Origin of the sequence: Methylobacterium sp. E-025, assembly GCF_022829705.1 — a bacterium.
Lineage (GTDB): Bacteria > Pseudomonadota > Alphaproteobacteria > Rhizobiales > Beijerinckiaceae > Methylobacterium.
This window is the reverse complement of sequence record NZ_JAKSYR010000116.1, coordinates 1-57516: the sequence shown is the minus strand read 5'-3', so window position 1 is coordinate 57516 and position 57516 is coordinate 1. Positions and strand designations below refer to the sequence as shown.

49 protein-coding genes and 2 tRNA genes (1 of these 51 only partly in view) are annotated in these 57516 nt (G+C 66.8%); 24 read left to right on the top strand and 27 right to left on the bottom strand.

Annotated features, from left to right (window positions below):
* The 3 genes from MKK64_RS17190 to MKK64_RS17180 all read right to left on the bottom strand — a co-directional run.
* Positions 1-2289 carry the 5' portion of a multidrug efflux RND transporter permease subunit gene (locus MKK64_RS17190; protein WP_147728075.1) on the bottom strand. The gene continues 882 nt to the left of window position 1, outside the view, so only the first 2289 of its 3171 coding nucleotides appear in the window; it begins with the start codon at positions 2287-2289; its stop codon lies beyond the left edge, outside the window.
* Positions 2290-2352: 63 nt separating this feature from the next.
* Entirely contained in the window at positions 2353-3687 is a 1335-nt protein-coding gene (locus MKK64_RS17185; protein ID WP_243936179.1) for an efflux RND transporter periplasmic adaptor subunit, read from the bottom strand.
* 240 nt (positions 3688-3927) lie between these two features.
* Complete coding sequence (locus tag MKK64_RS17180; RefSeq protein ID WP_243936099.1) at positions 3928-4242, bottom strand: hypothetical protein; 315 nt, start codon at positions 4240-4242, stop codon at positions 3928-3930.
* 330 nt (positions 4243-4572) lie between these two features.
* Between MKK64_RS17180 and MKK64_RS17175 the strand changes: the two genes are divergently transcribed.
* Both MKK64_RS17175 and MKK64_RS17170 read left to right on the top strand, forming a co-directional pair.
* A complete protein-coding gene (locus MKK64_RS17175; RefSeq protein WP_147728073.1) occupies positions 4573-5136 on the top strand; it encodes a L,D-transpeptidase in 564 nt (187 codons plus the stop codon).
* Positions 5137-5316: 180 nt separating this feature from the next.
* Positions 5317-7467, top strand: a complete 2151-nt coding sequence (locus MKK64_RS17170) for a putative bifunctional diguanylate cyclase/phosphodiesterase (RefSeq protein ID WP_243936097.1) — start codon at positions 5317-5319, stop codon at positions 7465-7467.
* A 31-nt stretch (positions 7468-7498) separates the two neighbouring features.
* Here MKK64_RS17170 and MKK64_RS17165 read toward each other — a convergent pair whose 3' ends face one another.
* Both MKK64_RS17165 and MKK64_RS17160 read right to left on the bottom strand, forming a co-directional pair.
* Entirely contained in the window at positions 7499-8542 is a 1044-nt protein-coding gene (locus MKK64_RS17165; RefSeq protein WP_243936094.1) for a MaoC family dehydratase, read from the bottom strand.
* A 108-nt stretch (positions 8543-8650) separates the two neighbouring features.
* A complete protein-coding gene (locus MKK64_RS17160; RefSeq protein WP_147751992.1) occupies positions 8651-8953 on the bottom strand; it encodes a YggT family protein in 303 nt (100 codons plus the stop codon).
* Positions 8954-9071: 118 nt separating this feature from the next.
* On the opposite strand from MKK64_RS17160, the gene MKK64_RS17155 reads away from it, so the two are divergent.
* From MKK64_RS17155 to MKK64_RS17140, 4 genes are all read left to right on the top strand, one after another.
* Positions 9072-9147 (top strand) — tRNA-Ala (locus tag MKK64_RS17155).
* Between the two features lie 138 nt (positions 9148-9285).
* Complete coding sequence (locus MKK64_RS17150; RefSeq protein ID WP_243936092.1) at positions 9286-10311, top strand: site-specific integrase; 1026 nt, start codon at positions 9286-9288, stop codon at positions 10309-10311.
* A 672-nt stretch (positions 10312-10983) separates the two neighbouring features.
* Positions 10984-13383: a hypothetical protein gene (locus tag MKK64_RS17145; RefSeq protein ID WP_243936090.1), complete on the top strand. Its 2400-nt coding sequence runs from the start codon at positions 10984-10986 to the stop codon at positions 13381-13383.
* A 168-nt stretch (positions 13384-13551) separates the two neighbouring features.
* Positions 13552-13995, top strand: a complete 444-nt coding sequence (locus tag MKK64_RS17140) for a hypothetical protein (protein ID WP_243936088.1) — start codon at positions 13552-13554, stop codon at positions 13993-13995.
* Between the two features lie 140 nt (positions 13996-14135).
* Here MKK64_RS17140 and MKK64_RS17135 read toward each other — a convergent pair whose 3' ends face one another.
* Together MKK64_RS17135 and MKK64_RS17130 are read right to left on the bottom strand one after the other, a co-directional pair.
* Positions 14136-14540, bottom strand: coding sequence for a hypothetical protein (locus MKK64_RS17135; RefSeq protein WP_243936086.1), 405 nt, complete (start codon positions 14538-14540; stop codon positions 14136-14138).
* A 726-nt stretch (positions 14541-15266) separates the two neighbouring features.
* Positions 15267-15812 (bottom strand): L,D-transpeptidase, encoded by a 546-nt coding sequence (locus tag MKK64_RS17130; RefSeq protein WP_243936083.1) that lies wholly within the window; start codon positions 15810-15812, stop codon positions 15267-15269.
* Between the two features lie 410 nt (positions 15813-16222).
* Between MKK64_RS17130 and MKK64_RS17125 the strand changes: the two genes are divergently transcribed.
* Positions 16223-17050 carry a cytochrome b N-terminal domain-containing protein gene (locus MKK64_RS17125; protein WP_243936081.1) on the top strand — a complete coding sequence of 276 codons (828 nt, stop codon included), beginning with the start codon at positions 16223-16225 and terminating at the stop codon, positions 17048-17050.
* A 106-nt stretch (positions 17051-17156) separates the two neighbouring features.
* On the opposite strand, the gene MKK64_RS17120 is transcribed toward MKK64_RS17125, so the two are convergent.
* Together MKK64_RS17120 and MKK64_RS17115 are read right to left on the bottom strand one after the other, a co-directional pair.
* Positions 17157-17705 (bottom strand): recombinase family protein, encoded by a 549-nt coding sequence (locus MKK64_RS17120; RefSeq protein ID WP_243936079.1) that lies wholly within the window; start codon positions 17703-17705, stop codon positions 17157-17159.
* Positions 17706-17921: 216 nt separating this feature from the next.
* Positions 17922-20381, bottom strand: a complete 2460-nt coding sequence (locus tag MKK64_RS17115; RefSeq protein ID WP_243936077.1) for an SIR2 family protein — start codon at positions 20379-20381, stop codon at positions 17922-17924.
* Between the two features lie 545 nt (positions 20382-20926).
* Between MKK64_RS17115 and MKK64_RS17110 the strand changes: the two genes are divergently transcribed.
* Positions 20927-21002: transfer RNA gene (locus MKK64_RS17110), tRNA-Ala, on the top strand.
* 257 nt (positions 21003-21259) lie between these two features.
* Here the strand turns inward: MKK64_RS17110 and MKK64_RS17105 are convergent.
* Complete coding sequence (locus MKK64_RS17105; RefSeq protein ID WP_243936076.1) at positions 21260-21889, bottom strand: class I SAM-dependent methyltransferase; 630 nt, start codon at positions 21887-21889, stop codon at positions 21260-21262.
* Positions 21890-22008: 119 nt separating this feature from the next.
* Positions 22009-22254, bottom strand: coding sequence for a DUF6894 family protein (locus MKK64_RS17100; RefSeq protein ID WP_147842077.1), 246 nt, complete (start codon positions 22252-22254; stop codon positions 22009-22011).
* 111 nt (positions 22255-22365) lie between these two features.
* On the opposite strand from MKK64_RS17100, the gene MKK64_RS17095 reads away from it, so the two are divergent.
* Together MKK64_RS17095 and MKK64_RS17090 are read left to right on the top strand one after the other, a co-directional pair.
* Entirely contained in the window at positions 22366-23841 is a 1476-nt protein-coding gene (locus tag MKK64_RS17095) for an SNF2-related protein (protein WP_243936075.1), read from the top strand.
* A gap of 172 nt (positions 23842-24013) precedes the next feature.
* The gene (locus MKK64_RS17090; RefSeq protein WP_243936073.1) at positions 24014-25147 is read left to right on the top strand and encodes a GGDEF domain-containing protein; all 1134 of its coding nucleotides are present in this window, start codon (positions 24014-24016) and stop codon (positions 25145-25147) included.
* 48 nt (positions 25148-25195) lie between these two features.
* Here the strand turns inward: MKK64_RS17090 and MKK64_RS17085 are convergent, their stop codons facing one another.
* The gene (locus MKK64_RS17085) at positions 25196-26287 is read right to left on the bottom strand and encodes a catalase family protein (protein WP_243936072.1); all 1092 of its coding nucleotides are present in this window, start codon (positions 26285-26287) and stop codon (positions 25196-25198) included.
* A 483-nt stretch (positions 26288-26770) separates the two neighbouring features.
* Between MKK64_RS17085 and MKK64_RS17080 the strand changes: the two genes are divergently transcribed.
* From MKK64_RS17080 to MKK64_RS17070, 3 genes are all read left to right on the top strand, one after another.
* Entirely contained in the window at positions 26771-29782 is a 3012-nt protein-coding gene (locus tag MKK64_RS17080) for a PAS domain-containing protein (protein WP_243936071.1), read from the top strand.
* A 123-nt stretch (positions 29783-29905) separates the two neighbouring features.
* Entirely contained in the window at positions 29906-31639 is a 1734-nt protein-coding gene (locus tag MKK64_RS17075; RefSeq protein WP_243936070.1) for a sensor histidine kinase, read from the top strand.
* Between the two features lie 182 nt (positions 31640-31821).
* Positions 31822-32388, top strand: coding sequence for a DNA-3-methyladenine glycosylase (locus MKK64_RS17070; RefSeq protein WP_243936069.1), 567 nt, complete (start codon positions 31822-31824; stop codon positions 32386-32388).
* Positions 32389-32493: 105 nt separating this feature from the next.
* Here MKK64_RS17070 and MKK64_RS17065 read toward each other — a convergent pair whose 3' ends face one another.
* The 4 genes from MKK64_RS17065 to MKK64_RS17050 all read right to left on the bottom strand — a co-directional run bounded on the left by MKK64_RS17065 (position 32494) and on the right by MKK64_RS17050 (position 35996).
* Positions 32494-32973: an Lrp/AsnC family transcriptional regulator gene (locus MKK64_RS17065; RefSeq protein ID WP_147842072.1), complete on the bottom strand. Its 480-nt coding sequence runs from the start codon at positions 32971-32973 to the stop codon at positions 32494-32496.
* Between the two features lie 148 nt (positions 32974-33121).
* Complete coding sequence (locus MKK64_RS17060) at positions 33122-33604, bottom strand: glutathione peroxidase (RefSeq protein ID WP_243936068.1); 483 nt, start codon at positions 33602-33604, stop codon at positions 33122-33124.
* Entirely contained in the window at positions 33601-34764 is a 1164-nt protein-coding gene (locus MKK64_RS17055) for a M20 aminoacylase family protein (protein WP_147727000.1), read from the bottom strand. Before MKK64_RS17055 ends, MKK64_RS17060 begins: the two co-directional genes overlap by 4 nt.
* Positions 34765-34769: 5 nt before the next feature.
* Positions 34770-35996, bottom strand: a complete 1227-nt coding sequence (locus MKK64_RS17050; RefSeq protein WP_243936067.1) for a GNAT family N-acetyltransferase — start codon at positions 35994-35996, stop codon at positions 34770-34772.
* 230 nt (positions 35997-36226) lie between these two features.
* On the opposite strand from MKK64_RS17050, the gene MKK64_RS17045 reads away from it, so the two are divergent.
* On the top strand, positions 36227-36547 hold the full coding sequence (locus tag MKK64_RS17045; RefSeq protein WP_243936066.1) for a hypothetical protein: 321 nt from the start codon (positions 36227-36229) through the stop codon (positions 36545-36547).
* Positions 36548-36604: 57 nt separating this feature from the next.
* On the opposite strand, the gene MKK64_RS17040 is transcribed toward MKK64_RS17045, so the two are convergent.
* Both MKK64_RS17040 and MKK64_RS17035 read right to left on the bottom strand, forming a co-directional pair.
* Positions 36605-37363, bottom strand: a complete 759-nt coding sequence (locus MKK64_RS17040; RefSeq protein WP_147727003.1) for a glycerophosphodiester phosphodiesterase family protein — start codon at positions 37361-37363, stop codon at positions 36605-36607.
* A complete protein-coding gene (locus MKK64_RS17035; RefSeq protein WP_147842067.1) occupies positions 37363-37836 on the bottom strand; it encodes a RidA family protein in 474 nt (157 codons plus the stop codon). Before MKK64_RS17035 ends, MKK64_RS17040 begins: the two co-directional genes overlap by 1 nt.
* Positions 37837-38138: 302 nt before the next feature.
* Here MKK64_RS17035 and MKK64_RS17030 point away from each other — a divergent pair, with 302 nt between their 5' ends.
* The 6 genes from MKK64_RS17030 to MKK64_RS17005 all read left to right on the top strand — a co-directional run bounded on the left by MKK64_RS17030 (position 38139) and on the right by MKK64_RS17005 (position 43654).
* Positions 38139-39332: an aspartate aminotransferase family protein gene (locus MKK64_RS17030; protein WP_243936064.1), complete on the top strand. Its 1194-nt coding sequence runs from the start codon at positions 38139-38141 to the stop codon at positions 39330-39332.
* A gap of 58 nt (positions 39333-39390) precedes the next feature.
* Positions 39391-40365, top strand: coding sequence for an ornithine carbamoyltransferase (gene argF / locus MKK64_RS17025; RefSeq protein WP_243936062.1), 975 nt, complete (start codon positions 39391-39393; stop codon positions 40363-40365).
* A gap of 128 nt (positions 40366-40493) precedes the next feature.
* Positions 40494-40790, top strand: coding sequence for a DUF1778 domain-containing protein (locus MKK64_RS17020; RefSeq protein ID WP_243935052.1), 297 nt, complete (start codon positions 40494-40496; stop codon positions 40788-40790).
* A complete protein-coding gene (locus MKK64_RS17015) occupies positions 40787-41275 on the top strand; it encodes a GNAT family N-acetyltransferase (RefSeq protein WP_243936060.1) in 489 nt (162 codons plus the stop codon). Before MKK64_RS17020 ends, MKK64_RS17015 begins: the two co-directional genes overlap by 4 nt.
* Before the next feature lie 64 nt (positions 41276-41339).
* Positions 41340-42362, top strand: a complete 1023-nt coding sequence (locus MKK64_RS17010) for an Hsp33 family molecular chaperone (RefSeq protein WP_147727009.1) — start codon at positions 41340-41342, stop codon at positions 42360-42362.
* Positions 42363-42502: 140 nt separating this feature from the next.
* On the top strand, positions 42503-43654 hold the full coding sequence (locus MKK64_RS17005; protein ID WP_243935046.1) for a hypothetical protein: 1152 nt from the start codon (positions 42503-42505) through the stop codon (positions 43652-43654).
* Between the two features lie 62 nt (positions 43655-43716).
* Here the strand turns inward: MKK64_RS17005 and speG are convergent, their stop codons facing one another.
* From speG to apaG, 3 genes are read right to left on the bottom strand one after another with little or no spacing between them, the layout of a single operon-like run.
* Positions 43717-44283 (bottom strand): spermidine N1-acetyltransferase, encoded by a 567-nt coding sequence (gene speG, locus MKK64_RS17000; protein WP_147844564.1) that lies wholly within the window; start codon positions 44281-44283, stop codon positions 43717-43719.
* Complete coding sequence (gene argE / locus MKK64_RS16995; protein WP_243936058.1) at positions 44280-45449, bottom strand: acetylornithine deacetylase; 1170 nt, start codon at positions 45447-45449, stop codon at positions 44280-44282. The genes speG and argE overlap by 4 nt, the downstream gene beginning before the upstream one ends.
* Before the next feature lie 42 nt (positions 45450-45491).
* Positions 45492-45884 (bottom strand): Co2+/Mg2+ efflux protein ApaG, encoded by a 393-nt coding sequence (apaG, locus tag MKK64_RS16990; protein WP_147729503.1) that lies wholly within the window; start codon positions 45882-45884, stop codon positions 45492-45494.
* A 162-nt stretch (positions 45885-46046) separates the two neighbouring features.
* On the opposite strand from apaG, the gene MKK64_RS16985 reads away from it, so the two are divergent.
* The gene (locus tag MKK64_RS16985; protein WP_243935045.1) at positions 46047-46544 is read left to right on the top strand and encodes a hypothetical protein; all 498 of its coding nucleotides are present in this window, start codon (positions 46047-46049) and stop codon (positions 46542-46544) included.
* Positions 46545-46598: 54 nt separating this feature from the next.
* Positions 46599-47750 carry a 2'-deoxycytidine 5'-triphosphate deaminase gene (locus MKK64_RS16980; protein ID WP_243935043.1) on the top strand — a complete coding sequence of 384 codons (1152 nt, stop codon included), beginning with the start codon at positions 46599-46601 and terminating at the stop codon, positions 47748-47750.
* 11 nt (positions 47751-47761) lie between these two features.
* Here the strand turns inward: MKK64_RS16980 and MKK64_RS16975 are convergent, their stop codons facing one another.
* The 6 genes from MKK64_RS16975 to MKK64_RS16950 all read right to left on the bottom strand — a co-directional run bounded on the left by MKK64_RS16975 (position 47762) and on the right by MKK64_RS16950 (position 54687).
* Complete coding sequence (locus MKK64_RS16975; protein WP_243936056.1) at positions 47762-49357, bottom strand: gamma-glutamyltransferase family protein; 1596 nt, start codon at positions 49355-49357, stop codon at positions 47762-47764.
* Between the two features lie 9 nt (positions 49358-49366).
* Positions 49367-50281, bottom strand: a complete 915-nt coding sequence (locus MKK64_RS16970; protein ID WP_243935039.1) for an ABC transporter ATP-binding protein — start codon at positions 50279-50281, stop codon at positions 49367-49369.
* On the bottom strand, positions 50281-51312 hold the full coding sequence (locus MKK64_RS16965) for an ABC transporter ATP-binding protein (RefSeq protein WP_147858752.1): 1032 nt from the start codon (positions 51310-51312) through the stop codon (positions 50281-50283). Before MKK64_RS16965 ends, MKK64_RS16970 begins: the two co-directional genes overlap by 1 nt.
* Positions 51313-51317: 5 nt before the next feature.
* Entirely contained in the window at positions 51318-52151 is an 834-nt protein-coding gene (locus MKK64_RS16960) for an ABC transporter permease (RefSeq protein ID WP_243936178.1), read from the bottom strand.
* An 86-nt stretch (positions 52152-52237) separates the two neighbouring features.
* The gene (locus MKK64_RS16955; protein ID WP_147728789.1) at positions 52238-53182 is read right to left on the bottom strand and encodes an ABC transporter permease; all 945 of its coding nucleotides are present in this window, start codon (positions 53180-53182) and stop codon (positions 52238-52240) included.
* A complete protein-coding gene (locus MKK64_RS16950) occupies positions 53182-54687 on the bottom strand; it encodes an ABC transporter substrate-binding protein (protein ID WP_243936055.1) in 1506 nt (501 codons plus the stop codon). The genes MKK64_RS16955 and MKK64_RS16950 overlap by 1 nt, the downstream gene beginning before the upstream one ends.
* A 639-nt stretch (positions 54688-55326) precedes the next feature.
* Between MKK64_RS16950 and MKK64_RS16945 the strand changes: the two genes are divergently transcribed.
* Positions 55327-56292 (top strand): glycosyltransferase family 2 protein, encoded by a 966-nt coding sequence (locus MKK64_RS16945; protein WP_243936054.1) that lies wholly within the window; start codon positions 55327-55329, stop codon positions 56290-56292.
* A gap of 172 nt (positions 56293-56464) precedes the next feature.
* Positions 56465-57516 (top strand): dTDP-glucose 4,6-dehydratase (gene rfbB, locus MKK64_RS16940; protein WP_147841880.1); only part of this gene is annotated, 1052 nt, incomplete at its 3' end.

Sequence of the window (57516 nt, the reverse complement as noted above, 5' to 3'; positions counted from 1 at the left end):
CATCTTGCCCCGGTTCGGGAAGTCGTTGGTGTAGACCGAGCCGAGGTTGACCTGGATCGTCGCGTTGATGTCCTCGAACTTCACCCCGAGCGCGGCGGCCTTCTCGCGGTCGATGACGAGCTCGGCCTCGGGCGCCGGCGGCAGGCCCTCGATCTTCATCTTCTGCAGCACCGGGCTCTGCATGGCGAGCTTCAGGAGCTGTTCCTGCGCGGCGAGCAGCGCCGAGTAGCCCTTCTGAGCGCGGTCCTGGAGGCGGAACGAGAAGCCGGCGGCGTTGCCGAGGTTGTCCACCGGCGGCGGCTCCTGCGCGTCGACGATCGCGTCGCGATAGCCGGAGAGCGCCTTGTTGGTTCCGGCCACGAGCGCCGAGGCCGCGTTCGCCGCGTCGCGCTCGCCCCAGGGCTTCAGCGTCACGAAGGCCTGGCTGGTGTTCGAGCCCTGGCCGGAGAACGAGAAGCCGTTCAGCATCGTCACCGTGGCGACGCCGGGCTGGGCCAGCAGATGCTCCTCGACCTTGCGCACGGCGGCCTGCGTCCGGTTGAACGAGGCGCCGGGCGGGGTCTGGATGTCGACGGTGAAGAAGCCCTGGTCCTCCAGCGGCAGGAAGCCCTCGGGCAGCCGCGCGAAGGCGAAGGCGACGCCGGCGACGAGCGCGAGGTAGACGATCATCACCCGGCCGGACTTCTTGATGAACCACGCGGTGCCGCGGCCGTAGCGCTTGGTCTCGCGGTCGACGATGCGGTTGAACCAGCCGAACACGCCGCCCTTGGAATGGCCATGGCCCTTCGCGACCGGCTTCAGCAGTGTCGCGCACAGGGCGGGGGTGAGCGAGAGCGCGAGCACCGCCGAGAAGGCGATCGAGGTCACCATCGCGATCGAGAACTGGCGGTAGATGATGCCGACCGAGCCGGGAAAGAACGCCATCGGGATGAACACCGCGATCAGCACCAGGGTGATGCCGATGATCGCCCCGGTGATCTGGTCCATCGCCTTCTTGGTCGCGTCCTTCGGCGACAGGCCCTCCTCGGTCATGATGCGCTCGACGTTCTCGACCACGACGATGGCGTCGTCGACGAGGATGCCGATGGCCAGCACCATGCCGAACATCGTCAGCACGTTGATGGAGAAGCCCGCGAGCAGCATCGTGCAGCAGGTGCCCATCAGGGCGATCGGCACGACGATGGTCGGGATCAGGGTGTAGCGGATGTTCTGCAGGAACAGGAACATCACCACGAAGACGAGCACCACCGCCTCGACGAGGGTGTGCAGCACCTTCTCGATCGAGGCCTTCACCGCGGGGGTGATGTCGTAGGGGATGTCCCACTTCAGGCCCGGCGGGAAGAACTGCGACAGCTCCTCCATCTTCTTGCGGATGGCGCCCGCCGTCTCCAGGGCGTTGCCGTCGGGCGCCAGCGTCACCGAGATGCCCGCGGCCTGGCCGCCGTTGAGGCGGGTCGAGAACTGGTAGGCATCGCCGCCGAGCTCGATCCGCGCGACGTCGCGCAGGCGCACGTTCGAGCCGTCCGAGTTGGCGCGCAGCACGATCGCGCCGAAGTCGTCGACCGAGGCGAGCTGGCCCTTGACGATGATCGGCGCGGTGATCGCCTGGCTGTACGGGCTAGGCTGCGCGCCGACGGCGCCGGACGCCACCTGGATGTTCTGGTTGCGGATCGCGTCCGTCACGTTCTCGGCGGTGAGCGAGAGCCCGCGCAGCTTGTCCGGGTCGACCCAGATGCGAAGGCTGCGCTCGGTCGAGTACAGCGTCGCGCGCCCGACCCCGGGAATGCGGCGGATCTCGTTGATGACGTTGCGGATGAGGAAGTCGCCGAGCCCGATCTCGTCCATCTTCCCGTCGGTCGAGACCAGGGTGATGATGTTGAGCGTGGCGGCCGACGCCTCCTCGACCAGGATGCCCTGCTGGCGGACTTCGGCCGGGAGGCGCGCCTCGACGCGCTTGAGGCGGTTCTGCACCTCGACCGAGGCCAGCGCCGGGTCGGTGCCGGGCTGGAAGGTCGCGGTGATGTTGACCGCGCCGAACGAGTCGCTCGTCGACTCGAAGCTCATGATGTTGGCCGCGCCGTTCAGCTCGTCCTCGATCAGCCGGGTCGTGCCTGTGTAGAGGCTCTCCACCGAGGCGCCGGGATAGGCGGTCGACAGGGCGATCGCCGGCGGCGCGATCACCGGATACTGCGCCACCGGCAGCAGCGGCAGCGCGAGCGCGCCGCCGAGGATGATGAACAGCGCGACGACCCAGGCGAAGACCGGCCGGTCGATGAAGAAGCGTGCCATGGATGTTCCGGATCAGCCTGTCGGGTGGTCGGTCGTCGGCGCGTCGTGATCAGCGCAACTTGCTCAGCGCGTCTTGGCGGCGGCCTCGGCCTTGCCGTCCGAAGTCTTGCCGTCCGAAGCCTTGATCGCGCCGGCCTTCGCCGCGCTCGCCTTGGCTTCGGCGGCCCGGGCCTCGGCGGCCTTGGCCTCGGCCATCTTGGCTTCGGCGACCTTCGCCTCGGCTTCGGCGACCTCGTCGACGTCGTGCGGCATGGCCTCGGCGGTCTCGTGCGGCGGCGTCTTGTCCACCGGCTTCACCTGCTGGCCGGCGACGATCTTCTGGAAGCCCTCGATCACCACCCGCTCGCCGGCCTTGAGGCCGTCGCGGATGAGCCAGTTGGTGCCGACCACCGGGCCGACCTCGACCGGCTGGAGCATGACCTTGTCGTCCGCCTTGACGACCCAGACCTCGGCCTTGCCGTCGTTGGTGCGCTGGATCGCCTGCTGCGGCACCGCGATCGCATCGGAATCGATGCCCTGCTTGATCCGGGCGCGCACGTACATGCCGGGGAACAGCTCGTCGTGCGGGTTGGGGATCTGCACGCGCAGCGTCACCTGGCCGGTGCTCGGGTCGGCAGTGACGTCCGAGAACAGGAGCCGGCCCGCCATCGGGTAGAGGGCGCCGTCGTCCATGATCAGGTGGACGTTGGCGGAATCGCGCTCCAGCCGCGAGAGCTCGCCGCTGGCCAGATCGCGCCGGAGCTTGTTCAGCTCGCCGACCGACTGGGTGATGTCGACGTAGATCGGGTCGAGCTGCTGGATCGTGGCGAGCACGCCGGTGGTGCCGGATTCGATCAGGGTGCCCTCGGTGAGCAGCGCCCGGCCGATGCGGCCCGAGATCGGCGCGCGCACATCCGTCCAATCGAGGTTGAGCTTGGCCCGGTCGCGGGTCGCCCGGGCGCCGGCGACCTCGGCCTCCGCCTGCTTCTTGCCGGCGAAGGCGGTGTCGTACTGGGCCTGGCTCGCCGACTGGCGGGTGAGCAGCGTCTCGAGGCGCTCGGCCTGCTGGTTGGCGAGGACCAGGGCCGCCTCCTGACGCGCCAGCGCGGCCTCGGCGCTCATCAGATCGACCTGATACGGTGCCGGGTCGATCTTGTAGAGGACGTCGCCCTCCTTAACCTGGCTGCCCTGCTCGAACAGCCGCTTCACCACGAGGCCGGAGACGCGGGACCGCACCTCGGCGATCCGCATCGGCGCGACGCGGCCGGGCAGGTCGCGGACGTAGGGGATCGCCTGGGGCGCCACCGTGACGATGCTGACCTCCGGCGGCGGAGGCGGGACCGGGGCCGAGGCCTGCTTCTGGTTGCAGGCGGAGAGCGCGACGAGAAACACCCCGAAACCGAGCGAGGCAGGGCGCATCCGGCGGGCGGACAGGGAGAAGGTCAAGGTCGGGTCGCTCCTGCGAAACGCATCTCGGGGAAGGCCGAGGCGAGGCTCGGCCGTCCGGTGTGTGTCGGTGGCGCGTGGTGCCGGATCGTTCGGCAACGGTCGCCCGCTCGAGGGGTCGGGGCAACCGCGAGGACAGCGCGAGACCCCCGCTTTCGCAGGACATCTTGGCGATCCCGCGACGACGGGCGGAAAGTCCGCGCCGTCGGCCCTTCAGGCGAGCCGGGGCGGGCGGTCGGGCGGTGCGGAAGCCCGTGCGCGCACGACGGCGCGGCCGCGCGGAACGAAGGCGGATCCGGACAGGCATCGGAGGAGGTGCGGCAGCGGATCGGCGGAGGCCGGGCGTCCGGCCCAATCGTCGGCCTCGACCGCGTGCGGCACGACCATGTCGACCGAAGCGTCGGCGGCGTCGGCCAGGACCGACCGGGGAGCCGTCAGCGTCGAGCCGCTCCCCGAGACGGCGGCACCGGCCTCCCGAGGGAGACCGACGACGAGCAGCAGCACGCCGACCACGAGAGCGACGAGCACCCGCAGCATCGTGGCACGAGCGGCCACGCGGGCCGGCGCAGCGATTTCGGAGGGGCATGTCACAGCTCCCATAAAGGCTCTGGCCCATCGCGGCACAACCGGCTGCGACATCTTGTCGAGAGGGTTTGCGAGAAATCCGGGAACCAATCGCCCTCCGCCTCCGACCGGGTGAAGGGCTTTCCGGGTCGGCAGGCCGCGATCCGCCCGCAGGAAGTGTTGCGGCGATCCCACAGGCGGCGCGTTCCGGGCCCCCAACGCATCCGACGTCCGCCGCTTGCCGCAATGCCCGCCTATCCGGCAGCGGATCGAACGAACCACCGGAGGATCAGCATGACACGCCGCATCGCCACACTCTGCCTCGCTGCCGGGCTCGCGCTCGGCGCCGGCGCGGCGCACGCGAACCCGTTCGATGCCGGGCCGATCGCCGACTTCATGAACATCTTCCGCACCCAGGCGATCCCGCGCGAGACCATCGCCTGGAAGGGCAAGGAGAAGCCCGGCACCATCGTCGTCTCGACGAGCCAGCGCCGGCTCTACTACGTGCTCGGCGGCGGCGAAGCGGTACGCTACGGCGTGGGCGTCGGGCGCGAGGGCTTCTCGTGGTCGGGCGAGAAGAGCGTCACGATGAAGAAGGAATGGCCGTCGTGGCGGCCGCCGTCGCAGATGCTCGCCCGCCGCCCGGACCTGCCCCGCTTCATGGCCGGCGGCCAGGACAACCCGCTCGGGGCCCGGGCGATGTATCTCGGCTCGTCGCTCTATCGCATCCACGGCTCCAACGAGCCCGAGACCATGGGCGCCGCCGTCTCTTCCGGCTGCATCCGGATGACCAACAAGGACGTGGTCGACCTCTACGATCGCGTCCGCGTCGGCACCAAGGTGATCGTTCGCAACTGATGGTTGATGGCGGCGGGATCGGGCGCCGGCCTTCGTCCCGCCGTGGCGGAGGGCTTCGCCTGGGCAGCCGTCGCCTCGACCGACAAAATTACAATTCAAGATTGTAATTTTAAGTCTTTGACAGCGTTTGCCGTGAAATCCTGCCGTCCGCGCCCGATCGGGCGTCCGGGACGGTTTCGCATGGCGGATGATCGAGCAGGCTCAGCGGCGATGCGCGACGCGCGGACGGCGTCGGTCGAGGCGTCGCTGCAGGGCCTGATCGACCTGGCCGCGGACCTTCTCGAGGCGCCGATCGCCGCCCTCCTCGGCGCCGGGGCGCCGATCGGGCCGCGAGCGGAGGAAGCGAACGCGCTCGCGCCCTTCCGCGACCGTGCGATCGCCCGGGGCGACGTCCTCGTCGTCCCCGACGCGGCGATCGATCCGCAGTTCCGTGCCGGCTCCGCCGGCCGCGGCGCGATCCGCTTCTTCGCCGGCGCGCCGCTGATCGACCGCGACGGCACCTGCCTCGGCGTGCTGTGCGTCGCCGACCCGGCGCCGCGGCCGCCCCTGGCCGACCGCACGCGCCGGCGGCTGGCGCGGCTGTCCGACCTCGCCGTCGCGGTGCTGGCGCAGGGGCGGCGGACGATGGCGCAGCGGGACGCGGAAGGGTTCGTCGCCGCCACGAGCTCGGCGCTGATCACCACCGACGCGACCGGCCGGATCACCTTCGCCAACCCCGCCTGCGAGACGCTGCTCGGCTACCCCGCCGGTGCCCTGGCCGGGCGCGACGTGGCCTCGATCGTGCCGCTGCGCCTGCGCGGGCACCACGTCGCCGGCATGGGCGCGCTCACCGCCGGCGGCCCGCCCAAGCTCGCCGGCCGTTCCGTCGAGGTGACGGCTCTGCGCGCCGACGGCGGCGAGGTGCCGATCGAGCTGTCGCTCTGCGCCTGGGGGGAGGGCGCCGCGATGGGCGTCGGCGCGGTGATGCGCGACATCTCGGAGCGCCGCCGCCGCAACGCGCGCCTGCTCCGGCTCGCCCACGAGGACCCCGGCACCGGCCTGCCGAACCGGGTCCGCCTATCCGGAGAGATCGATGCGCGCCTCGCCGCACGCCGACCGGTCGGGCTGCTGACCCTCGGGGTCGACGGCCTGCGGGCCGTGACCGACGGGTTCGGCTCGGGCATCGGGGCGGCCTTGCTGGAGGCGCTGGTGGTGCGGCTGGCCGGACGCCTGCCGCCGGGGGCGCTCCTGGCCCGCCTCGGCGAGGACGAGCTCGCCGTGCTGCTGGCCGCGACCGAGGCGCCCGGCGAGGCGGATCTCGAGGCCGGCACCGAAGCCTGCGCCGAAGCCCTGTTCGCCGCGCTCGCCGAGCCCGTCACAGTCGGCCACCACGTCCTGCATGTCGGCGCGCGGATCGGCGCCGCGCAGGCGCCGCGCGACGGGGCCGACGCGGCCGAACTGATGGCGGCGGCCGACCTCGCCCTCGAGCGCGCCCGCCACATGGGCCCGCGCGGCTACCGCGCCTTCACCCCCGCGATGCGGGATGCGGCCAAGACCCGGCGCGACCTGCAGGATGCGCTCCTCGACGGCCTCGCCGCCGGCGAGGTCGCCCTGCACTACCAGCCGCAGATCGAGCTCGCGACCGGGCGCCTGCGCGGCGTCGAGGCCCTGATCCGCTGGAACCACCCGACCCGCGGGCTGCTCGCGCCGGCCGAATTCCTGCCGGCGATCGAGGCGAGCACCCTGGCGACCCGCTTCGGCCAGTGGTGCCTCGACGAGGCCTGCCGCCAGGCGGCCGCGTGGCGCAAGGCCGGCCTGCCGCGGATCGGCGTGGCGGTGAATCTGTTCGACGCGCAGATCCGCGCCGGCACCCTGGCCGAGGTGGTGATCCAGGCCCTGGCGCGGCACCGGCTGCCGCCGGAGATCCTGGAGCTGGAGGTGACGGAGATGATCGCGCTGGCCGACGCACCCGCCACGCTGGAGCCGCTGCGGCGCCTGCGGGCCCTCGGCGTCGGCATCGCGCTCGACGATTTCGGCACCGGCTACGCCTCGCTCTCCACCCTCAAGAGCTTCCCGCTCACCAAGCTGAAGATCGACCGCGGCTTCGTCCGCGACGTGCTCCACGACGCCCACGACGCGACCATCGTGAAGGCGGTGCTCGACATCGGCCGCAGCCTCGACCTGATCGTCATCGCCGAGGGGATCGAGACGCCGGAGCAGGAGGCGGCGCTGATGGGCATGGGCTGCCGCTACGCGCAAGGGTACCGCTACGGCCGGCCGGTGCCGGGCGATCTCCTGGGACGTCGCCTCGCCGAGCCCGTTCCCGCCAAAGCCTTCTCCCGCAGCGCCTGAAGCCGGTGCGGGACGCGCCCGGGGCGGGCCGTCACTTCGGCATGAAGACCCAGTAGTCGAGGTCGAGGATGACGCTCGGGTGGTAGCCGTCGCCCTCGCGGCCGGGATGCGCGGCGCAGGGCTGGTTCTTGGTGGCGACCGTGCGCAGCCGCAGCAGGCCGACGTCGCCGCGACCGGTCTCGGCCGTGTCGAGCACCTCGCTCCAGGCGTAGACCGTGTCCCCGGCAAACAGCGGCGCCACGTGCCGGCCGGCGTTGATGCCCGCGATGGCGAAGGCGTTGGCGAGCCCGTTGAAGCTCAGGGCGCGGGCCAGCGAGATCACGTGGCCGCCGTAGATCAGGCGCCGGCCGAAGCGGGTCTCCTTGCCGCTCAGCGCGTCGAAATGCACCTTGGCCGTGTTCTGGTAGAGGCGCGTCGCGATCTGGTGCTCGGCCTCCTCGACGGTCATGCCGTCGACGTGGTCGATCTTCTCGCCGACCGCGTAATCGGAGAACCGATGCGGGCTGCCGGCGAGGTCGAGATCGTAGGCCGAGACGTCGAGCGGGGGCAGGGCGCCTGCGAGGTCGGCCGGGTCGACCACCTTGGCGAAGCTCGGCACGTGCTCCTCGGCGATCGCGGCTTGCGGGTCGCGCTTGCGCACCAGCACCCAGCGGCAATAGCTCAGCACGGTCTCGCCCTTGGCGTCCGAGCCGGTCGAGCGCACGTAGACGACGCCGGTCTGACGGTTCGAGCTCTCCTTGAGGCCGATCACCTCGGAGACGGTGGACAGGGTCTCGCCCGGATAGACCGGACGGCGGAACCCGCCCTCGGCGTAGCCGAGGTTGGCCAGCGCGTTGAGCGAGATGTCCGGCACGGTCTTGCCGAACACCACGTGGAAGGTGAGCAGGTCGTCGAGCGGGCTGCGCGGGTAGCCGATGCCTTGCGCGAACGCGTCCGACGACTGCACCGCGAAGCGCGGGCCGTAGAGGGCGGTGTAGAGCGCGACGTCGCCGGTGGTCACCGTGCGGGGCGTGGCGTGGCGGATGGTCTCGCCGAGGCGGTAATCCTCGAAGAAGCGGCCGGGATTGGTCTTCATGGGGCTCGGGGATCTCCGCGTCCGGGCGCGACGGTTTCGAGGACGGTGTGCGGCGGGTCGGCCGCCGGCGCGCGGGTCCCACGATCCAGAGGATCGCGGGACCGGCCGTCAGCGGGCGTAGACGTAGGGGTCGGCCGGCACGAACTCGTGCAGCAGGCGGCTCACGAACAGCAGCAGCAGGATCAGGATGATCGGAGAGATGTCGACGCCGCCGAGGTTCGGCAACAGGTTGCGGATCGGGCGCAGCACCGGCTCGGTGATCCGGTAGAGCACCTCGCCGATCTGCGAGACGATCGGGTTGCGCACGTTCACCACGTTGAAGGCGACGAGCCAGCTGAGGATCGCGCTGGCGATGAGGACGTAGATGAAGAGCTGGACGACGGTGTCGAAGAGCCAGATCAAGGAATTCATGCGCGAAACACGTGTCCTCGTGCGCCCGCGCGGGACGCCGGAACGGCGACGCGACGGCAGCGGGAATCGGGAATTGACAGTTCGATCGGCGCAAGCCTAAAAGGCCGGCGCCTTGGACGGGGCTGTAGCTCAGATGGGAGAGCGCCGCAATCGCACTGCGGAGGTCAGCGGTTCGATCCCGCTCAGCTCCACCAGGCTTTCTTACCCAAAGTTTGTAAGGGTGATAAGGGCTTGGTGGCTTCGGCTAAGGGTTTGTCCCTAGTGCCGGTCCAAGCGTATCTAGCTTAGTAAGTCGGCCTGTCACACTGGTGTCACAGTGGGCAGACGTTCGCATGGCTACGATCCGAAAGAGAGGCTCGTCCTGGCAGGCACAAGTCAGGCGAGATGGTTCTCGTCCCACTTCAAAATCGTTCAATCTCAAAGCCGATGCCGTTCGATGGGCACGTGATATCGAGCGGGCCATTGAACAGGGCGAACAGCCTTCTAAGACGAAAATACTGAAAACACTCAAACTATCGGATCTTTTAACTCGCTACGAAGAGAGCATAACCCCTAGCAAGAAGGGTGCGAACCAAGAGCGCTACAAGCTCAAAATGATTCAAGCTCACCCGATTGCCAACCTTAATTTGAGTCATATCACTACGAAGAGCGTTGTAGATTACCGCGATAGTAGAATGCAGCTTGTTCAGCCATCAACGGCCAGAAGAGAACTGGCAATTCTACAGCACTGTTTTGAAATTGCAAAAAAAGAATGGGGATTCCCGCTATCCTGCAATCCAGTGCACAACATAAAACTACCAGAGGGATCCAAAGCGCGCCAAAATCGACTAACCCCCGGCGACGAAGAACGACTAAACGAAGCACTAAAGCAGAGTAGACTTTGGTATTTACAACCGCTTGTTAGACTTGCAATAGAAACCGGTATGAGACGAGGCGAACTGCTGTCTCTTAGATGGTCCAGTGTCGACTTTTTACAAAGAACAGCTAGACTTGAAGATACAAAGAACGGGCATCCGAGAACTATACCCTTGACATCAACTGCAATAAAATTGTTACAAGTACTTCCAAGAAAGTCAGACCTTATAATTCCCGTAAGTGGTAATGCTGTTCGTCTTGCGTGGGAGCGATTAAGAGTAAAGGCGCATCTACCCGATCTAAGATTTCATGACCTTCGGCACGAAGCTATAAGCCGTTTGACGGAAATGGGCCTAACGGTTCCCGAAGTAGCCCTGATCAGTGGCCACCGAGACTACAAAATGTTGGCACGCTATACTCACATTAGACCCGAGAACGTGGCGAAAAAACTTGAAGACATCTACGCGGGCCGGGCTGATGAAGGGCCGGATGAGGGAGTTTAATCGGGTGTCGCATGGATTGTTACCATAAAAATCGGCGACTGCTTGGATGGGCATGAGCGTCTGCCAATGCCAATGACGCACTGTCTCTTGCTACCCTAAAATTGGAGGCCATCACCGGTGATCAAGCATCGGTGATGGTCATCAGAGCTTCGGTTTTCCCGTAAATTTACAACCAACGCTGATTTAAACAGCCGTAGACGCGTGGGAGTTTCGGAACTGCACTGTTTGCGTCTACCCTAAATTTTTTACCCTTCGCAGGTTGCCCGGAGCGGTAGGTGTAACGCTCAACAGTTCTTTCGCTAACTCATTGTAAAGCTTATTTTTTATCCGCGTCAATGACTGGCGAAGGGCGGATCCGGGGTAGTTTTGAGTAGGTCGTCGTTTCGAAGATAGTCGAGCTTGCATCGAAGGGTGGTCGTCTGAGAGTCATGCGCAGGGCCATTTGTTCGCTGCAAGACCATTAGCCCAAAGACAGACAGCCTTCGCGAAAGCAAAGGCAAGACAAGAAATTTACACACAAAAATAAGATAAGTATGTCATGTATAAAAATATTGCGTTTCTTAACGTCATATGATAATGTAAGTAGATTGGCGCACGGATACGCCGGGCCTAGACGATCAACACACGGTCACTCCCACAACGGAAGACGATCTGTTTTTATAACAAGAGGTAATGTTGCGTTCTATCAAATACGTTCCCGCATGTCCGAGTGCGGGCAAGACCTACCAAATTCAATGCTATGCTTCGAACATAGTGAAGCATGGTGGGAAGGTCATCATTGTTCAGCCAACTACTGAACTTATCGATAAGACCTATGAAGAGATGGCCGCTCGGTTCCCGGATGTCAAGAATACTCGAATTCACGGAAAGCTTGGGATAGGTAAAGTCAGACCGCACATCATAAAGTTTTTCAACAAGGCGAATGATGGCGGTGAAGTAGTATTCTTAACATGGGCATCCTTCGTTTCTCTGGGATATATCCACCGCAGAGAAGATTGGCATCTTGTCATCGATGAAATCCCAAACGTCCTGGCCTTCCGAGAGCTAAAAGTATCTCAAAGTCATGCTACTCTTACCGATGCCATCTCCATAAAGCCCATCGGCCCAAAATATGCATTGGTAGAAGTCACCGATGCCGGGACTATTCGATCACTTGCTGAAAACCAAACCGGGGATGAAGGTTGGACTCCATTCGTGGAGGTTGCAAGTCGTCTAAGGTCTGATCATTATAAAAATTATGTGATACAGACCAGCTACGACCGATTGGTTAAGAACAAAGGAAAAGCTGGTGAGCGCAACTTGGCAGTGTTCTCTGTCCTACAGCCGACCATTTGCGAAGGTTATGCATCAGTACTGATAGCTGGTGCCCGTGCCGAAGAAACTTTGCTTTTCAAAGCATGGTCACAGATGGGCGTGAGATTTGAACTAGATACATCGATTGTCAAGAAACTGCGATACACAGAACACGCCAATGGTCATCTTGTTCGCTTCTACTATGCGTCTTCAAGAAGGTGGTCCAAGAGCTTGTCTCAGTCAGATGAAAACACTCTGTTGAAGGATATGATCAGCAAGGCGGATGTGGTGTTTCCAGGTAAGACGTTTGCCTACCTGTCTAACAATGGTTGTAAAGCGACAGAAGGCCTAGAGGATGAGGAAGGTGATATTGTTGCATTACCTGCTTGGTCACACGGCCTTAACGACTTTGCTAGGTTTCACGACATCTTGATCACCGGTGCTTATAACTTTACACCAAGTGCTATTGCATTCATGGCTGACATGTTTGGTATCACTGACGAGGAACTACGTGTCGCACTGATGTGTCATATCTGTTATCAGACGCTTTGTCGTTCTTCGATCCGAAACCCAGATAGTCATGACATCAAGACTTTCATATTACCCGATCAGTTAACCGCTGAATGGTGTCAGAATATCTTTCCGGGATCCACATGTGAGTCTCTTAACATCGATTCGGCCCCTGTAAAGCAGAGGGGACGCAGAAAGACCCATGGAAGTCGTGTTGAAGGAAAGAAAATCAGTAGGGATAGAATCAAAAGCGAACTGAAAGAGTTTGGGTGTTTAGAGAGTCTTGTTAGTAAGGTAGGTATCGATACGGTCTATGTCGATGATGTGGACACAAATACCTTGCTAGTTAAAGGGGAATATGTCCCACTCTTTAGAGGAACATGTTTGCGTCAAGCAAATGACAGGGGCCAGTTCGTTACAGGCCACTTCTCCATGTCACAAGATCGATTCGCCAAGTTCTTGGAAACAAGATCGCGGATACCCATTGATAGCAAGAATGACAATCTACAAGTAAGTCCAGCCATGTTTGAAGCTGATCGTTCTATCAACACGAACATCGGAAACGAGAACGTCGTTTTTGCCAACGATCTATGGTTGGACTTCGACCATACGGACCTTATCCCAAGACATCTTGCTGATCTGTTTCCAGGGTTGATGATCCATACCTATGAAACTTACTCTAGTACCATAGGCGACTTGCGGTATCGGGCTTGGGTTCCACTTTCGGGGCCGGTGACCAACGAAGAGTATCGACGAATTTTCAAGATGGTGAAAGCCCATATTGAAGAGAACGGTTACATGGACAGGGCCAGGGCTTCCCAAGTTCTCGACGCTAAGTTCCATGGTCTCGATAACAAGCGTAACGCCTCTGACAAGTTCTATCTCCCTTGCAGACCGGCAGATGGACGAAAGAAAACGTTCAGATCGTTTATCGGCAAGGGTAGAGAGACGTTGAACGTAGGCGCATGGCTAGAGCTACCAGCCATTGAACACGTGTCTATGGTAGTGATCGATGAAACGCTACCTTGCTTACTATCAGTCGACCTTAGTCCAAAACAAGAGGCCCTAAGAGATTGGGCGCTTGATCGATATGTTAACACTAAGGTTGGCGGACAGTATGATGCGTTTGGAACCCTAAGCTTCACACTGATCGCCAATGGCATCCGTGGTTGGGAGTGGAACAACACCATGAGTATAGCCGTCCAACGGTCTCACTCAAAACTTGATCGTAGTCGAGATATGGCAAGGCTCAGAAGGTTCGCCTACTGATCACAACCCGCGGCTTAATATTTACAACAAGGAATGGCATGAGGAATCACTTTGTTCCATCCCTCCCGAGGTAAATGAACTTAAAAAAAGAAATCATTACTTGACTTTTGTAAGTAAGGCTGATATTATGAATGTCATAGGCTGATGTTAATCCATGTAGGAGACTGTATGACGGAAGAAACTATTCAACACCGAGTGCATATTGCACTAAAGCAGTGTGATGGGATGCTAGAACACTTTCATAGAGATCACCAGATGTTCCACGATGGTTGTGTCTGTGGAGTCGATAGTGACGAAGACGACTGTATGTCCGATTTTGATGACGTACTTGGCTTGAAGTTCCAAGAAGTCCAACTCGCGCGCAGCATGATGCACACTTGGTTCACGGGAGATGGTCGGTTCAAAGACGGGACGTTACAATATGAAGCAAGTGAATTGTTTTCATACTGCCTGAACTATGCCAACCTACAAAGTCCGATTTTAGCACGGACGTTAGAGTTGTTGATTAAAGACATTGATCGTATGATACCTATGAATCCCGGTGCAGTAAAAATCGAACCGCTGTGTTTCTTGGGTATCGATCAAAAACTGTCGCATCAGCAAAGAATATAATGTGACCCCCGCCCTTAGGTGCTGATGATTTTTGGGGTTAGCAGTTGCCCTTTCGGGGACAGCATCAACCAACCGGAGCGTTCTACGGTCGCGAGGCCACAACTCCGCGATGATTGCAGTGGCGCCCCCTATGGCACCTTTCAGAACGCCCTCCCTGTGGTCTTACACATTCCTTGAAAGGCATCGTCCGTTTCGGCAAGGGCTTTACCCCACTTCACGCTATGGGTGATCGTGAGGGTGAAGCCCCCTGTGGTCCTGTCGATCTGAATGGCGTTCTCCACCCCCGATCCGACTGCCTGCTTGGCGCTAATCTCGGCATCGGTGAAGGTGGTGGTCGTTGCCCCATTACCCGATACCATGGCCAGCACCTTCCCGGCTGCTACATCAAGGGTGACCGGGAATGCCAACGTCTGGCCTTGATCCTTCTGTGATGTCCCCTCGCACAGAAGGAAGCTTCGATCACCTTCGTCGGCGTTGGCCGGGCTTGCAGCACCAAACAGAGCCACGATGACCAGGGAGACAAGGAACATGGGGAAGGGCGTCATCCACCCGATCTGATCCCTGCCGAACCAAACGACAAGACCGGGCCGTTAAGGGAACGGCCCGGCCTTATGCCTACGTAGTAACCTTGCGGTTTGCCACATAATCTTCCATCAACGTGCGAAGAATGGTTGCAACACTCACATTGTCATCTACGGCATAGTGTTTCATTTCTCGCATAGTGTCGTCATGGACCCAAAGCGTGTAGAGCCTAAAGTTCAGATTGTCGCTTGGATCAGACATTATAGGCGATCCTGGATAGTTCGTCTCGAATGTCGGTCAAAACTACCCCATACTCTTTGTCAGATCGTTTACTGTAGACGGCAGAGAACAGGTTCAGAAGGGATTGTACAACAGAGCCTTGTTCGCCAGAAGTCTCTTCGTAACGCACGATTCCCTTCTGCAAATAATTCTGTCGAGTCTTACCGTATGCGGCCCCTTCGTCGTCCGGACAAATGAAAGTGAAGTGATGGTCTAACACGGCCATAGCTGAGTTCATTACATGGATGTCGTTCGATAGTTCTTCTTTGTTTTTCATTGATGTGCCTATACTGATGTGTTGACGTATGTACTTAGTGTCATACACATCTATTTAGGCATCTAAGTACAGCGGTATCACTATAGATCCTTTCAAAATCAATATTCAACATCACAAAGCTGTTACTGTGCTGTTGTGATGAGTTTCTTCAACTATTTGATGATGCTAGGTTTGAGAAACCGGTCGGCGAAAGCTACATGCCGCGGCCCATCTGATCACCTGCTGACATGATCGAATCTGCCTCGTAACCGCGTCGTGTTCGGGCAGTCTGTCGATAGCCACTGTTCCCACCGGCCACGCTGAGATCGTCACCGTCAATTTGGACGTGGGTGTTTCCTGTGCCTTCGGCTTTGACCAGCGCGAACAGGGCAGCGGCATTCCGAACCGAAAGGCGGACGCAACCATGCGAGACCGCGCTACCTAACTGACGAAGATGGTTCGTGCCGTGAATAGCGTGCCCTTGCCCTGTGAAGAAGATCGCGAACGGCATCGGGGCATCGTCAAACTCACGGGAGAAGTGCGTTCGTTCCATGCGCTGCGGCCGGTATGATCCCCCGGGCGTGTCATATCCGTCCGCGCCCGTTGAAACCGGCCAATCATAACGCTGCTGGCCATTCACCGTGACGGCCATCCTCTGACCGGTCTTGTCCACGGTGATTGAAACCTCTGCCTTGGCTGAACCGGCGGAGGCGGTGGTGAGGACCGCCCCTAGAAGGGCTGCTAGATAGCTGTGACGCATTGCCGAAAGCCTTAGTGTAACGGTGCTGTGAGCCGAAGCTACACCGTTTCAGGCATACCTATCCATTGGCCTCACGCACCAACAGCCGGACCTAGTGATCGGAACCTAACGCTTGGTACCGTACGCTCACGACCCACATCAGCCGTAGGGACCGCCGTCGGCGCATCCCGAAAGCGGTCAACGTCGGCGGAGTTAGTCACGTTCTGCCGGGTCCGGGGCGATCGGATCGTCAAGAGGGCGGGTGAAGTAGCGGTTGCTTGGGCCAAGCCAGGGGGCAATACGTACCGAGATGATGCACTTGAGACTGAACTGCGCCCGGAACGGTCTGCATGGGTAAGCTACGAGCTGCCGCGTCGGACACCGCCTTTGTCGTAGTACTCGCTGCAACGGCGTTTTGGCTTGCCGAGACGATGACCGGCCTGCTGCCATTGGGAACACTGCCTGTAGCGGCTCTCTATCTCCACATCTGGCTTACGATCCTCGATGGCGGCTGGACAGGTCTGCGACGCATCACTTGGTTGCTTCTAGGGTTGAGCTGGTTCGGTGCCGTTGCCGCGGGCTTCCTCGGATACGTGTTGCCTTGGGGGCAGCTCAGCTTCTGGCTGGCCGCCCAAATGTCTGCGCTGCCCATAATCGGCAGTTCCATAATAGAATGGGCCTTCCGTCATTCAGGCAATGCCGTCCTGGCCGGAGCAGCGGGGCTTCTAACGATCCTGCCGTTTGCTGCGGACGTGGTGGTGGCGACGGTGCTTCGGTTGCGCGGGCGCCCGATTTGGAGTGCCGTCATCATCCTGGCCACAGGCGCCGGGCTGGCGGTGCTACTCTGGCTGGGAAGGACGCCAGGACCTGCGGCACCGGTCAGTTCGGACAACTCATTGACGCCGGTCGGCATAGTGCCGCGTTGGTACATGCTGCCGTGGTACGCGATACTACGCGGCCCGGCTGACAAGCTGCTGGGCGTGGCGCTGATGGCGTTGGCCGCCCTTCTCCCGCTGGGAGCGCCATGGATGCGGACCGAACGCTTCTGTTCGGGCGCTGCCGGGATCGTCTGGCCCCTGCTCTGCATCGCCTTGCTTGCGGACTTCTGCGGATTGGGCTGGCTCGGGGCGCAGCCGCCGGAAGGCAGCGTCATCGTGGCTTCACGGGTGCTCACCGCCGGGTGGTTCGCTTTCTTTCTACTCGCGGTGCCGCTCATGAGACGCATCGTCCGCCACGACGGGTATGCGTCGCGCATTTGAATTACGCGAGCGGGGGCCGCGGCGGAGTCCGCTTACTTGCATAACCAGCCGAAAGCGGACGGTGGCAAATCCACCCAACGCGGACGTTCGGCGCGGGCACCAAACGTCAGCCTTTCACTCCTAGCAGGCGGTAGACGGATGCCCGCGACACGTTCAGTTCACGCGCGATGGCCGTTCCACCCAAGCCCGATGCAGCCAAGGCTTTCACCTGGTCCCCATCGATAGACGGCTTACGCCCTTTGTAGACGCCTTTCTGACGTGCTGCCGTGACACCCGCCATCTGCCTCTCGTATCTGATAGCGGTCTCGAATTCGGCAAACACCCCAAGCATCTGTAGGAAGCACCGTCCAGCCGCTGTGGACGTGTCGATAGGCTGTTCCAACGCCACAAGGGCCACACCAGCCGCTTCCAGCCGTTTGACGATCCCACACAGGTCAGCAACCGAACGTGCCAGCCTGTCGATTCTTGTCACAAAAATTTTGTCACCGGGTCTCGCGAATTGGAGCAGCGTCTCTAGCTCTGAGCGGCCTTCCACTCTCGTCCCTGTGTGGGTCTCGGCGCGGACAACCTCACACCCCGCAGCCATCAACGCCTCTTGCTGGATCGTAAGAGATTGGGAGGCCGAACTTACGCGCGCATACCCATAGGAAGCCATAGCGATCTGTCTCGTTTGGTTCTAGACCCGACCACTATGGTGTCTCGGAGTTCGAAAGTCGATTCAAAAAAGACACCCGTTTCATATGGAGCGGGTGTCACCGGGTGTCTCGTATGGCTGACTCGAAAGCGTCTACCCAAAAAAATTACACAGTTGATAACGACAACGTTAAATGGCTTTGATGACTTGAATATCAACAATGTATGAGCGTGTTACTTATGTTGCCGCATCCAAGTTCGTATCGGTTGCGTCAGAGTCTATCTCCGATGTTTCTACTGAAACTGTAGAGATACGTCGTTCGAGTCTTGCCACTGATCGACTGATCTCTGCATCTCCCGTTCTATCTTCGAGCTGCTTTAACATGTGAATGGCGGCCTCAAAAACTGCACCTCTGCCCGTGAGCTTCGCAATCTCGATTCCAACTTCACAATATGCGCTGATTACCCCCGTTGAGTTCTTGTGACGATCAGCAAGAGAAGCAGCTATCTCTCTTGCTTTATCCAAGAGAGCAACACGATCTTCTGTCATCAACCCCTTCGTTCGGACAGCTCTCGCCGTAGACAAGTTTATTTTATAGCGTGCGGTTGGCGCATCCATGCGGAAGTCAGATCGAAAAACCTTGATCTCTGTATCCGCAGCATCAAAATCGTTCTGCTCAATCAGGTTACGTATCAATCTATGCCGGGGAACACGCTCGCCAGGAGCCGTTGAGATAAGTTTTCTTAGAAGGACGTTCTGATCTTTTAAGTTTGTGATAGTGGCCAACCCCGTCTCAACATTGCAAAGTTCTCTTATGGTTCTTACTTCTATATCGTATGATGGTCGGATGTTGTCTATCACCTTTTCAAATAGATCGTACCTTTTATTCTTATCATAATATTTGTGATCAGCAACGATCCCCATAATGACTCGATGCCTCCCACGCCAAGCATATACGCCCTGCTTTTCGTCAACTGTAACTTCGTGAACTATGTCCTCCAATCTCGAAAGTATACTAGAGAGCTGCATCGGCTGCAGGCCTAGAAGTCTGATAACTAACTGCCTATGAACATGAACACCCGCATTTTCCATTGCCGCAACAATTTTGTATACGTCCTGTAAATCTCCATCAAGCGTCGCATATTCACGCAAGATAATATCATCAAACTTTTCAGACGAAAAAATATTCTTCAAGCACACAAACATGTCGGCTTCGCATCGATGTGTAAGCCTTCTACGGCGTTCGATGCGTGAATAACCAGCAAATCGTTCTTCGACCAACTCTCTTAATACCGAATTTGTGTCAACGAGGTTGAGAAGCCTATCAACCTCTTCATTTACAATTTTATTGATCGCGTATACTTCTCCATTCTTTGTTATAATTGGACTTTTGATTCTCGGACCCCAATTGTAGCTCGTCGAAGCAAGTAGAAATCGAAGTGACTTGCACTGGTCGCGGTGTAACGACTCGACAAGTTCGTTGATACTCGCAAGTTCGCGATGGGATTCATCAACAAATAGAACGCCATCCAGATCCGACTCTTTCAAATAGAGGGCAACATCTCGCCATCTACTTGGAACAAAGTTTTGGTCTTCCTTGTGCTCCCAAGCATGGAACCCTTTTTCGGCCAAGGCTGCTAGGACCTGCCTAGCCGCCGTTGTTTTGCCGACACCGCTCGGACCTATCAGCACCGCGATAGCTGATTCATTGCGTACAAACTGTTCGACTATCTTGTAGGCGGCGGTCCTCTGAAAAGAATGACCCGACTTTATATTGCCGTAGGAAGCTGGCCAGCCATTATACATAGCGCTAAAGCTGGCATTTTGATTTTCGATGGCATGGGATACCTCCACTGTAACTGGCCGAAGAGCTGGCACGCGGTCTAATGGATCCTTGCTGTTAACGAGCGCTGGTTTCGGTTCAATTCGTGCCACAAGACCCGCGAAGAAATCATCGAGCCCACCAAATACAACTTCGACCCCCCTGCCTTCGAATAAGGTGGCCCTGCCGTCATCACGTGTGTATAATAGCAATGTGATACGACTTTGAAGTCCTGATCGATTTATCAAAGACAATGCTCTATTGACCACAAACTTAATATCAGGGTCTGCAAGCGAATGGCCAATTATAATTAAATGGGAAGCACCTACATCTGCTTTAAGCCTATCAAATAACTGATCCCTGTACTCATCAGTAAGGTCATAGTCGGCCTCTGTAAGTATTATTCGCGATCGATCTCCAAAGCTCACATCCTTGCTAATCGTCCCGTGAAGTTTGAAGTATTGCGTTGAGTTAGAATCTTCTCTTAAACCAAAATCAAAATTTGTAGAGTATGTGTTGAGCGCACGGTTGCGTCGCTTATAAGAAACCTCGATAAGTTCATCATAGTTCGTAGAGTATAAGCTTTTCCAATCGTAGAGGGGAAGATTTAAAATGGCACCGGTCGGATTAAGATGCTTGAATTTTGATTGCAATTCTTCGATAAGACGACGGCGATCTCGCGTGTTTTGTTCGATTATGCTCGTTTGTTCCGCCAGAGAATATCCCTGGCTACTCACCCCAAATATCTTTTCAAAGTGGGCTTGGAGAACCTGTACGCTTGGCGCGCCAGACGGTATCGAAGATCCTGCGCCAAAAAGTAATACTGTGCGAGACGGTTGAATATCTTTCACAAAACTTGTAAGATCTATAGGCATTACTTAATCCCGCTCTTTGCACGGCAGATCGCGCACTATCTTGCCGATCTGTAAACTGCGGAGTTGATATTTCAAAGGGGGCGCGTTGTCTTGTTTAATTTTGATGCGCTTACTAGGCAGGGTGCAATTGGCACGATCTAAACGGTTCACATCTTTGAACTGCAATCGTCTGCGTTGAACCGACTGTGGTAATCATCGGCTTCCTTGAGATACTTCCTGTGTCAGTCGCATGGGAAACGGCTCAAAAGGCACGTTGTCGACCGTTGTGCTAGCGGTCTTTCCACAGCGGCGCGGCATTGTAAGACTTCGACGAAACAAGGGTTCTTTTGAAATTTGGTTGCAGCACTTTGGCGGCTGACGCACTAAGTGAACTAAACTTACTGTCACTTTTGCCCCTCGAAAATCATCGGGAAAAGGTGGCTACGCTTGTCACACTGGTGTCACAACGGACAGGAATTTTGTGGTCCAGGGTGGCTTGCTTTCGCCTTGGGTAACCGGTAGTTTGATGGCGTAACAGGTTGATTCACATAGCCTTTTATGCTTATGGGGCTGTAGCTCAGATGGGAGAGCGCCGCAATCGCACTGCGGAGGTCAGCGGTTCGATCCCGCTCAGCTCCACCAGGCTTTCCTGGTGGTCGATCGTCAGGTGAGGTCCGGCCGCGATAACGTTGCCGCGACAACGGGTTGAGGCCCGCCATCAGCATTTCTGCGATCCTGCGGATCGGCGTCGCGCACGCGCTCCGAGCCTGTCGGCCGGCGGCGTTCCCGCCGTCCTGCGAGCCTTCGGTCGACGCAGGGTCTGAAGGCGTCGCGACCGCTCCCGTCACGGGCCGCCGAAGCGTGCGGGCGGGACCGAAGCCCGATTCTCGCGCCGCGCTCTACGGAGCGGTCCGGCCGATCACGGCGCGCAGCGGATCGCCCGGGGCCCCCTCCGGCAGGACGACACGGGTCTCGACGGTCGGGAAGCCGGCCTGGCGGAGATAGAGATCGATCAGCCGCGCCTGATCGTCGCCGCCGAGGGCCTGCCAGATCGCCACGGCCTTGGTCGGGAAGCAGCGATTCGAGAAGGTGATGATCACGGGCGCGTCCGGGCGCAGCAGCCGCGCGGCCTCGCGCAGCACGGCGACCGGATCCTGCAGGTACTGCACGCCGACGCAGACGAGGACGGCGTCGATGCTGCCCGCCTCCAGCGGCAGGGCCGGGTCGCCGTTGAGGTCCTGCACGAACGAGGCCGTCAGGCGGGGATTGGCCGCGAGCTCGCGCCCGTTGAGGCCGTGCCCGATCACGGCGGCGTAGGCGATCTCCGGAGGCAGGTGGCTGACCCAGCTCGACATCAGGTCGAGGAGGCGGCCGCCGGCCGGGAGCAGGGCGCGGTAGAGGTCCGTCACGGCCGCGATCGCCGCGTCGTCGATGTGGGTGACGAACCGGGGCTGGGCGTAGAACAGGGCGTCCGGCGCCTGGTCCCGCTTGCGGAACGCCTCCGGCGGCAGCTGGGGAAGGCTCGTCATGGCGTCACTCCGTTCGGGATCTCGTCGCGCCTCGCGCCGCCATGCGACGGCGCCGTGCGCGGTATCATCCATCGCCCGGCCCGACGAAGGCCGCTTGCGCGCGAGGCGACGCCGTAAGCTCAGATGTCCTGCCGGAGGTGGTCGCCGGGCGGCCGGAAGGGAAGCGCCAGCACCTTGCGTCCCTTCAGATCGTGCACGCTCACCTGCCACTCCGCCCAATCCGTCTGCCCGTCGAGCGTGACCATCAGGGCTTCGGCGACACCGCGCGCCTTGGCGGGCAGCCTGTGCGGCAAGCGGATGTCCTTGCCGACCGTGTCGACGACGCATTCGAGGCCGTTCGTGCAATGGAAACGGTAGCGTGCCATGGCCGTGCAACTCCCTAAGCGACCGAGGTAAAGCGTCGTTCATGATATGTTCTGAAAACCGCGGAAGGCAAACGGGTTCCGGTGCAGAAAGCGTCTCGCGGTAACAACGAGGTGGACAAGCGGGCGGAGGGCGCAGCCGACGGCGTCGCCCGTGGCGGCGCGCCGGCGCCCCGTTTCCAGGCGACGCTGGTCCCGCGCCCGCATCAGGCCGCGGCCGCCGACGCGATCCTGGCCGCGCGGGCCGCCGGCCGTCCGGGCTTCCTGCTCGGCGACGCGACGGGCTTGGGCAAGACGCTCTCGATCTGGAGCGCGCTCGCGCGAATGCCCGAGGGCGAGGTGCTGATCGTCTGCCCGAAGGGCGCGATGCCGCAATGGCGTCGCACGATCGTCGGTTCGGGATTGCCGGAGAAGGCGGTGACCCTCGTGAACTACGAGCGCACCAAGTCCCTGATGGCGCCGCCGCCCGCGAGCACCCGCCGGTCGGCGCGCGCCAGGAACAACGCGCTGGCCAAGAACGGAAGCCTGCGCCGGACCTGGCCCCTCGTCGTGTTCGACGAGAGCCACCGGCTGCGCAATCCCTACAGCCAGCAGAGCCTGGTGTGCCGCCACCTGGCCGACGCGGCGGTGTTCACCGGCTACGTGAGCGCGACGGCCGGGCAGGCGCCCCACGAGCTCTCCTATCTCGGACGCCTCCTCGGCGAGGCGGCCGACGCGCCGACCGCGACCCTCGCCGAGTTCCGGACGCTGATGCAGCGCCTCGGGATCGGCCGGGCCAAGGGCCGTTGGGTGAACTGGTCGTGGACCAGCAATGCGCGCGACTGCGCCGTCATGGCCGACCTGCTCTACACCGGCCCGCGCGCGATCGGGCTGCGGCGGCGCCCGGGCGACATCGCCGGCTGGCCGGAGGTTCAGCGCGCCCTGGCGCCGACGGCCCTGACGGCGGAGGCCCGCCGCCTGTACCAGGCGACGTGGCGCGCGTTCCGCCAGGAATTCGGGTTGCTCGGCGGCAGCCACCGGCGCCCGGCCGGGTGGGCGGCGGATCTGCGCTTCCGGCAGAAGGCGAGCCTGCTGCGCGTGGCGGGAACGTGCGACTTCGCCGAGCTTCTCCTCGGCGCGGGCGAGCAGGTCGCGATCTCCGTGGCGTTCCTCGAGACTGGTGCGGCGCTGCAGGCGGCCCTGGAGCAGCGCGGCTGGCAGGTCGGCACCATCGACGGGCGGCAGGATGCCGAGGCGAACGAGGCGGTGCGCCGGGCCTTCCAGACCGGTCGGCTCGACGTCGTCGTGTTCACGGTGACGGAGTCGATCTCGCTCCATCAGGACGAGCTGCCGGGCGGCGAGCGCACGCGGGCCCTGGTGATCCACGACATGCGCCACAGCGCGATCCAACTCGCCCAGATCGAGGGACGCTGCCACCGGGACGGGCAGGCGGCGACGATCCACTACGCCTATGCCGAGGGCACGGTCGAGGAGGAGATCACCGCGACCGTGGTCCAGCGCATGGCCGCGATGGGCGCCATGGTGGGCGAGGATACCGGGATGTTCGAGGCGATCGCGCGCCGCCTGGCAGCCGACGGCCCCGGCGCCTGAGGGACCGCCGGGACGCCGCCGACGACGACGCGCCCCACGGGCCGGCGCCGGCTTGATGGTCGCCTGATCTATCGCACACCCGACAAATCAGGCCTCTGTAGGCTCGCTTGACGCCTCGCGACTGTCAAATCGCGGCTACCATTTCGAAAGACCTTGCCCGCGATAGTAAGGCATGACACGCAGACTCACGAGCCGCCAGGACCTGCCCGACGACGTGCAGACCGAGCTCGTCTTCCTGCTGTACTCGTCCCTGCCGCAGGTGGCGATCCTCGCGATCACCGTGTCGGCGGCCAGCCTCGCCTTCGCGCTCGCGACCGGCGGCCTCGTCGAGGCGGCGCTGGGCGCGCTCGCATCCGCCGCCACCCTCTGCCGCGTCGCCTCGATCCGGCGGTTCAAGCGCACGCGGACGCAGGACATGACGTTTCGCGTCGCGCGGGCCTGCGGCCGGACCTTCGGCGCGATGATGGTCGGCACCGGGATCTGCCTCGCCCTGCTCGCGCTGCGCGCCGCAGCGATCGACCGCCTGGACTTCTTCATCCTGTTCTTCGGCATCATCCTCAGCTTCTGCGTCGGCGCGGCGACCCGCTCCTCCGTGATCCCGTGGATCCCGGTGACGACCGCCTACATCATGCTGATCGCCTGCATCGTCGCCCTGACCCGGCGGCCGGAATTCGGCTGCTGGTTCGGAGGCTGGTTCCTGATCCTGATGCTGGTGGCCTACGCCGAAGCCTGCCTGCACCTGGAGGGCACCGTCATCGACAAGATCCTGGCACGGCGCGCCGTCGCCTGGACCGCGGCGCATGACGGCCTGACCGGCCTGCCGAACCGCGCCAGCTTCGGCACGCAGCTCGATCGCGCCTGCCGCCGGCCGGGCGGCACGGGCGAGCCCTGCGCGGTGCTCTACCTCGACCTCGATCGCTTCAAGTCCGTGAACGACACGATGGGCCACGCCGCCGGCGATACGCTCTTGGCTCGGGTCGCCGACCGCCTTCGCCAGGCCATCGAAGGGCAGGCGAGCGCCTATCGTCTCGGCGGCGGCGAATTCGCCGTGCTGCTGGAGGTCGACGCGACGCCCGAACGGGCGCGCGCCCTGGCGTCTCGGATCGTCGCGGAGGTCGGCCGCCCCTACCGGCTGTCCGGCGGCAGCGCGGAGATCGGGATCTCCGTCGGCATCGCGCATGCGCCGGAGGTCGGGGCCGATCCGCAGGAGGTCCTGAACCGGGCCGACCGCGCGCTGTATGCCGCCAAGGGCGGCGGGCGCAGGCGGTGGATCGCGGCGGATCATCCCGGGGCGCTCGCCGCCTGAGCCGGCGTTCCGTGCCGCCGGCGTGACCGGCCGGCGGAGGACGAGGCCTCAGGCGACGGGAAAGGCCGTCGGCTCGGCGATCTCGACCCGGTTGTTGCGGGACCGGTATTCGCGGGCGGCAGCGTAGGCCGGGCGCCGGGCTCGCATGATCGAGCCGAGCGGCCGGTGCGCGGCCAGGCCGGTCCACGGATTGAAGGCCAGACGGTCCTCGACGGCGGCGCGCATCGCGTCCGACCACGTGTCCTGCGGCGCGGCGGTGATGCGGGCGACGGGGCGATAGGGGCTCTCGTCCTCGGACCACATCGCCGCGGCGTCCTCGACCGGCATCGCCTCGATGTCCGTCGCCAGCTGCACCCGCAGCTCCCAGACGGCCGGGCAGGTGCGGAAGAAGTCCCGGACGGCCTCGCGGATCCCGTCGGGACGGCCGGCGAGGTTGAGGGGCCGCTCCGACAGGGCGACGAGGTCGGAGGAGACCGGCGAAAGCGCCACCTTGCCGAAATACGCGCCGTGCAGGAGCGCGGCCTGGGAGAAGAAGCTGTCGCCCAGAAGATGGGTCTTCGCCTGGCCGGCCAGGGTGGTCAGAGTGGCGGACTTGCCCCCGACCATCTCGAGCGCGGCCTCCGCGGTGCGCGTCACGGCCGACACCGCCCGCTTGAGGGGCTCGGCACGCCCGGTGGTCGCGGCCAGCGGCCTGAGCTGCCGCAGGAAGCCCTCGGCGGTGCCGATCTGGAACGCGGGCGAGTTGCCGAGCACGTAGTTCTGGGTGGTCTCGCCCTCGCTGCCCCGCAGGCGCGGGCCGGGAACGCCCAGGACCTTGAGGGCGGCCCCCCGCGGGGTGGACACCCGGTCGTCGAGGATGTCGCCCGGCGTGGTGCTGAACCGCAGGATCGCCTCGTAGTTGGCCGGCGCCGCGAACAGGCCCTGGGCGAGGGCCGGCGGAAGGCCGGGCAGGACCTCGAATCGTGCCTTCAGGTAGCCGTGCGCCTTGGCGTGGACGGCCCGGTGGGCGTAGCCGGTGTCGGCATGCGTCTTCCGCTGGATCGAGAGCATGGCCACGGTCAGACCCCGCTGGATCTCGTCCTCGTCCGCCGGGACGGTCTCGAAGGAGGGGTCGAACCGAAGCGGAGGTTGCTGGGTCATGCCCTCAAACGTGGGGCGACTCGCGGAAGTTGCCCGACCGGGCGAGATGCCGCGTCCTCGACCGGGCCGCCTCGGCCTTGGAACGCCGGCCGCCCTCGGTTCGGCCCCGCCCCGATCCGCTCACGGGGCGGGGGAACCCCGGATCTCACCAGCCTGGGCCGAAACGCGACGCGGCCCGGATGCGGGATACCGCGATCGGATTTAAGCGCGCGTAGGATCGGACCATGCCCGGCTGTCCCGTATCGAGATGCCGGGCCGTCTCGGGTCGGGTGGGCGGCCCCCCCGACCGGCGCGTCGGCTTTCGGGGCGGATTGTACCGAAAAGACCGTGCGACGCGGCCGAGCGGGCGTGCGAGTTCGGAGCGTCGAGCGGCGGCGCTCGGCGATCGCCCGCCGGTCGGAACGACAGGCGAGCGGTCATATTTCCGCCGTCGCGCACCGACTCTGAGAGACCGACCAGACCGTTCCAGATAAAATCGGTGACATGAATCGTCCCCCCGCCCGCGAGACGGAGGCCGCGCGTCTCGGCGCCCTCGATCGCTATCGCATGCTCGATACGCCGCGCGAGCAGGATTTCGACGAGATCGCGGAAGCGGCCGCCGAGCTGTGCGAGGTGCCGATCGGGGTCGTCAACCTGATCGGCGACGGGCGCCAGTTCTTCAAGGCCGAAGTCGGGCTCGGCGTCCGCGAGACGCCGCTGGAGAGCTCGTTCTGCCGGCAGGCAATCCTGCAGGAGGACTTCCTCTACGTCCCCGACGCGCGCCACGACCCGCGCTTCGAGGCCAACCCGCTCGTCGTCGGGGACCCGGGCCTGCGCTTCTACGCCGGCGCCCTGCTCAAGACCGCCGACGGCCATCCCATCGGCACGGTCTGCGTCCTCCATACCAAGCCGCACCAGCTGACCGAGCGCCAGCGCAAGGGCCTCGCCCGCCTCGCGCGCCAGACCATGGCGCAGATGGAGCTGCGCCGGTCGCTGCGGGCGCAGGAGGAGCAGCGCCTCCTGCACGAGCGCATCGTCGACGGCGCCACGGACTACGCCATCGTCGCGACCGACGCGGCGGGCCGCGTGACCCGCTGGAACACGGGCGCCGAGCGCACCCTCGGCTGGACCCAAGCCGAGATGCTGGGCCGGGCGGTGGACGCGTTCTTCACGCCGGACGATCGCGCGAGCGGGCGGCCGGAGATCGAGATGCGGCTCGCGGAAAAGAACGGCAGCGCGCCCGACGAGCGCTGGCACGTGCGCAAGGACGGCAGCCGGTTCTGGGCCTCGGGCAAGATGATGCCCCTCCGGTCGGACGACGGGCGAACCGTCGGCTTCCTCAAGATCCTGCGCGACCGGACCCGGGAACGCGACGCCGGTGCGGCGCTGGAGGCGAGCGAGCTGCGCTACCGCTCCCTCGTCGAGGTCAGCCCTCAGGTGGTCTGGTTCGGCGACATCGACGGCGACGTCACCTACTGCAACGCCTACTGGTACGCCTATACCGGACTGCCCGCGAACGAGACCGGGGAGACGAGCTGGATGGGCGTGATCCACCCCGACCACCGCGACGCGACCCGTCGCGCCTGGCTCGCCGCCTCCCGCGACGGCCGGGACTACGAGGTGGAGTTCCTGCTGCGGCGGGCCGACGGGATGTACCGCTGGTTCCTGTCCCGCGCACGCCCGATCCGCGATGCGGACGGGACCGTGCGCAGCTGGATCGGCACCTCGCTCGACATCCACGAGCGCAAGGTCGCCGAGGCGCGCTTCCAGACCCTGACCCAGCTCGCGCCGACCGTGATCTGGTTCGGCAATCCCGACGGCAGCCTCAGCTACCTGAACGACCGCTGGTACGCCTATACCGGGCAGACGCCGGAGCACGCGCTGCCGCTCGGGTGGGCCGAAGCGATCCATCCCGACGACCGGCCGGGGCTGTTGGAGACGTGGGAGGCGGCGCGCACCCGCGAGACCGTCTACGACACGGAGGCGCGGCTGCGTCGGGCCGACGGCGCCTATCGCTGGTTCCTGATCCGGGCCGAGCCGATGCGGGACGGCGCCGGATCGGTCGTGGGCTGGCTCGGCAGCACCAGCGACATCCACGACCGCCGCCAGGTGGAGGAGGACCTGCGCCGCGCGCGCGAGCAGCTGCGCCTCGCCGTCGAGGCGACGGGAACCGGGATCTTCGACTACGACCTCGTCGCCGACGTCCTGAAGTGGGATGCCCGCACGCGCTCCTTCTTCGGCCTCGGCCCCGATGCCGCGGTGAACCTCGACGTCTACCTCGCCCGCCTGCACCCGGACGACCGCGCCGCGGCGGACGCGGCGGTCGGCGCCGCGATCGATCCGGCGGGCGACGGGACCTACGACATCACCTACCGCACCGTGGCGCCGGAGGACGGCATCGAGCGCTGGGTGTCCGCCAAGGGGCAGACCCTGTTCGAGGATGGGCGGCCGCTGCGGCTCATCGGGACGGCGCGCGACATCACCGTCGCGCGGCGGGCCGAGCAAGTCCTGCGCGAGACCGAGGAGCGCTATCGGCTGGCATCGCGCGCCACCAACGACGCGATCTGGGATTGGGACCTCGCCAGCAATCACGTGCTGTGGAACGAGGCGCTCCAGGCCGCCTACGGCCACGCCCCGGACGCCGTCGACCCGACGGGGGATTGGTGGATCGGGCAGATCCATCCCGAGGACCGCGGGCGCGTCGACGCCGCCATCCACGCGATCATCGACGGCACCGGCACGGCCTGGACCGACGAGTATCGCTTCCTGCGCGCGGACGGCTCCTACGCCTACGTCCTCGACCGGGGTTACGTCATCCGCGACGCGACCGGCCGGGCGGTTCGGATGATCGGCGCCATGCTCGACATCTCCGAGCGCCGGAAGGCCGAGGAGCACCAGCGCCTGCTGACCGGCGAGCTGCAGCACCGGGTCAAGAACACCCTCGCCCTGGTGCAGGCCATCGCCAGCCAGACCCTGCGCGGCTCGACCGACGTCAACGAGATGCGGGAGGCGTTCGCCGCCCGGCTGATCTCGCTCGGCCGCGCGCACGACATCCTGACCGCCGCGAGCTGGACGGCCGCCCCGATCGGGGACGTCGTGGACGGGGCTCTGAGCGTGCATCTCGGGGCGATGGCCGCGCGCCTGCGCACCAGCGGGCCCAACGTGCTCCTGGCGGCCAAGCCCGCCCTGTCGCTCGCCCTGTCCCTGCACGAGCTCGCCACCAACGCCGCCAAGTACGGCGCGCTCTCGAACGACGCGGGCGTCGTCGACCTGCGCTGGCACGTGGCCCATGCCGGCGACGCCCCGCGGTTCTCCCTGGTCTGGTCCGAGCAGGGCGGCCCGCCGATCCTGGTCCAGCCGGCGCGCCGCGGCTTCGGATCGCGCCTGATCGAGCGCAGCTTCGCCGCCGAGGTCGGCGGCGAGGTCACGCTCACCTACGCGCGGACGGGCCTCGTCTGCCGGCTGGAGGCCCCCCTCGCGTCGATGCAGGAGATCCCCGATGCCGCCGCGGCCTGAGGTGCGGGCGGGCGCGGCCCGCGCGTGCATCGCGCCTTGGCGCGGCGGCCGACCGGCCTATCTGTGCGGTCACCGCGCCGCGATGCCCATCGCGCGCAGCCCGAGCGCTCGGCCGATCCCGTCATGTCGCTGACCAAACGCATCGTCGGCCTCGTCACGCTCGCGCTCGTGCCCGCCCTCGCGATCCAGGGCTACAACGAGTTCGCGTTGCGCGCCGCGCGGGGCGAGGCCGTGCGCGACGAGGCGATGCGCGCCGCCCGCAGCGTCGCCGCCGACCTCGGCCAGTTCGGGCGCGGCACCCGGCAGGTTCTCGGCATCCTGGCCGAGGTCCCGGAGATCCAGGGCAAGGACCCCGACACCTGCACGGCCTATCTCAAGACCCTGCTCGGGAAGGTCCCGGGCGCGTTCTTCTTCGGGGTGGCGGATGCCGACGGCACCATCGTCTGCAACACCCTCGGCTTCCCGCGCGGCGCCTACACCCTGGCCGACCGCGGCTACTTCCGGGACGCGATGCGCACGGGCGGCTTCGCGGTCGGCGGGTTCGTGACGGGGCGGATCACCCGCAAGCCGACCTGGCAGTTCGCCCAGGCCATCCCGGGAGCCGGCGGCCGGCCGACCGGCGTCGTGGTGGCCAGCATCGACCTGGACCACCTCGCCGGACACCAGGCCCGGGCCGGGCTGCCTCCCGACGCCGCGCTGATCGTCGCGGATCGGGACGGCGTCATCCTGCTCCGCCTGCCCGACCACGCCGCATGGGTCGGCAAGCCGCTGCCGCAGCCGTTCTGGTCGGCGCTCTCGGAGAACCGCGGCAAGGTGATCGACCTGGCGGGCCTGCGCGGGACGATGCGGATCACCGGAATCGCGGCCGTCACGCCGGACGACCTCGAAGGCGTGACCGTCGCGGTCGGCCTTTCGCCCGCGGCCGCCTTCGCCGACATCGACGCGGCGACGCAGCGCGGCGTCATCCTCATCGTCCTCGGCGCCCTCGGCGCCCTCGTCGCGGCGCTGCTGGCGGGGCGCGCCTTCATCCGCCGTCCGGTGCGCCGCCTGCTGCAGGCCGCGTCCGCCTGGCGGCTCGGGGACCTCGGCGCGCGGTCGAGCCTGTCCGGCCCGTCCGAGTTCGGGCAGCTCGGCGAGGCGTTCGACGCCATGGCGATCTCGCTGCAGAAGCACGAGGGCGAGCTGCGCTCGGAGATCGCGCGCAGCCATCTCCTGCAGGAACGGCAGACGATGATGCTGCACGAGCTCAACCACCGGGTCCGCAACACCCTGACCACGGTGCAGTCGCTCGCCCGCCAGTCGCGCCGCACCGACGAGACCGGCGAGCGGCTGGAGGGGCGCATCATCGCCCTGTCGAAGACCCACGACCTGCTCTCGCGCGACGACTGGGCGGGCGCCCCGCTCCGGACGGTGCTGGAGAACGAGCTGGCGCCGTTCAGCGAGGGCCAGGCCGACCGCTTCCGGCTCGACGGCCCCGAGGTCGACCTTCCGCCGCGCTACGTGCTGGCGCTCGGCATGGCGCTGCACGAGCTGACCACGAACGCCGCCAAGTACGGCGCCCTGTCCGGCGGGACCGGGCGCGTCGACATCGCGTGGCGGACCGCGACCGCGGAGGGCGGCACGCGCCGGCTCGTGCTGGACTGGCGCGAGAGCGGCGGCCCGCCGGTCGTCGCGCCGCAGCGGCGCGGCTACGGCACGCGGCTGATCAACGGCGGCATCGGCCATGAGCTCGGCGGGACGGTGCAGCTCGAGTTCGACCGTTCGGGGCTTCGCTGCACCCTGGACGTGCCGCTCGACGCGCAGGATCGCTTCACCTCGTTCCACCCGGAATCCGGGATGCCGATGTCGGCGGCCTGACCGCGCGCCCCCGGCCGGGACCGGCCGGAGGCGGCAGACCATGAACGGCCGCGTGCGGGTCCTCCGCGGATCCCCTCGATCGGCGGGGTCGGGTCCGGATCGCGGCTCGGCGACGACGAGCGAGACGCCGGGGTATCCCGCGACAACGGGCGCGTCGCGGCTCCCCAGAGGATTGCGCATCGATGCTCGAGACTTTCTTCGACCGCCCCGCGGCCGCCGTCGCGCAGGATCTGATCGGCGCGCGACTCTTCGTCGAGGCGGTCGGCGGCCTCGTCGTCGAGACCGAGGCCTACGACCGCGCCGATCCGGCGTCCCACAGCTTCCGGGGGCCGACGAAGCGCAACGCCAGCATGTTCGGGCCGCCCGGCCACGCCTACGTCTATCGCTCCTACGGCCTGCACTGGTGCCTCAACCTCGTGTGCGAGCCCGGCAGCGCGGTGCTGCTGCGCGCCATCGAGCCCACGCAGGGCATCGCGGCGATGCAGGCGCGCCGTGCCACGGCGGAACCGCGACTGTTGTGCGCGGGGCCCGGCCGCCTGTGCCAGGCGCTGGGCGTCACCGATGCGCTCGATGGTCGTTCCCTCGCGGGCCCGCCGTTCCGCTTCGCGCCTCGGGGCCGGCCGGTGCCCGTCGTCGTAGACCGACGCATCGGCATCACGCGCGGCGCCGAGACGCCCTGGCGTTTCCTGCTCGCCGGATCCCGGTACGTCAGCCGCCCCGCACGGCGCATCGCCGCAACGGACGCCTGACCTCGGGCGCCCCGCACCCCGCCGGCGAGCGGAGGTCCGGCCCGGTCGCGGGCAGGGGAGGCCCACGCTCATAGGCCCCGGCCCGACCGCATGCGGCGCTCCGCGTCACAGGGCCAGCGGCGCGTTGTCGACGACCTCCTTCATCACGAAGAACGTCCGCGTCTGGCGCACGCCGGGCAGCGCGATCAGCGTGCTGCTGTGCAGGCGGTTGAAATCCGCCATGTCGCGCACCCGGATCTTGAGGAAGTAGTCGAAATCGCCCGCCACCAGGTGGCAGTCGAGCACGGTCGGCATGGCGCGGGCCGCCGCCTCGAAGGCCGCGAAGCTCTCCGGCGTCGAGCGGTCGAGCACCACGCCGACGATCACCAGCGCGCCGAGGCCGACCTTGTCCGGCGCCACCTGGGCGCGGACCGCCTTGACGTAGCCCTCCGCGAACAGCCGCTGCGTCCGGCGATGGCAGGTCGCCGCGCTGGTGCTCACGCGCTTGGCGATCTCGGCGTTGCCCATCCGCCCGTCCGCCTGCAGCAGGCGCAGGATCTTCAGGTCGATCCGGTCGAGCCCAGCGTCGGTGGACGAATCTCTCATGACCCCGCCGCCTCACGATCCATCGAGCGCCATATGCCGGCGATCAAGGGAACACGGCGGCAAAGCGCGCGCCACCCTTCGAGAGAACCTTCCGGGACGGCTGACGCCCGCCGCAAACGGCCGAGACCGTTCGCGGCGCGCCGACGTCTCAGGCGGCGAGGGCGGCCGCGATATCGCGCTCGAGCGACGCGGGCTTGGCGGTCGGCGGATAGCGGCCGATCACCCGGCCGTCGCGGCCGACGAGGAATTTCGTGAAGTTCCACTTGATGCCGGCCGTGCCGAGGAGGCCGGGCTTCTCGCTCTTGAGATGCCGGTAGACCGGGTCGGCGCCCGCCCCGTTGACCTCGACCTTCGCCAGCAGCGGGAAGCTCACGTCGTAGGTCAGGCTGCAGAACTGGGCGATCTCGGTGGCGTTTCCCGGCTCCTGCGCGCCGAACTGGTTGCAGGGGAACCCGAGCACCACGAGCCCGGCCGCGCGGTGCTTCTTCCACAAGGCCTCCAGCCCCTCGTATTGCGGGGTAAACCCGCATTTCGAGGCGGTGTTGACGACGAGCGCGACCTTGCCGCGGTACTGCGCGAGCGGATGCGGAGCGCCGTCGGCGCCCTTCGGCGCGAAGTCGAACAGCGTCATCGGGCCGCCGTCCGCCGCTCGACGAGGCGGGCCAGGTACGCGGACCCGATCGGGATGATCGTGTCGTCGAAATTGTAGCCCGGGTTGTGCAGCCCGGCTCCGGTCGAGGCGCCGATCCAGGCATAGGCGCCGGGCACCGCCATCGCCATGTCGGCGAAGTCCTCGCTGCCCATCTTCGGGCTGGAATTGAGGTCGACCCGCTCGGGCCCGAACAGCTCGGTCGCGGTGTCGATCGCGGCCTGGGTCTGGTCGGGGGCGTTCTCCAGCACCGAGAACTTGTCCTGGATGTCGACCGTGATCTCGGCGCCGTAGGCCGCGGCGTAGCCCTTGGCGAGCTCCCGCATCCGGTCGTGGCTGAGCTTGCGCAGGTCGCGGTCGAAGGTGCGGATCGTGCCGGCCATGTGCGCGGTGTCGGGGATGACGTTGTAGGCCGAGCCGGCGTTGAACTGGGTGATCGACAGCACGATCGACTTGAGCGGGTCGGCGTTGCGCGAGACGATCGACTGCAGCGCCTGCGCCAGCGCCGTGCCGACGACGATCGGGTCGATGCCGCTGTGCGGCTGCGCCGCGTGGATGCCGCGACCCTTCACGTGGATGTCGAAGAAGTCGGCCGCCGCCATGATCGGGCCGGGGCGCAGCTTGATCATGCCGTGCGGGCCGCTCGGCTGGTTGTGCAGGCCGTAGATCTCGTCGCAGGGAAAGCGCTCGAACAGCCCGTCGGCGAGCATGGCGCGGGCGCCGCCCAGCCCCTCTTCCGCCGGCTGGAACACGAACACCGCCGTGCCGTCGAAGTCGCGGGTCTCGGCGAGGTACCGGGCGGCGCCGACGAGCATGGTGGTGTGGCCGTCGTGCCCGCAGGCGTGCATCTTGCCGGGGATGGTCGAGCGATAGGGGAGGTTGGTCTCCTCCGCGATCGGCAGCGCGTCCATGTCGGCGCGCAGGCCGATGCGGCGGCCGTTGTCGCTGCGGCCCTTCAGGATGCCGACGACGCCGGTGCCGCCGACGTTGCGATGGACCTCGATGCCGAAGCCCTCGAGCAGGTCGGCGACGATGCCCGAGGTGCGCACCTCCTCGAACCCGATCTCGGGATGGGCGTGCAGGTCGCGGCGGAGCGCGGTCAACGCGTCGGCGTAGGTCGTGATGCGATCGATCGGGCTCATGGGCGTCAGGACTCTTCCGGGCTGGGCCGTCGGAACGGCGTCAGGGTGTCGAGCTCGTCGACCATGGCTTCGACATGGGCGCGCTCGCGCTGCAAGTAGTCGGCCACCGCGCGGCGCAACGACGGGTCGGCGATGTCGTGCGCGGAGTGCATCAGCACCGGCCGGTAGCCGCGGGCGAGCTTGTGCTCGCCCTGCGCCCCGGCCTCGACCCGCTTCAGGCCGCGCGCGATCGCGAAGTCGATCGCCTGATAGTAGCAGACCTCGAAATGCAGGAACGGGTGCTCCTCGATGCAGCCCCAGTTCCGGCCGTAGAGCGCCGTGTCGCCGATCAGGTTGATCGCGCCGGCGACGTAGCGGCCCTCGCGCTTGGCCATGATGAGAAGCACGCGCTCGGGCATCCGCTCGGACAGGAGCGAGAAGAAGCGCCGGTTGAGGTAGGGCCGGCCCCATTTGCGCGCGCCGGTGTCGGTGTAGAATTCGTAGAACGCGTCCCAATGCGCCTCGGTGAGGTCGGCCCCGGTCAGGTGCTCCACCGTGATGCCGGGCGACAGCGCGTCGCGCCGCTCGCGCTTGATGCTCTTGCGCTTGCGCGAGGCGAGCGCCGCGAGGAAGTCGTCGAAGCCCGCGTAGCCGGCGTTCTCCCAGTGGAACTGCTGGTCGGTGCGCTGGAGGAAGCCGGCGGCGCCCGCCCGCTCCCATTCCGGCTCCTGCATGAAGGTGACGTGGATCGAGGAGGCCTTGGTCTCGGACCGCAGCGCCCGCAACCCGGCCACCAGGGCGGCCGTCGCGGTCTCCGGGTCGGCGCCGGGCGCGATCAGGAAGCGCGGACCGGTGACGGGGGTGAACGGCACGCTCACCTGCAGCTTCGGGTAGTAGCTCCCGCCGGCGCGCTCGAAGGCGTCGGCCCAGCCGTGGTCGAAGATGTATTCGCCCTGGCTGTGGGATTTCAGGTAGCACGGCACGACCCCGAGCAGCGTGTCGTCGCGCTCCACCGAGACGTGCAACGGCAGCCACCCGGTCCGGCGCGAGACGCAGCCCGAATCCTCGAGGGCCGAGAGGAAGGCGTGGCTGACGAAGGGGTTGTGGGTCTCGTCGCCCGAGCCCAGCGTCTCGGCCGACGTGGCGCAGGCGTCCCAGGCCGCGGCCCCGATCTCCTTCAGGCCGGCGAGCGCGCGGACCTTGAGCACGGTCTCGGAGGTCGCAGGCTCGTGCGGAGCACCCGGTTTTTCCATGCACGACAATCTAGCCCGCCGGACAGGGGGGACAAGGCGGAGGCGTGCATCCTGCCGTCGCAGCGTGAGGCATCGCCGTCTTCCGGTCTTGCCAAGCCGCTCGCCACCTTCCAACGGTCCGCATGGGAATCGACGGTCCCCTGAGTGTCGAGCCAATGCGCCTCAGCCACCCGCTAGCCTTCCGAAGGCGGACGCCGCCGGATGATTTCATCGAGGATCATCCGATCGAGATGTCGAACCTCGACGAGGCGGACCCGCATGTGCCGGGCACGATCTTCGTGTCGACGGCCCTCGGCTCGCACGGCCCCCAGGTGACGTGGTATCCCGACCGTGCAGGGCGGACGTTACCGTGCCTCATCGTCTCGATCGGACCGAATCCGAGCGTCCGTGACGATTTCCTGCCGCCGATCGTGTCACGGGCCGCGGCCCCGAAGGTCATCGCGTGGGTGCGACCCAACCACGTCGCCCTGCTGGACTTCTGGACGAACGGCGCATCCTGGAACCGCCGTGAGGTCGCCGCCTTCCTCGATGGGCTGCTTCCCCTTCCCTGATCGAGCCTTGCCCTGATCGAGCCTTGCCCTGATCGAACCCTGCCGTGACCGAACGGATCAGGCCGAAAACCCCTCGAACACCATCTGGTCGGCATGCATCTCGGCGAGCCGGCGCTGGTCCGGGTTGCGCACCGTCCAAGCCATCACCGGGAGATGGCCGAGCACGCGGGCGAGATGCGTCGCGGCGCAGGGCAGGTCGTCGACCCGCCAGGACACGAAGCCGGGCCGCGTCTCCGCGATGTGCAGCAGGTCCGAGAGCCGGCGCCGCGCCGAATCGGTGAGGCCGGCATAGGCCGGGTCGTCCTGGTTCGTCTCGCCGACGATGCCGCGCGGGATCGTCTCGGGCACCAGCCCGCGCAGCGCCGCGACCACCTGCGGGTCGAAGGATTTCACCGCCACCGGCCCGGCGTATTCGCAAAGGATGTCCGCGACCCGGCGGGTCAGGGTGAGGTCGCCGGAATAGGACGACTTGATCTCGACCACGAGCGGCGTCCGCCCGGCGATCTCCGACAGGAAGGCCGGCAGCGTCGGGATGGTCTCCGCCGTGCCCGCGACCGTCAGGCGAGCGAGGTCGGCGCCCCGCATCGCGGCGACGGGGTCGGCGACGCCCGTCAGCCGCCCCAGCGCCGCATCGTGGAACACCATCGCCTCGCCGTCGGCGCTGATCTGCACGTCGCACTCGATGGCGTAGCCGCCGGCGATCGCCGCTCGGGCGGCGGCGACCGTGTTCTCGGGGCGGCCCGCCGCGCGGTCGTGCAGGCCGCGATGGGCGATCGGCCGCGCGACGAGCCAGGAGATCCCGGCGGGCCGGCCCATCACCGCACCTCGAACATCGCCTCGACCTCGACGGCGGCGTCCAGCGGCAGCTCGGCGACGCCGACCGTGGAGCGGGCATGGCGGCCGCGGTCGCCCAGCACCGCGACCATCAGGTCGGAGGCGCCGTTCATGATGCCGGCGAGACCGGCGAAGCTCGGCACGCAGTTGATGAAGCCCCCGAGGCGGACGCATTGCACCACCCCGCGCTCGAGGTCGCCCACCGCCGCCTCGACCTGGGCCAGCACGTTGAGCGCGCAGAGCTTGGCCGCGGCGATGCCGTCCTCCGCCGAGACCTCGGCGCCGAGCTTGCCGACATGCGCCGGCCCGAGCTTGCCGTCCGCCCCGAAGCAGATCTGGCCCGAGATCACCACGAGGTTGCCGGCCCGCACGAACGGCACGTAGTTCGCGACCGGGGCCGCCGCCTTCGGCAGGGCGAGCCCGAGGCTCTCGAGGCGTTCCTTGACCGTGCTCATGAGGCGATTCCTCTGGTTCGTCGTCGGCGATGCGCGGGTTCTGGAGCACGGGCAGCACCTGCCGCGCAAGCGGCCCGTGCGAGGCATGTCGTAGGCAAGCCGGCAAACGACGCCTGTTTTGCAGGCATGTCCGGCACGAAGGCCGGCCCCATCATTGACAGCGCGGCCTCGTTTCATAGTAATCGCGCGCGTGCCGCCCCGGTGACGAGGCGGCACTTTCGTTTTTGCACGCAGGGCACTCGTCCTGCACGCAGCCTTCAACGCTGGGTCGTCGCCCGGCACGCCGACACGGAGACGGGATCGTGACATCCGCCCTTCTGCCGACCTATGCCCGGGCCGCCATCGCCTTCGAGCGTGGCGAGGGCGCATGGCTGGTGGCGCGCGGGGGCGAGCGATACCTCGATTTCGGCGCCGGCATCGCGGTGAACGCGCTGGGCCACGCCCACCCGCACCTCGTCGAGGCCCTGACCACCCAGGCGCAGAAGCTCTGGCACACCTCGAACCTGTTCGAGATTCCCGACGGCGAGCGCTTCGGGCAGCGCCTCGTCGACGCGAGCTTCGCCGACGTCGCCTTCTTCTGCAACTCGGGCGCCGAGGCCAACGAGGCCGCGATCAAGATGGCGCGGAAGTACCATGCCGCGGGCGGCCACCCCGAGCGCTACCGCATCGTCACTTTCGAGGGCGCGTTCCACGGGCGCACGCTGGCGACGCTGGCCGCCGGCGGCCAGCAGAAGTACATCGAGGGCTTCGGCCCGAAGGTCGACGGGTTCGACCAGGTGCCCTTCGGCGACCACGCCGCGCTGCGCGCCGCGATCGGCCCCGAGACGGCGGCCGTGATGATCGAGCCGATCCAGGGGGAGGGCGGCGTCCGGCCGGTGCCGCCGCAATGCCTGCGGGGCCTGCGCGAGCTCTGCGACGAGCACGGCCTGATGCTGATCATGGACGAGGTCCAGACCGGCGTCGGCCGCACCGGGCGGCTGTTCGCCCACGAGTGGTCGGGCATCGCCCCGGACATCATGAGCGCGGCCAAGGGCATCGGCGGCGGCTTCCCGATGGGCGTGTGCCTGGCGACGCACGAGGCCGCCCGCGGCATGGTCGCCGGCAGCCACGGCACCACCTTCGGCGGCAACCCGCTCGCGATGGCGGTCGGCAACGCCGTGCTCGACGTGGTGCTGGCCGACGGTTTCCTCGATCACGTCCGGCAGGTCGCGCGGGTTCTGACGCAGAAGCTCGGGGCCCTTCGCGACCGCTATCCCGACGTCGTCACGGCGATCCGCGGCGACGGCCTGATGCTCGGGCTCAAGCTCAGCGTGCCCAACACCGCGTTCGCGGCCGCCGCGCGGGCCGAGCACCTGCTGGTGATCCCGGCGGGCGACAACGTGGTGCGCCTGCTGCCGCCGCTGATCGTCACCGAGGCCGACGTGACCGAGGCCGTCGCGCGCCTCGAAGCCACCGCCGCCGCGTTCGACGGCGCGATGCGCGGCGCCGCCGAGTGATCCTTCCTCGGCTCCCGAAGGCGGAGCCGCCGACCGAACCCGGACATGATGTGTTGAGATGACTGCCCCAGCGAACGGCCAGAGCAGCGGCCAGACGGCCGGCGCGAGCGCGCCCCGCCACTTCCTCGACCTGTCGGACTTCTCCGGCGCCGACCTGCGCCGGGTGCTCGACGCGGCCGCCGCGATCAAGGCGCGCCGCCGCAAGGGCGAGATCGCCGTGGAGCGCCCGCTCGCCGGCAAGAACCTCGCGATGGTGTTCGACCGGCCCTCGACCCGCACCCGCGTCTCGTTCGACGTGGCGATGCGCGAGCTCGGCGGCGAGACGCTGATGCTGACCGGCTCCGAGATGCAGCTCGGCCGCGGCGAGACCATCGGCGACACCGCGCAGGTGCTCTCCCGCTTCGTCGACGCGATCATGATCCGCATCCTCGATCACGCGCTGATGCTCGAGCTGGCCGAGAACGCCACGGTGCCGGTGATCAACGCGCTGACCAAGCTGTCGCATCCGTGCCAGATCATGGCCGACGTGCTGACCTTCGAGGAGCATCGCGGGCCGATCAAGGGCCGCACGGTGGCGTGGTCGGGCGACGCCAACAACGTGCTGACGAGCTGGGCGCACGCGGCCGCGCGCTTCGACTTCACCCTCAACGTCGCCTGCCCGCCCGAGCTGGCGCCCCCGCCCGCGCTGATGGCCTGGGCGCGCGCCGAGGGCGCCCGCGTCAACGTCACCACCGACGCGTTCGCCGCCGTCGAGGGAGCCGACGCGATCGTGACCGATTGCTGGGTCTCGATGGGCGACGAGGACGAGAGCCACCGCCACAACCTGCTCAACCCCTACCAGGTGAACGCCGAGCTGATGCGCGCCGCCGCCAAGGACGCGGTGTTCATGCACTGCCTGCCGGCCCATCGCGGCGAGGAGGTCACCGCCGAGGTGATGGACGGCCCGCAATCGGTGGTGTTCGACGAGGCGGAGAACCGCCTCCACGCCCAGAAGGGCATTTTGGCGTGGTGCCTGCGGGCGAACGGGCTCTGAGCGGACGGATCGCCGAGGCCGTTCGGACGCAGGACCCGTGAGGTCCGCGGGCCTTGACCGTATGAACATCGTGTATACGTTCACGGCGTGAGATACCGATCCCGACCCGGTTGTGAGAGGCTGTCGCCGTGAGCATCGATGGGCTGAGCAACGTCCCGGTGCGGCGCGGGACGACGATCAACCTGCGCGTCGAGGCCGAGACGCGGGACCTGATCGATGACGCCGCATCGGTGCTCGGCAAGACGCGGACCGAGTTCATGATCGACACCGCGCGTCATCACGCCATCGACGTGCTGCTCGATCAGCGCCTGTTCGCCCTGGACGACGCGCGGCATGCCGCGTTCGTCGCGGCCCTCGACGCGCCGCCGGTTGCGAGACCGAGGCTGAGCGCGCTCATGGAGAGGAAGCCGGCCTGGGAGCGATGATCGGCCCGCCGGTTCCGCTGGGTTCGGAGCACGGCCTCGATAGGTTCTCGTGCGGCAAGCCGGTGCTCGACGATTGGCTGAAGCGGCAAGCACGCCGCAGCGAGGGCCGGTTCGCCCGGACCTATGTGATCTGTGCGGACGGCACGGTGGTGGGTTATTACTGCATCTCCGCGGGAACGGTCGCCCGGGCGGATGCTCCGGGACGGATTCGACGCAACGCGCCGGAGCCGATCCCGGTCTCGATTCTGGGTCGGCTGGCCTTGGATCGGCGTTGGGCCGGGCGTGGGCTCGGTGCCGACCTCCTGGCCGATGCACTGCGCCGGATCGCCAATGCCGCCGAGGTGATCGGCATCGGCGCCGTCCTGATCCACGCGCTCGACGACCAGGCGCTGACATTCTACCGCAGCCGGGTGGAATTCCTCGCGTTCCCAGACAACTCGCGCACCCTGTTCCTGCCGATCGGCGCGCTGACAGACAGACGATGACGACCCGAACGCTTCCAAGCCGAACGTTTCCAGGCCAATTGCTTCCAGGATCGAATTGAGCACCATGACCGCCGGACACGACACCACCCCGATCAACGAAGGCAACGGTCACGACGGCGCCGACGACTGCGTGCTGCCGTTCTCCGTCGAGGCGCTCGACGTGCGCGGGCGCGTCGTCCGGCTCGGGCCGTCCGTCGACACGATCCTGCGGCGGCACGGCTACCCGGATGCGGTGGCGCGCCTGCTCGGCGAGGCGGCGGCGCTCACCGTGCTCCTCGGCTCGTCCCTGAAGTTCGAGGGCCGGTTCCAGCTCCAAACCAAGACCGACGGCCCGGTCGGGATGATCGTCGTCGACTTCGAGGCGCCCGACCGCCTGCGCGCCACCGCCCGCTTCGAGGCGGAGGCGATCGCGGCTCTGGGCACCGGTCCGCACAAGGCCGCCGAGTTGATCGGGCAGGGGCACCTGGCCATGACCATCGACCAGGGCTCGGCGGCGAGCCGCTACCAGGGCGTCGTCGCGCTGGAGGGACAGAGCCTGGAGGAGGCGGCGCACCAGTATTTCCGCCAGTCCGAGCAGATCCCGACGCAGGTGCGCCTCGCCGTGGCCGAAGCCTTCGAGGACGGGCAGAGCCGCTGGCGCGCCGGCGGGCTGCTGGTCCAGTTCCTGCCGCAGTCGATCGACCGGGCCCGCCTGGCCGACCTGCCGCCGGGTGACATCCCGGAGGGCCGCGTCCACCTCGACGAGAACGGCACCCAAGAGGACGACGCCTGGGTCGAGGCGCGCGCCCTGGTCGGCACGGTCGAGGACCACGAGCTCGTCGACCCGGCGGTCTCGAGCGAGCGGCTGCTCTACCGGCTGTTCCACGAGCGCGGCGTGCGGGTGTTCGAGGCGCAAGCGGTGCACGAGCAGTGCCGCTGCTCGCGCGAGCGGGTGATGGGCATGATCCGCTCGTTCTCGCCCGAGGAGCGCCGCGAGATGGTGGCCGACGACGGCCGCGTCGTCATCACCTGCGAGTTCTGCTCGCGCCGCTACGACCTCGACCCGGCGGAGGTCGAGGCGGAGGTGGGCGGCACGCCGAAGCAATAGAACGCCGCGCCGACGCGACGACGGCCAAGCTTGATCGAGCGATAGACTGAACTTCGGTTCATAAAAATCAGTTTCTAGGTGTGAAACGGTTTTCGAACCTTCGGCGTTTCGATGCTTCCAAGAACGTCGGAGGAAGCATCATGAAAAGGATCGCCATCGGGCTCGCAGCCCTGCTGCTCAGCACGTCGGTCTACGCCCAGGGCGCGGCCGGAAACGCGGCCGGCGCCGGGCCGGGCCGCGCGAATACAGGTTCGACGGACGCGACCGGCGGACGGCCGGGCAGCGACCGCGCATCGGGCGCGTCGTCCGGCGGCCGGATGTCGGACACGCGGGGCGAGGCCCGGAACACGACCGCGGGGAACGGAACCGGCGGCCGCGAGAGCGGCCTGCAGGCCGGGCGGTCCGATCGCCAGGGCGCCGATCGTGCAGGAGCCGATCGTGGAGGAGCCGATCGTCAGGCCGCCGGCCGCGACGACCGGCGCGGCGCGGATCGGGCCGAGGGCCGCGGCGGCAACCGTGACGGGATGCACGAGAGCCGCGACCGGGCGGAGCGGAGCGGGCGCGAGGCGCGCAGCGAGCGGCGCGAGACCCGCACCGACTTCCGGTCCGAGCGGGTCGGCGGCGGCTTCCGGCGCGAGGGCCGGTTCGTGGTCGTCGGCGGCCAGCGCGTGGTGTACGGCTCGCCGGAGTATCGCCGCCTCGTCACGGTCGAGCGCCGGGGCGGCCCGCGGGTCCGCTACGTCACCATCCGCGGCCACCGCGTGCTGTACGGATCGCCGGAATACCGTCGCCTCGTCACGGTCCGCGAGACCGGTCCGCGCGAGCGCTACGTCACCATCCGCGGGCAGCGTGTGCTGTACGGATCGCCCGAGTACCGTCGCCTCAGCGTGACCACGACCGAGCGTCGCGGCGGCAGCGTCGACGTCGGCTTCCGCGGACAGGATCGCACGGACGTGCGGACCCGCTCCACCCGGACCGAGACCCGCGACGATCGCGGCTTCCGCAATGCCGACCGGCGCAACGCCGGCGAGCGCAACACGGGCGCCGACCGGGGATCCGAGCGCAACGCCGACCTGCGTCGGGGCCAGGATGCGCGCGGCGGCCAGGACAGGGGCGGCATCCGCAACGCTTCGGAGACGATGGGCGGCGGCAAGAGCGAAGACAGGGGTGGCGCCAACGGTGGCGTCAGGAGCGGGCGCGATGCCGGCATGACCGGCGGCTCGCCCGAGCGCGGCGGCGCGGGTGCCGCCACCCGCAACGGCCGCGACGGGGGCGGCGCCGGTCGCAATTGATCGGTCCAGTCGTGCGAACGGGGAGGGGCCGGCGACGGCGCCTCCCCGACCCGCCGCGCCGGTCAGCTCTTGAGCACCGGCTCGGCGATGTCGACGGCATGGCGGCCGGCGAGGTATTCCGGCTGGAACAGGCACATCCGCACGGCATCGCGGTAGCGGCCGTTCATGAAGAACTCGTCCCGCAGGATGCCCTCGGGGCGGAAGCCGCAGCTCTCGTAGATCCGCACGGCGCGGGCATTGTCCTTGTCCACGTGCAGGTAGAGCTTGTGGATGTTGAGCACGCTGAAGGCGTAGTCCATTGCGATCCGCGTCGCCTGGCGGGCGAAGCCCCGGCCCTGGAAGCCCGGATGGATCGCGATCTGGAACTCGCAGCGCCGGTGCAGGTGGTTGATCTCAACGAGCTCGACGAGGCCGGCCGGATGCCCGTTCAGCGTCGCGATGATGAAGCGCCGCTCGGTCTGGTTGTGGATGTTGCGCTCGTAGAGCTGCGCCAGCTCGGCGAAGGACTCGTAGGCCTCCTCGAACCAGTAGCGCATGATGCTGTCGTTGTTGTTGAGCTGATGCACGAACATCAGGTCCTCGCGCTCCAGCGGGCGGAGCTTGACCCTGTCGGGGACGGTCTCGTTCATGCGGCGCAGGCCTCGATCAAGCGGCGGAGGAACGCCTCGCCCTGGCCGAGCGCGGCCAGCGTGATGAACTCGTCCGGCTGGTGGGCCTGGTCGATCGAGCCCGGCCCGCAGACCACGGTCGGGATGCCCGCCTGCTGGAAGCGCCCGGCCTCGGTGGCGTAGGGCATCGACACGGTGCGGTTGCGGTTGGCCAGCCGCAGCGCCAGCCGCTCGGCCTCGGAGCCGGGCTCCGGCAGCAGGCCGGGGATCGCGATCTCCTCGACGGTCTCGATCCGGCCGAACGCGCCGTAGCGGTTCAGGCGCTCGCGGGTCACCGCCTCGGCCTTGGCCTGGAATAGACGCGGGATCTCCGCCATGTCGAGGTCGGGCAGGCCGCGGAACTCCCAGTGGAAGGCGCATTCCTTGGGCAGGATGTTGCGGGCGGTGCCGCCGTGGATCGTGCCGACATGCACGGTGGTGCTGGGCGGATCGAACCGGCCCGACGCGTCGCCCCGGGCGATCATCCGGTCGGCGATGGCGTTCAGCCCGGAGACGAGGTCGCAGGCCGCCATCACGGCGTTGGCCCCGAGCATCGGCTTGGCCGAATGCGCCTCGTGGCCGTGCACCGTGGTGTGGAAGGTGACGATGCTCTTGTGCGCATCGGCGACCTCGAGGTCGGTCGGCTCGCCGACGATCACCGCGCCCGGCCGCGGCAGGTCGACGCCGAAGCGGGCGATCGCGTCCATCACGCCGAGGCAGGTGGTCTCCTCGTCGTAGGAGAGCAGGATGTGGATCGGGCGCTTGAGGCCGGCCGCGAGGCAGTCCGGCACCAGCGCCAGGGCGGTGGCGCAGAACCCCTTCATGTCGACCGCGCCGCGGCCGTAGGCCCGGCCGTCGGCGACGCGCAGGGTGAACGGGTCGGCGGTCCAGGCCTGTCCCGTGACCGGGACGACGTCGGTGTGCCCCGACAGCACGACGCCGCCGTCGACCTGCGGCCCGATCGTGGCGAAGAGCGCGGCACGGTCGCCGGCCGCGTTCGGGATGCGGAGGTGGGGGACGCCCCAGCCGTCGAGATAGGCGGCGACCCAGTCGATCAGGTCGAGATTCGGCTTCGAGCTTTCGGTGTCGAAGCCGACGAGGTGGGCGAGGATGTCGAGCGGGGTCAGCCGCTCGCCGGAACCGGGCATCGCTTGGTGTCCTGGGCGGGCCGCCGGCCTGCCCGGCTCGAATCAGTGCAGGCTGCGGCGGATATGCGGGCTGTCGAGCGAGAAGGCCGGGATCTCGGCCTCGAAGCTCTCGCCCGCGACCGTGGCCATGGTGTAGCTCCCCGCCATCAGCCCGTCCGGCGTGGTGAGCGGGCAGCCGCTGGTGTAGCAGAACGACTCGCCCGGCTCCAGCACCGGCTGCTTACCGACGACGCCGGCGCCGCGCACCTCCTGGCACTCGCCGCGCCCGTCGATGATGCGCCAATGGCGGGAGCGGAGCTGCACCTGCTCGGCGCCGTTGTTCACGATCTCAACGGTGTAGGCGAAGAAGTACCGGCTCTCTCCCGGCGAGGATTCCTCCTCGACGAAGCGCGGATTGACGGTCACGCTGATTCCGCGCGTCTCGGCCTTGTACATCGTCCCTAATTGCCCTCTTCAGCGGCGCTCGAGTTCGGTCTAGCTCGGGTCTAGACGGCTCGAAGCCGCTTTTCGATGCGTCATTCAACGTGGTAGTTGCCGGAAGAATTCCCGTCAATTGCGGCGGAGTACGTCGCGGCGGGCGGCATGAACGGGGCCGGCATGGTCGAAGCGTGGGTGTGCCATCTGAGGTCGCTTCGGCGCGGGGGGGACGTTCGGCTCTCGGCGGCGGCGCTCGCCCACGTGGCGGCCTGGGCGACGCTGCTCGCCCTTGCGGGCTTTTCCGCGTGGCGCGATCCGGCCGCCAACCTCCTGCCCGCGGCGGCGCTCGCGGCCGCGCTGATCCTCGACGGGACCGGGCGGATCGCGGCGGCCGTCATCGCCGGCCGGGCGGGACCCGATCCGCGGCTCGCCGGCCTGCCCTCGCTGGTGCTCGGCGTCGGCGGCACGGTCGGCCTCGTCGCCGGCGCGGCCGCGCTGCTCGTGTTTCCGCGCGCGGTCCCGGTGCTGGCGAGCGCGCTCGCCGGCCTGGTCGCGATCGGCGCCCTGGCCCGGCTCGCCCTGATCCGGATCGTCCTCGCCCTGCCCGGCGACGAGCCCGCCGCCCTCCCGGCGGAGGCGCGCGCGACCTCGGTCCGGCCCCCCTTAAGCCGACGTTAGGCGCTTTGCTCGAAAACGGCCGATGGTGACGGCCGGACGGGACGCGCGAGAGACATGAGCACGACGCCGAGCCCTTCGGTCGAGACCGGCCCTTCGGTCGCGGCAGGCACCGCCACGGGGCAGGGCGCCCCGCGCGACGGCATCCTGTCGGGCGAGGGCATCGCCGCCCTGGCGCGGGCGGGCGGCATCCTGCCGGCCTCGGCCTTCGCCGCCGACCAGATCCAGCCGGCGAGCCTCGACCTGCGCCTCGGGGCGCGGGCCTGGCGCGTGCGCACCAGCTTCCTGCCGGGCGCGGCGCGGGCGGTCTCGGCCTGCGTCGAGCGGCTGGCGTTCCACGAGATCGACCTGCGGCCCGGCGCGGTCCTGGAGACCGGCTGCGTCTACATCGCCGAGCTGCAGGAATCCCTGGCGCTGCCCGAGGACCTCGCGGCGGCGGCCAACCCCAAGAGCTCCACCGGGCGGATCGACGTGTTCACCCGCGTCATCACCGACCGGGCGGAAGCGTTCGACCAGGTCGGGGCCGGCTATCGCGGGCCGCTCTACGCCGAGATCTCGCCGCGCACCTTCCCGGTCCTGGTCCGCACCGGCTCGCGCCTGTCGCAGATCCGCTTCCGACGCGGCATCGTGCGGCTGCGCGACGACGAGCTGGTCGCGCTGCACGCGCGCGCGCCGCTGGTGACCGCGGCGGCGCCCTCCTTCCAGGGGGGCGTCGCCGTCTCGGTCGATCTCGCCGGGTTCGACGGGCTGATCGGCTACCGGGCCAAGCGCCATACCGGCCTCGTGGACGTCGACGCGCCGGGGCGCCACGCGGCGGCCGAGTTCTGGGAGCCGCTGCCGGCCGACGGGTCCGGGTCGCTGATCCTCGATCCCGGCCAGTTCTACATCCTGGCCTCGAAGGAATCGGTGCAGGTGCCGCCCGACCACGCCGCCGAGATGGTGCCATTCGACCCGCTCGTCGGCGAGTTCCGGGTGCATTACGCCGGCTTCTTCGATCCCGGCTTCGGCTATGCCGGCGCCGGCGGCACCGGCGCGCGCGCGGTGCTGGAGGTCCGCTCCCGCGACGTGCCGTTCCTGCTCGAGGACGGCCAGATCGTCGGCCGGCTCGTCTACGAGCGCATGGAGGCGGTGCCGCTGATGCTCTACGGCGCCGGCGCCGGCTCGAACTATCAGGCGCAAGGGCTGAAGCTGTCCAAGCACTTCGCCTGAAGCGCCCGGACTCAGTATCCCAGCGCGCTGCCGTCCTTGCGCGGGTCCGAGCCGGCCGACAGCATGCCGGCTGCGCGGTCGATCCAGATCACCTGCCCGCCGCCGAGGGGGAGGGGAGCGGCGACCGCGTCGTGGCCGCGGTCCCTCAGGCCGCCGACGAGGCCGGAAAGGCCGCCCTCGACCTCGAGCGTGCCGCCGTAGGCGAAGCTGCGCGGCGCATCGAGCGCCTCCTGCGGATCGAGGCCGCGGTCGATCAGGCCGGTCAGCAGCTCGACATGGCCCATCGCCTGGTAGTGCCCGCCCATCACGCCGAAGGGCGCGACCGCGCGGCCGTCCCGCATCAGCATGCCGGGGATGATCGTGTGCATCGGGCGCTTGGACGGGCCGATCGTGTTGGGGTGGCCGGCCTCCGTGCGGAACGACAGGCCGCGGTTGTGCAGCAGCACGCCGCTCGACGGCCCAAGGATGCCCGAGCCGAAGCCCTGGAAGATCGAGTTGATCAGCGAGATCGCGTTGCCGTCCCGGTCGACCACGCAGAGGTAGACCGTGTCCTTGTGCGCGCGGGCCGCGAGCTCGGCGCGGATCTCGGGATAGAGCACCGGCGCCTGCGCGCGGGCCATGTCGATCGCCCCGTGGGCGGCCGCCTGCCAGGCGTCGGAGAGCAGGTGCTCGACCGGGATCGCCTGGAGCTCGGGATCGCCGAACAGGGCGTCGCGGTGGTGGTAGCCCTGCTTGCACGCCTCCGCGAACAGGTGGACCCGGTCGAGGTCGGAGAGCCCGGCGACGTCGAAGGGCTTCAGCACGTTGAGCATCATCAGCGCCGCCAGACCCTGCCCGGCGGGCGGGCATTCGTAGACGTCGTAGCCGCGGTAGCGGGTGCTGATCGGGGTGACGACGTCCGGCGCGGCGCTCGCGAAATCCTCCAGGGTGTGGAGGCCGCCGCGCTCGCGCAGGCGGCTCACGAGATCCTCGGCCACCGGCCCCTCGTAGAAGCCGCGCGCGCCCTCGCCGGCGATCCGCCGGAGGGTCGCGGCCAGCTTCTCGAGCCGCACCACGGTGCCGACCGCCGGCGCCCGGCCGTCGATCAGGTAGGTCGCCGCCGCGTGCGGATCGCCGGCGACCCGGCCGATGCTGCGCGCCCAGTCCCACCCGACCCGCGGCTGAACGGGAAAGCCGTCCTCGGCCAGCCGGATCGCCGGCTGCAGCAGCTCGCCGAGGGAGCGGGTGCCGTGGTCCTCGACGAGCCGCTGCCACGCCGCCACCGCGCCGGGCACGGTCACCGCATGCGCGGAATCGGGCTCGATCGCGACGCCGTTCTCGCGGTACCACGCGTCGTCGGCGGCCGCCGGGCTGCGGCCGGAGCCGTCGATCGCGATCGGCACCGACGTGCCGTTGCGCGCATACAGGGCGAAGCAGTCGCCGCCGATGCCGGTCATCAGCGGGTCGACGACGCATTGCACCGCCACCGCGGCGATCGCCGCGTCGACGGCGTTGCCGCCCGCGCGCAGGGTCTCGATCGCCACCAGCGTCGAGGCCGGGTGCGAGGTCGCGACCGCGGCGTTGGCGGCGTAGACGGGCGAGCGGCCCGGTCCCTCGAAGTTCCTCATGGGCGATCCTCAGCTTCTCGTGGCGACCCAGTGGCCGGGCGCGACCTCGACGAGGTCGCCGCCCTCGGCGATGGGGGAGGCGGGCCGGGCCTGCTCCGCGGCGAGGCGGGCGCGCTCGGCGGCCGGGTCGGGCACCGGCACGGCGCCGAGCAGGCGCCGCGTGTAGGGATGGCGCGGGTCGTCGTAGAGCGCGTCGCTCTCGGCCAGCTCGACGATGCGGCCGCGCCAGAGCACGGCGACCCGGTGGCAGAGATAGCGCACCATGCGCAGGTCGTGGGAGATGAACAGGTAGGACAGCCCGAGCTCGGCCTGCAGGTCCTGCAGCAGGTTGACCACCTGCGCCTGGATCGAGACGTCAAGCGCCGCGATCGGCTCGTCGGCGACGATGAAGCTCGGCTTGAGCGCGATGGCGCGGGCGATGCAGATGCGCTGGCGCTGGCCGCCGGAGAACTGGTGCGGGAACCGCCCGGCGAAGCGCGGCTCCAGCCCGACCCGCTCGAACAGCCCGGCCACCGCCGCGCGGCGCTCGGCCCGGCCCATTTCGGGCCGGTGCAGCTTGAACGCCTCGGAGACGTAGTCGCCGACGCTCATCCGCGGGTTGAGCGCGGCGTAGGGGTCCTGGAACACGGTCTGGATGCGGGCGCGCATGCCGCGCATCGCTCGCGGCGAGAGCTTGGCGAGGTCCGTGCCCTCGAAGGCGACGGTGCCTGCGGTCGGCGGGTTCAGCATCGTCACGGCACGGCCGATGGTCGACTTGCCCGAGCCGGATTCGCCGACGAGCCCCAGCGTCTCGCCGGCGCGGATGTCGAAGCTGACGTCCTCGACCGCCCGGAACACCGAGGCCTTGCCGCCCCACCACGAGCGCAGGGGATAGTGCTTCGAGAGGTTGCGCACCGAGACGATCGGATAGTCCGGGGCCCGCATCACCGTGCCTCCTCCGCTTCGCGCGCCAGGATCGCCGGAAGGTCGTACCAGGCCGCGACGAGGTGGCCGGGCGCGGCGCCGGCGGCCTGGACGAGCGGCGGCGCCTCGGTGCGGCAGCGGGGGGTGGCGTAGGCGTTGCGCGGCGCGAACGGGTCGCCGGGCGGGGGGGCGCGCATGTCGGGCGGCGCGCCCTCGATCTGGCGCAGGCGCCCGCGCCCGGCCCGGCCGCGGGTGAGGTCGGGGAGCGAGCGCAGCAGGCCGAGGGTGTAGGCGCTGCGCGGGTCGGCGAAGATGTCGTCCACCGGCCCGCGCTCGAGGATGCGGCCGGCATACATCACCTGCACCGTGTCGCTGATGCCGGCGACCACCCCGAGGTCGTGGGTGATCCAGATGATCGCCATGCCGATCTCGCGCTTCAGCTCCTGCACCAGGGCGACGATCTCGGCCTGCACCGTGACGTCGAGCGCCGTCGTCGCCTCGTCCGCGATGAGGAGCTTCGGGCGGCAGGCGATCCCGATGGCGATCATCACGCGCTGGCGCTGGCCGCCGGAGAACTCGTGCGGGTACTGGTCGAGGCGGCCGGCCGCGTTCGGGATGCGGACGAGGTCGAGCAGCTCCCGCGCACGCCGGCGCGCCGCGCGGGCGTCGAGGCCGAGATGGATGCGCAGCGGCTCGACGATCTGCGCCGCCACGGTCATGCCGGGGTTGAGCGAGCTCATCGGGTCCTGGAACACGAACCCGATCTCGCCGCCGCGGACTTTTCGGAGCGCCTTCTCGGGCAGGGTGAGCAGGTCGCGGCCCCGGAACAGCACCTGACCGCCGGTGATCCGGCCGGGGGGCCGCGGGATCAGGCCGAGCATGGCCAGCACGTGCACGCTCTTGCCGGAGCCCGATTCGCCGACGATGCCGAGCGTCTCGCCCTCGCGGAGGGCGTACGAGACGCCGTTGACGGCGTGGACCGCGCCGCCGTCGGTGTCGAAGGCGACGGCGAGGTCGCGGACCTCGAGCAGGGGCGTTTCGAGACGCGGCATGTCGCTCATGTGCGGCCCCGCGGATCCAGCGCGTCGCGCAGCCCGTCGCCGAGCAGGTTGAAGCCGAGCACGGCGAGGAAGATCGACAGGCCGGGCCAGATCGCCATCCACGGCGCCTGGTCGAGGAAGTTCTTGGCGACGTTGAGCATCGCGCCCCAGCTCGGCTCGGGGGGCTGCTGGCCGAGCCCGAGGAAGGACAGGCTCGCCTCGGCGATGATCGCCGCGGCGATGGTCAGCGTCGCCTGGACCAGGATCGCCGGCACGATGTTGGGCAGGATGTGCACCAGCGCGATCCGCCAGGGCGGGTTGCCGACCGAGCGCGCCGCCTCGACGAACTCCTCCGCCGCCACCGCCTGGACCTGCGCGCGGGTGAGCCGGACGAAGGTCGAGGTCGCCGAGAGGCCGATCGCCACCATCGCGTTGGTCAGGCTCGGGCCGAGGAAGGCCGCGAGCGCGATCGCCAGGATCAGGAACGGGATCGCCAGGAGCGCATCGGTGAGCCGCATGATCGCGCCGTCGACCCAGCCGCCGGCATAGCCGGCGACGAGCCCGAGCGGCAGGCCGAGCGAGACCGCGAGCGCCACCGAGACGAGGCCGGCGCCGAGCGAGGCCCGCGCCCCGTAGACGATGCGGGCCAGCACGTCGCGCCCGACCTCGTCGCCGCCGAACGGGTGGGCCAGCGACGGCGCGGCGCGCACCGCGCCCCAATCGGTCGCCGTCGGGTCGTAGGGCGCGATCCATCCGGCGAACGCCGCCATCAGCACCAGCCCGACGACGATGGCGAGCCCGACGACGGCGCTCCGCCGCGCCCGCAGCCGGCGCCAGAAGGCGCCGAGCATGCCGGGCTCGCGCGGGAGGGGCACCGCTCGTCCCCCCGCCACGGAGGGGGACGGCAACAGCGCGGCGGCGTCGCGATCCATCCCGCTCATGCCCGCCTCAGCTTCGGGTTGACCACGGCCGCCAGCACATCCGCCGCGAGGTTGAGGCCGACATAGGTGGCGGCGGTGCAGATCACGACGCCCTGCACGGTGGCGAAGTCGCGGTTGAACACCGCGTCGACCATCAGCTTGCCGAAGCCCGGCACCGAGAAGATCTGCTCGGTGAGCACCGCGCCGGACAGGAGCTGCCCGAACTCGAGCGCGCCCAGCGTGATGATCGGGATCGCGGCGTTGGGCAGCGCGTGGCGCAGCACCAGGCGCAGCGGCGAGACGCCCTTGGCGCGCGCCGTGCGGACGTAGTCGGAGCCGAGCACGCCGAGCATCGCCGCCCGGGTGTGGCGCATCATCACCGCGCTGATCGCGTTGCCGAGCACGAAGGCCGGCATCGCCATCGCCTTGAGGTTCTCCCACAGGCTCTCCGAGGGCGGGACGTAGCCGGAGGCCGGCAGCCATCCGAGCTGCACCGAGAACAGCAGGATCATCAGGATGCCGAGCCAGAAGTTCGGGATCGACAGGCCCCAGAGCGCGACGCCGTTGGCCAAGGTGTCGGCCCAGGTGCCGCGGCGGGCGGCCGAGACGATGCCCATCGGCACGCCGATGGCCAGGGCCACCAGCATGGCGAGGCAGGCGAGCTCGAGCGTCACCGGCAGCTTCTCGAGGACGAGTTCCGAGACCGGCTTCTGCAGGCGGATCGACTCGCCGAGGTCGCCGGTCAGGACGCCCGCCGCCCAGTAGCCGTAGCGGACGGGGAGCGCCCGATCGAGGTGATACTTCTCGCGGATGAACGCGATCACCTCCGGGTCGCGCTCCTCGCCGGAGAGCGCGGTCGCGGTGTCGCCCGGCAGCAATTGCTGCAGGGCGAAGATGATCATCGAGGCGAGGACGAGCGTCGGGACCGCGAGCGCCAGGCGGCGGGCGAGGAAGCGCAGCATCAGTTCAGCTTGAGCCCGGTGAAGCGCGCCAGCCCGTCCGGGTAGGCGACGAAGCCCGAGAGCTTCTTGGTGTAGGCCCAGAGCAGCTTGCGGTGCAGCAGGTAGAGGCCCGGGCGGTCGTTCAGGACCCGGTCGGCAAGCTGCTTCCAGGCGGCCTGCCGCTTCTGTGGGTCGACGGTGCCGCGCTCGGCCTGGAGCGCCGCGTCGGCCTCGGCGTTGCAGTAGCGGCTGTAGTTCAGCGGCGTCTTGCAGCCGAGGAAGCTGAAGGTGTTGCCGTCGGGGTCCGGTCGCCCGGACCAGGAATACAGGTAGGCCTCGAAGTTGCCCTTGTCGGCCATGTCGAGCAGCGTGGTGAAGTCGGCGGCCTGGATCCGGATGTCGAAGCCGGCCTCCCTGGCCATCGCCTGGATCACCTGCCCGACCTGCGGCGCCTCGCTGTTGGCGTAGACCGAGAGCGTGATCTGGGGTTTCGGCTGCCCGGCCTCGGCGAGCAGGGCCTTCGCCTTGGCGACGTCGCGCTTGGGCACCGGGTATTCGGTCACGTAGCTCGGGTGCTTGGGCGAGACCCACTGGTTGCCGGGCAGGAACTCGCCGTTGAACACCACCTGGTTGAGGGCGTTGCGGTCGATCGACAGGTCGAGCGCCTGGCGCACCTTCGGGTCGGCAAGCGGCGAGCCGGCCTTGGCGGGGTTCAGCAGGATCTCCTGGAAGCCGAGCTCGTAGACCGATCCGAGCGCGAGCTTGGCGTCGCGGCTGACCTGGGGGACGTCGGTCGGCGCCAGGCGCTCGAGCAGGTCGAGCTGGCCGGCGCGCAGGTTGGTCAGCCGCACGGTGGCGTCGGGGATCGGGCGGAACTCGATCCGCTGGATCTGAATCTGGTCCTTGTTCCAGTAATCGGGAAAGCGCTCGACCACGATCCGGTCTTGCGGCACCCGCTCGACGAACCTGAAGGGGCCCGCGCAGACCGGCGCCGTCGAGAACTTGTCGCCGAGCCGCTCGGCGGCCTTGGGCGAGACCATCATCCCGGCCCGATCCGTGAACTGGGCGATCAGCGGCGCGAACGGCGTCTTCAGGTTGATCTTGAAGGTCAGGTCGTCGACCACCTCGACGGTGTCGATCGGCGCGATCTCGCCGCGGCGCTGCGAGCCCGGCATCTTGAGGTGCCGCTCGATCGAGAACTTCGCCGCCGCCGCGTTCAGCGGCTCGCCGTCATGGAACCTCACCCCCGGCCGCAGGTGCATGGTCAGGGTCTTCTCGTCGGGCGAAAGCTCCCATTGCGTGGCGAGCTGCGGCACCGGCTTCAGGTCGGGCCCGATGTCGACGAGCTTGTCGCAGAGCGCGGCGAAGACCATGCGGCTGGCGAACGTCCGCGCCAGCGTCGGATCGAGGGCGTCGGGGTCCTCCATCATGCCGTAGCGCAGGGTCTGCGCCGAGAGGACCGTGGACGAGAGCGGCAGGGAGACGAGCAGGCCCGCGATCAGGCAGGCGGCCGACAGACGCGACATCAGGACTTCCCGGGACGGACCAGAGTTTCGAGGCGGATGAGCGGAGCGTGGGCCGATGCACGGGATCAGGCAACCCCAAGCTGGCATTTCGCATTCCAGGCACCATCCGTGCCACCGACGGTTGCCGGTCGTTTCCGGGCGGCCGATCGGAGGCCGTATCGATCTCGATCCGCACGGCCTCGTCCTCGTCGACCAGCCGGCGGCCGCCACCGACAGGCTCCGAGGCTCCGGTCGACGCCTCCGCGTGATGCGCTGCCGCATCTGCGTGCCGCACGGGCACGACGAGACCGCCACCGCAGCCCTCCCAAAGACCCTGAAAGCCCTTCCACCCAGCATGGCCGGAAACGACCTTGGGAGATCTCTGGATCGGTGCACGCGGTTTGCCGGATCGCAGGATCGCAGCGCTTCGATCGACCCGTATCCTCGACCGTCTCCTTCGGGCTAGATCGAAAGGCGTACGCGGCCTCTCCTGAAAATCCGTCATCTCGTCGAGGATTCAGTTTACCGTTAGGCCGGAAGATCGACGTGACCCATTACAAAGCTTGATCTGCGTTATTTCATGGCCATACAATATAGAGCGATCATATTTATTTCTAGATTGTCTTTCATCTGCTCGAAGATGCGGACTCGGAGGTATCGATGTCGGTGACAGTGATAGTGCCAACCCATAACCGCGCCAAGTACATAGAGGCGTGCATCGGAAGCGTGTTGGCGCAATCCCACGAGGACTTCGAGCTGATCGTCGTCGATGACGCGTCGACCGATGGGACCCATGAGATCCTCGCGGCTCTCGCCAAGAAGGATGCGAGGATCCGTTTGTTGCGTCACCCGACGAACAGGGGCGGTCCTGCCGCCAGGAACTTGGGGCTGTCGCTTGCGAAATACGATCTGATTGCCTGCATGGACGACGACGACATCATGCTTCCGGACAGGCTGAAATCGCAAATCCGATTCATGGAAGAAAACCCGGACGTCAGCGTTCTGAGCTCGGCAGCATACATGATCGATGTCGACAACAAGATCATCGGAAAGAGCGTCCCGACCATTGATATGGAACGTGGGCTTGCAAGAAAAGACCCGGGCCTCATCGTCAATATCATCCATCCGACCGCGATGTATCGGCGCGATGTCGTTCTCGGCTTGGGCGGCTATCGGAACTATCTTCTCGATGATCGAGACTTGTGGGGGCGAATGGCGACCGCGGGCTTCAAGATCGCCGTGTCGCCCGAGCCTGTCTTGATGCATCGCCGGCATAGCAGCATCATGACGACGCGGATCAACGAGATCTTCGAAAACGGAGATTTCATCGATTTCAACATGATCAGGCGCCTGAACGGCAACACGGAAATGAGCCTGGAACAATATAGGGAAATGCTTCACTCACAATCGATCTGGAGAAAATGCCGCAATTGGAGATTGAAGAGATCCGCTGTTGCTTACAGAATAGCGACCCTGCACTACAGCAGCGGAAATTGGCTTCCGTTCATGAAAAACCTGGCCGTAGCGCTTTTGCTCAATCCGTCAAAGTACGTCGTGCGAACGATCGCGAAAAAAGGAAAATACCTGCTCAGGAAATCGACCCCCAAGCATATTCTACTGGCTTGAGATAATCTTTGTCATAAGAATCAAAGACGCCGGATCATGATGCATCGTTGTGCTTTGCGCATCGCGCGGCGTCATTTCAAGCTCATATCTCAGTGCAAGCTACCGGAGATGAAATCGGTGCTGCCGACGGGCTATTTCATCTGAAGCGTCGGAGCAGCTGACGGAGGCCGACATGCGCATCCTGGTGACCGGCGGCTGCGGCTTCATCGGCTCCGCCCTCGTGCTCCACCTGGTGCGCGACCTCGGCCACGACGTGCTGACGCTGGACGCGCTGACCTACGCGGCCAACCCGGTGTCGCTGGCGCCCCTCGCCGAGGATCCCCGCCACCGCCTGGTCGAGGCCGACATCTGCGACGCCGACGCGGTGCGCGCGGCGTTCGCGGACTTCCGGCCCGACGCGGTGATGCACCTGGCGGCCGAAAGCCACGTCGACCGCTCGATCACCGATCCGGGCGCGTTCATCCGGACCAACGTGATCGGCACCCAGGTGATGCTGGACGCGGCACGCGGCCACCACGAGGGGCTGGCGGCGGACGCGAAGGGCCGCTTCCGCTTCCTCCACGTCTCGACCGACGAGGTCTACGGCTCGCTGCCGCCGGGCGGGTTCTTCACGGAAGGCAGCCGCTACGACCCGCGCTCGCCGTACTCGGCCTCGAAGGCCGCCTCCGACCACCTGGCCCGGGCCTGGCACGAGACCTACGGCCTGCCGGTGCTGGTGACGAACTGCTCGAACAACTACGGGCCGCGCCACTTCCCGGAAAAGCTCATCCCGCTGATGATCCTCAACGCGCTCGAGGGCCGTCCGCTGCCGGTCTACGGCGACGGCCTGAACGAGCGCGACTGGATCCACGTCGAGGACCACGCCCGCGGCCTGGTGGCGGTGCTGGAGCGCGGCCGGGTCGGCGAGACCTACCTGCTCGGCGGGCGCGCGGTGCGCAACAACCTCGCCGTGGTCGAGGCGCTGTGCGCCGCCTTCGACCGGCTGCGGCCCGAGCACGCCCCGCACGCGCGGCTGATCGCCTTCGTCGCCGACCGGCCCGGGCACGACCGCCGCTACGCGATCGACCCGGGCAAGGCCGAGGCCGAGATCGGCTGGGCGCCGTCCAAGACCTTCGAGCAGGCGCTGGAGGAGACCGTGCGCTGGTACCTCGACAACGCGGCCTGGTGGCGCCCGATCCGCGAGGGCCGCTACGCCGGCGAGCGCCTCGGCCTCGCCCCGGCCGC

Bases quoted from the DNA above. Each gene is read 5' to 3' on its own strand.
- MKK64_RS16985 (WP_243935045.1), top strand. From the start codon at position 46,047: ATGGTCGAAGCGTGGGTGTGCCATCTGAGGTCGCTTCGGCGCGGGGGG.
- MKK64_RS17160 (WP_147751992.1), bottom strand. From the start codon at position 8,953: ATGAATTCCTTGATCTGGCTCTTCGACACCGTCGTCCAGCTCTTCATC.
- MKK64_RS16965 (WP_147858752.1), bottom strand. From the start codon at position 51,312: ATGCCGCGTCTCGAAACGCCCCTGCTCGAGGTCCGCGACCTCGCCGTC.
- MKK64_RS17050 (WP_243936067.1), bottom strand. From the start codon at position 35,996: ATGGAAAAACCGGGTGCTCCGCACGAGCCTGCGACCTCCGAGACCGTG.
- MKK64_RS17150 (WP_243936092.1), top strand. From the start codon at position 9,286: ATGGCTACGATCCGAAAGAGAGGCTCGTCCTGGCAGGCACAAGTCAGG.
- MKK64_RS16945 (WP_243936054.1), top strand. From the start codon at position 55,327: ATGTCGGTGACAGTGATAGTGCCAACCCATAACCGCGCCAAGTACATA.
- MKK64_RS17120 (WP_243936079.1), bottom strand. From the start codon at position 17,705: ATGGCTTCCTATGGGTATGCGCGCGTAAGTTCGGCCTCCCAATCTCTT.
- MKK64_RS17060 (WP_243936068.1), bottom strand. From the start codon at position 33,604: ATGACGCTGTTCGACTTCGCGCCGAAGGGCGCCGACGGCGCTCCGCAT.
- speG (WP_147844564.1), bottom strand. From the start codon at position 44,283: ATGAACGAGACCGTCCCCGACAGGGTCAAGCTCCGCCCGCTGGAGCGC.
- MKK64_RS17165 (WP_243936094.1), bottom strand. From the start codon at position 8,542: ATGAAGACCAATCCCGGCCGCTTCTTCGAGGATTACCGCCTCGGCGAG.
- MKK64_RS17090 (WP_243936073.1), top strand. From the start codon at position 24,014: ATGACACGCAGACTCACGAGCCGCCAGGACCTGCCCGACGACGTGCAG.
- MKK64_RS16970 (WP_243935039.1), bottom strand. From the start codon at position 50,281: ATGCGGGCCCCGGACTATCCGATCGTCTCGGTGCGCAACCTCTCGAAG.
- MKK64_RS17075 (WP_243936070.1), top strand. From the start codon at position 29,906: ATGTCGCTGACCAAACGCATCGTCGGCCTCGTCACGCTCGCGCTCGTG.
- MKK64_RS17135 (WP_243936086.1), bottom strand. From the start codon at position 14,540: ATGACGCCCTTCCCCATGTTCCTTGTCTCCCTGGTCATCGTGGCTCTG.
- MKK64_RS16975 (WP_243936056.1), bottom strand. From the start codon at position 49,357: ATGAGGAACTTCGAGGGACCGGGCCGCTCGCCCGTCTACGCCGCCAAC.
- MKK64_RS17115 (WP_243936077.1), bottom strand. From the start codon at position 20,381: ATGCCTATAGATCTTACAAGTTTTGTGAAAGATATTCAACCGTCTCGC.
- MKK64_RS17015 (WP_243936060.1), top strand. From the start codon at position 40,787: ATGATCGGCCCGCCGGTTCCGCTGGGTTCGGAGCACGGCCTCGATAGG.
- MKK64_RS17070 (WP_243936069.1), top strand. From the start codon at position 31,822: ATGCTCGAGACTTTCTTCGACCGCCCCGCGGCCGCCGTCGCGCAGGAT.
- MKK64_RS17045 (WP_243936066.1), top strand. From the start codon at position 36,227: ATGTCGAACCTCGACGAGGCGGACCCGCATGTGCCGGGCACGATCTTC.
- apaG (WP_147729503.1), bottom strand. From the start codon at position 45,884: ATGTACAAGGCCGAGACGCGCGGAATCAGCGTGACCGTCAATCCGCGC.
- MKK64_RS17100 (WP_147842077.1), bottom strand. From the start codon at position 22,254: ATGGCACGCTACCGTTTCCATTGCACGAACGGCCTCGAATGCGTCGTC.
- MKK64_RS17035 (WP_147842067.1), bottom strand. From the start codon at position 37,836: ATGAGCACGGTCAAGGAACGCCTCGAGAGCCTCGGGCTCGCCCTGCCG.
- MKK64_RS17145 (WP_243936090.1), top strand. From the start codon at position 10,984: ATGTTGCGTTCTATCAAATACGTTCCCGCATGTCCGAGTGCGGGCAAG.
- MKK64_RS16955 (WP_147728789.1), bottom strand. From the start codon at position 53,182: ATGCTGCGCTTCCTCGCCCGCCGCCTGGCGCTCGCGGTCCCGACGCTC.
- MKK64_RS17140 (WP_243936088.1), top strand. From the start codon at position 13,552: ATGACGGAAGAAACTATTCAACACCGAGTGCATATTGCACTAAAGCAG.
- MKK64_RS17125 (WP_243936081.1), top strand. From the start codon at position 16,223: ATGACCGGCCTGCTGCCATTGGGAACACTGCCTGTAGCGGCTCTCTAT.
- MKK64_RS17175 (WP_147728073.1), top strand. From the start codon at position 4,573: ATGACACGCCGCATCGCCACACTCTGCCTCGCTGCCGGGCTCGCGCTC.
- MKK64_RS17080 (WP_243936071.1), top strand. From the start codon at position 26,771: ATGAATCGTCCCCCCGCCCGCGAGACGGAGGCCGCGCGTCTCGGCGCC.
- MKK64_RS17065 (WP_147842072.1), bottom strand. From the start codon at position 32,973: ATGAGAGATTCGTCCACCGACGCTGGGCTCGACCGGATCGACCTGAAG.
- argE (WP_243936058.1), bottom strand. From the start codon at position 45,449: ATGCCCGGTTCCGGCGAGCGGCTGACCCCGCTCGACATCCTCGCCCAC.
- MKK64_RS17010 (WP_147727009.1), top strand. From the start codon at position 41,340: ATGACCGCCGGACACGACACCACCCCGATCAACGAAGGCAACGGTCAC.
- MKK64_RS17040 (WP_147727003.1), bottom strand. From the start codon at position 37,363: ATGGGCCGGCCCGCCGGGATCTCCTGGCTCGTCGCGCGGCCGATCGCC.
- MKK64_RS17130 (WP_243936083.1), bottom strand. From the start codon at position 15,812: ATGCGTCACAGCTATCTAGCAGCCCTTCTAGGGGCGGTCCTCACCACC.
- MKK64_RS17005 (WP_243935046.1), top strand. From the start codon at position 42,503: ATGAAAAGGATCGCCATCGGGCTCGCAGCCCTGCTGCTCAGCACGTCG.
- MKK64_RS17085 (WP_243936072.1), bottom strand. From the start codon at position 26,287: ATGACCCAGCAACCTCCGCTTCGGTTCGACCCCTCCTTCGAGACCGTC.
- MKK64_RS16950 (WP_243936055.1), bottom strand. From the start codon at position 54,687: ATGTCGCGTCTGTCGGCCGCCTGCCTGATCGCGGGCCTGCTCGTCTCC.
- MKK64_RS17170 (WP_243936097.1), top strand. From the start codon at position 5,317: ATGGCGGATGATCGAGCAGGCTCAGCGGCGATGCGCGACGCGCGGACG.
- MKK64_RS16960 (WP_243936178.1), bottom strand. From the start codon at position 52,151: ATGCTCGGCGCCTTCTGGCGCCGGCTGCGGGCGCGGCGGAGCGCCGTC.
- MKK64_RS17105 (WP_243936076.1), bottom strand. From the start codon at position 21,889: ATGACGAGCCTTCCCCAGCTGCCGCCGGAGGCGTTCCGCAAGCGGGAC.
- MKK64_RS16980 (WP_243935043.1), top strand. From the start codon at position 46,599: ATGAGCACGACGCCGAGCCCTTCGGTCGAGACCGGCCCTTCGGTCGCG.
- argF (WP_243936062.1), top strand. From the start codon at position 39,391: ATGACTGCCCCAGCGAACGGCCAGAGCAGCGGCCAGACGGCCGGCGCG.
- MKK64_RS17055 (WP_147727000.1), bottom strand. From the start codon at position 34,764: ATGAGCCCGATCGATCGCATCACGACCTACGCCGACGCGTTGACCGCG.
- MKK64_RS17185 (WP_243936179.1), bottom strand. From the start codon at position 3,687: ATGCGCCCTGCCTCGCTCGGTTTCGGGGTGTTTCTCGTCGCGCTCTCC.